This is a genomic window from Ancylobacter terrae, assembly GCF_045108345.1.
Taxonomy (GTDB): Bacteria; Pseudomonadota; Alphaproteobacteria; order Rhizobiales; family Xanthobacteraceae; genus Ancylobacter.
Genome location: NZ_JBJGXH010000004.1, coordinates 220,623 through 276,715, shown reverse-complemented (window position 1 = coordinate 276,715; position 56,093 = coordinate 220,623). Strand labels below are relative to the sequence as shown.

General features: G+C 69.8%; 51 protein-coding genes (2 of these 51 cut by a window edge). 32 read left to right on the top strand and 19 right to left on the bottom strand.

Translation table 11 applies throughout. From position 1 onward, the window contains the following. From ACEUEL_RS19830 to ACEUEL_RS19800, 7 genes are all read left to right on the top strand, one after another. Window positions 1-647: the 3' portion of an ABC transporter ATP-binding protein gene (locus ACEUEL_RS19830; RefSeq protein WP_405709166.1), read on the top strand. 544 nt of this gene lie to the left of the window's left edge; 647 of the gene's 1,191 nt are visible here — the last part of the coding sequence; the start codon falls outside the window, past its left edge; its stop codon occupies window positions 645-647. 27 nt (window positions 648-674) lie between these two features. Then, the gene (locus tag ACEUEL_RS19825; RefSeq protein WP_405709164.1) at window positions 675-1,580 is read left to right on the top strand and encodes an ABC transporter permease subunit; all 906 of its coding nucleotides are present in this window, start codon (window positions 675-677) and stop codon (window positions 1,578-1,580) included. 1 nt (window position 1,581) lies between these two features. Further along, window positions 1,582-2,400, top strand: a complete 819-nt coding sequence (locus ACEUEL_RS19820) for an ABC transporter permease subunit (RefSeq protein ID WP_405709161.1) — start codon at window positions 1,582-1,584, stop codon at window positions 2,398-2,400. A 26-nt stretch (window positions 2,401-2,426) separates the two neighbouring features. Then, complete coding sequence (locus ACEUEL_RS19815; RefSeq protein WP_405709158.1) at window positions 2,427-2,825, top strand: VOC family protein; 399 nt, start codon at window positions 2,427-2,429, stop codon at window positions 2,823-2,825. Between the two features lie 95 nt (window positions 2,826-2,920). Continuing rightward, on the top strand, window positions 2,921-4,747 hold the full coding sequence (gene mutL, locus ACEUEL_RS19810; protein WP_405709155.1) for a DNA mismatch repair endonuclease MutL: 1,827 nt from the start codon (window positions 2,921-2,923) through the stop codon (window positions 4,745-4,747). Window positions 4,748-4,757: 10 nt separating this feature from the next. Beyond that, complete coding sequence (locus ACEUEL_RS19805; RefSeq protein WP_405709152.1) at window positions 4,758-6,044, top strand: NAD(P)/FAD-dependent oxidoreductase; 1,287 nt, start codon at window positions 4,758-4,760, stop codon at window positions 6,042-6,044. 13 nt (window positions 6,045-6,057) lie between these two features. After that, on the top strand, window positions 6,058-6,582 hold the full coding sequence (locus ACEUEL_RS19800) for a DedA family protein (RefSeq protein WP_405709542.1): 525 nt from the start codon (window positions 6,058-6,060) through the stop codon (window positions 6,580-6,582). 57 nt (window positions 6,583-6,639) lie between these two features. Here ACEUEL_RS19800 and ilvC read toward each other — a convergent pair whose 3' ends face one another. The 4 genes from ilvC to ACEUEL_RS19780 form a co-directional block, all read right to left on the bottom strand. Beyond that, window positions 6,640-7,659 (bottom strand): ketol-acid reductoisomerase, encoded by a 1,020-nt coding sequence (ilvC, locus tag ACEUEL_RS19795; protein WP_405709149.1) that lies wholly within the window; start codon window positions 7,657-7,659, stop codon window positions 6,640-6,642. 15 nt (window positions 7,660-7,674) lie between these two features. Further along, window positions 7,675-8,337 carry a TetR/AcrR family transcriptional regulator C-terminal domain-containing protein gene (locus ACEUEL_RS19790; protein WP_405709146.1) on the bottom strand — a complete coding sequence of 221 codons (663 nt, stop codon included), beginning with the start codon at window positions 8,335-8,337 and terminating at the stop codon, window positions 7,675-7,677. Between the two features lie 138 nt (window positions 8,338-8,475). Further along, on the bottom strand, window positions 8,476-8,991 hold the full coding sequence (gene ilvN / locus ACEUEL_RS19785; RefSeq protein WP_405709143.1) for an acetolactate synthase small subunit: 516 nt from the start codon (window positions 8,989-8,991) through the stop codon (window positions 8,476-8,478). 172 nt (window positions 8,992-9,163) lie between these two features. Continuing rightward, window positions 9,164-10,924, bottom strand: coding sequence for an acetolactate synthase 3 large subunit (locus ACEUEL_RS19780; protein ID WP_405709140.1), 1,761 nt, complete (start codon window positions 10,922-10,924; stop codon window positions 9,164-9,166). Window positions 10,925-11,264: 340 nt separating this feature from the next. Between ACEUEL_RS19780 and dapB the strand changes: the two genes are divergently transcribed. Next, entirely contained in the window at window positions 11,265-12,080 is an 816-nt protein-coding gene (gene dapB / locus ACEUEL_RS19775) for a 4-hydroxy-tetrahydrodipicolinate reductase (protein WP_405709137.1), read from the top strand. Window positions 12,081-12,096: 16 nt separating this feature from the next. Then, complete coding sequence (locus ACEUEL_RS19770) at window positions 12,097-12,720, top strand: 2,3-bisphosphoglycerate-dependent phosphoglycerate mutase (RefSeq protein ID WP_405709134.1); 624 nt, start codon at window positions 12,097-12,099, stop codon at window positions 12,718-12,720. 18 nt (window positions 12,721-12,738) lie between these two features. Here the strand turns inward: ACEUEL_RS19770 and ACEUEL_RS19765 are convergent, their stop codons facing one another. Next, a complete protein-coding gene (locus ACEUEL_RS19765; protein ID WP_405709131.1) occupies window positions 12,739-13,626 on the bottom strand; it encodes a methylated-DNA--[protein]-cysteine S-methyltransferase in 888 nt (295 codons plus the stop codon). Window positions 13,627-13,736: 110 nt separating this feature from the next. Beyond that, window positions 13,737-14,255 carry a DUF2244 domain-containing protein gene (locus ACEUEL_RS19760; RefSeq protein WP_405709128.1) on the bottom strand — a complete coding sequence of 173 codons (519 nt, stop codon included), beginning with the start codon at window positions 14,253-14,255 and terminating at the stop codon, window positions 13,737-13,739. 268 nt (window positions 14,256-14,523) lie between these two features. On the opposite strand from ACEUEL_RS19760, the gene nth reads away from it, so the two are divergent. After that, window positions 14,524-15,267, top strand: coding sequence for an endonuclease III (gene nth, locus ACEUEL_RS19755; protein ID WP_405709539.1), 744 nt, complete (start codon window positions 14,524-14,526; stop codon window positions 15,265-15,267). Here nth and ACEUEL_RS19750 read toward each other — a convergent pair. Beyond that, complete coding sequence (locus ACEUEL_RS19750; RefSeq protein ID WP_405709125.1) at window positions 15,197-15,913, bottom strand: sulfate transporter family protein; 717 nt, start codon at window positions 15,911-15,913, stop codon at window positions 15,197-15,199. The genes nth and ACEUEL_RS19750 overlap by 71 nt on opposite strands. Window positions 15,914-16,209: 296 nt before the next feature. Here ACEUEL_RS19750 and ACEUEL_RS19745 point away from each other — a divergent pair, with 296 nt between their 5' ends. After that, window positions 16,210-17,538, top strand: coding sequence for a flavin monoamine oxidase family protein (locus tag ACEUEL_RS19745; protein WP_405709122.1), 1,329 nt, complete (start codon window positions 16,210-16,212; stop codon window positions 17,536-17,538). Window positions 17,539-17,637: 99 nt separating this feature from the next. Beyond that, window positions 17,638-17,868: a hypothetical protein gene (locus tag ACEUEL_RS19740; protein ID WP_405709119.1), complete on the top strand. Its 231-nt coding sequence runs from the start codon at window positions 17,638-17,640 to the stop codon at window positions 17,866-17,868. A 30-nt stretch (window positions 17,869-17,898) separates the two neighbouring features. Here ACEUEL_RS19740 and ACEUEL_RS19735 read toward each other — a convergent pair whose 3' ends face one another. Together ACEUEL_RS19735 and ACEUEL_RS19730 are read right to left on the bottom strand one after the other, a co-directional pair. Further along, complete coding sequence (locus tag ACEUEL_RS19735; RefSeq protein ID WP_405709116.1) at window positions 17,899-21,063, bottom strand: efflux RND transporter permease subunit; 3,165 nt, start codon at window positions 21,061-21,063, stop codon at window positions 17,899-17,901. A 73-nt stretch (window positions 21,064-21,136) separates the two neighbouring features. Further along, a complete protein-coding gene (locus ACEUEL_RS19730; RefSeq protein WP_405709113.1) occupies window positions 21,137-22,312 on the bottom strand; it encodes an efflux RND transporter periplasmic adaptor subunit in 1,176 nt (391 codons plus the stop codon). A 471-nt stretch (window positions 22,313-22,783) separates the two neighbouring features. Between ACEUEL_RS19730 and ypfJ the strand changes: the two genes are divergently transcribed. Both ypfJ and moaB read left to right on the top strand, forming a co-directional pair. Continuing rightward, the gene (ypfJ, locus tag ACEUEL_RS19725) at window positions 22,784-23,695 is read left to right on the top strand and encodes a KPN_02809 family neutral zinc metallopeptidase (protein WP_405709110.1); all 912 of its coding nucleotides are present in this window, start codon (window positions 22,784-22,786) and stop codon (window positions 23,693-23,695) included. A 16-nt stretch (window positions 23,696-23,711) separates the two neighbouring features. Then, on the top strand, window positions 23,712-24,281 hold the full coding sequence (moaB, locus tag ACEUEL_RS19720) for a molybdenum cofactor biosynthesis protein B (protein ID WP_405709107.1): 570 nt from the start codon (window positions 23,712-23,714) through the stop codon (window positions 24,279-24,281). Between the two features lie 12 nt (window positions 24,282-24,293). Here moaB and ACEUEL_RS19715 read toward each other — a convergent pair whose 3' ends face one another. Next, complete coding sequence (locus ACEUEL_RS19715) at window positions 24,294-25,643, bottom strand: aspartate aminotransferase family protein (protein ID WP_405709105.1); 1,350 nt, start codon at window positions 25,641-25,643, stop codon at window positions 24,294-24,296. A gap of 252 nt (window positions 25,644-25,895) precedes the next feature. On the opposite strand from ACEUEL_RS19715, the gene ACEUEL_RS19710 reads away from it, so the two are divergent. The 4 genes from ACEUEL_RS19710 to hisS all read left to right on the top strand — a co-directional run bounded on the left by ACEUEL_RS19710 (window position 25,896) and on the right by hisS (window position 31,621). Beyond that, window positions 25,896-27,818: a tetratricopeptide repeat protein gene (locus tag ACEUEL_RS19710; protein WP_405709102.1), complete on the top strand. Its 1,923-nt coding sequence runs from the start codon at window positions 25,896-25,898 to the stop codon at window positions 27,816-27,818. A 159-nt stretch (window positions 27,819-27,977) separates the two neighbouring features. Then, entirely contained in the window at window positions 27,978-29,099 is a 1,122-nt protein-coding gene (locus tag ACEUEL_RS19705; RefSeq protein ID WP_405709099.1) for a TIGR03364 family FAD-dependent oxidoreductase, read from the top strand. A gap of 15 nt (window positions 29,100-29,114) precedes the next feature. After that, window positions 29,115-29,915: a phosphonoacetaldehyde hydrolase gene (phnX, locus tag ACEUEL_RS19700; protein WP_405709097.1), complete on the top strand. Its 801-nt coding sequence runs from the start codon at window positions 29,115-29,117 to the stop codon at window positions 29,913-29,915. Window positions 29,916-29,992: 77 nt separating this feature from the next. Continuing rightward, window positions 29,993-31,621: a histidine--tRNA ligase gene (hisS, locus tag ACEUEL_RS19695; RefSeq protein ID WP_405709094.1), complete on the top strand. Its 1,629-nt coding sequence runs from the start codon at window positions 29,993-29,995 to the stop codon at window positions 31,619-31,621. A gap of 228 nt (window positions 31,622-31,849) precedes the next feature. Here hisS and ACEUEL_RS19690 read toward each other — a convergent pair whose 3' ends face one another. The 3 genes from ACEUEL_RS19690 to ACEUEL_RS19680 form a co-directional block, all read right to left on the bottom strand. Continuing rightward, window positions 31,850-32,071: a hypothetical protein gene (locus tag ACEUEL_RS19690; RefSeq protein WP_405709091.1), complete on the bottom strand. Its 222-nt coding sequence runs from the start codon at window positions 32,069-32,071 to the stop codon at window positions 31,850-31,852. Window positions 32,072-32,181: 110 nt separating this feature from the next. Continuing rightward, window positions 32,182-32,409, bottom strand: coding sequence for a hypothetical protein (locus ACEUEL_RS19685; RefSeq protein ID WP_405709089.1), 228 nt, complete (start codon window positions 32,407-32,409; stop codon window positions 32,182-32,184). Between the two features lie 688 nt (window positions 32,410-33,097). Then, a complete protein-coding gene (locus ACEUEL_RS19680) occupies window positions 33,098-33,508 on the bottom strand; it encodes a hypothetical protein (protein WP_405709087.1) in 411 nt (136 codons plus the stop codon). A 215-nt stretch (window positions 33,509-33,723) separates the two neighbouring features. Between ACEUEL_RS19680 and ACEUEL_RS19675 the strand changes: the two genes are divergently transcribed. Both ACEUEL_RS19675 and hisG read left to right on the top strand, forming a co-directional pair. Next, window positions 33,724-34,899, top strand: coding sequence for an ATP phosphoribosyltransferase regulatory subunit (locus ACEUEL_RS19675; RefSeq protein ID WP_405709085.1), 1,176 nt, complete (start codon window positions 33,724-33,726; stop codon window positions 34,897-34,899). Then, window positions 34,896-35,867, top strand: coding sequence for an ATP phosphoribosyltransferase (hisG, locus tag ACEUEL_RS19670; protein ID WP_405709082.1), 972 nt, complete (start codon window positions 34,896-34,898; stop codon window positions 35,865-35,867). The genes ACEUEL_RS19675 and hisG overlap by 4 nt, the downstream gene beginning before the upstream one ends. Here the strand turns inward: hisG and cysG are convergent. Continuing rightward, the gene (gene cysG / locus ACEUEL_RS19665) at window positions 35,840-37,345 is read right to left on the bottom strand and encodes a siroheme synthase CysG (protein ID WP_405709079.1); all 1,506 of its coding nucleotides are present in this window, start codon (window positions 37,343-37,345) and stop codon (window positions 35,840-35,842) included. The genes hisG and cysG overlap by 28 nt on opposite strands. A 375-nt stretch (window positions 37,346-37,720) precedes the next feature. Here cysG and ACEUEL_RS19660 point away from each other — a divergent pair, with 375 nt between their 5' ends. Continuing rightward, entirely contained in the window at window positions 37,721-38,170 is a 450-nt protein-coding gene (locus ACEUEL_RS19660; RefSeq protein WP_405709077.1) for a hypothetical protein, read from the top strand. Here ACEUEL_RS19660 and ACEUEL_RS19655 read toward each other — a convergent pair. The 4 genes from ACEUEL_RS19655 to ACEUEL_RS19640 form a co-directional block, all read right to left on the bottom strand. Continuing rightward, the gene (locus ACEUEL_RS19655) at window positions 38,074-38,592 is read right to left on the bottom strand and encodes a TIGR00645 family protein (protein WP_405709074.1); all 519 of its coding nucleotides are present in this window, start codon (window positions 38,590-38,592) and stop codon (window positions 38,074-38,076) included. The genes ACEUEL_RS19660 and ACEUEL_RS19655 overlap by 97 nt on opposite strands. Before the next feature lie 142 nt (window positions 38,593-38,734). Next, window positions 38,735-39,481 carry a hypothetical protein gene (locus ACEUEL_RS19650; RefSeq protein WP_405709071.1) on the bottom strand — a complete coding sequence of 249 codons (747 nt, stop codon included), beginning with the start codon at window positions 39,479-39,481 and terminating at the stop codon, window positions 38,735-38,737. A gap of 145 nt (window positions 39,482-39,626) precedes the next feature. Continuing rightward, window positions 39,627-40,283 carry a peptide-methionine (S)-S-oxide reductase MsrA gene (gene msrA / locus ACEUEL_RS19645; protein ID WP_405709069.1) on the bottom strand — a complete coding sequence of 219 codons (657 nt, stop codon included), beginning with the start codon at window positions 40,281-40,283 and terminating at the stop codon, window positions 39,627-39,629. A gap of 85 nt (window positions 40,284-40,368) precedes the next feature. Next, on the bottom strand, window positions 40,369-40,680 hold the full coding sequence (locus tag ACEUEL_RS19640; protein ID WP_405709066.1) for a hypothetical protein: 312 nt from the start codon (window positions 40,678-40,680) through the stop codon (window positions 40,369-40,371). A gap of 235 nt (window positions 40,681-40,915) precedes the next feature. Here ACEUEL_RS19640 and ccoN point away from each other — a divergent pair, with 235 nt between their 5' ends. Genes ccoN through ccoP form a run of 4 tightly spaced genes read left to right on the top strand, consistent with a single transcriptional unit; the run spans window position 40,916 to window position 44,442 of the window. Next, a complete protein-coding gene (gene ccoN / locus ACEUEL_RS19635; protein ID WP_405709063.1) occupies window positions 40,916-42,592 on the top strand; it encodes a cytochrome-c oxidase, cbb3-type subunit I in 1,677 nt (558 codons plus the stop codon). Window positions 42,593-42,604: 12 nt separating this feature from the next. Further along, the gene (gene ccoO / locus ACEUEL_RS19630; RefSeq protein WP_405709060.1) at window positions 42,605-43,360 is read left to right on the top strand and encodes a cytochrome-c oxidase, cbb3-type subunit II; all 756 of its coding nucleotides are present in this window, start codon (window positions 42,605-42,607) and stop codon (window positions 43,358-43,360) included. 12 nt (window positions 43,361-43,372) lie between these two features. Further along, window positions 43,373-43,528 (top strand): cbb3-type cytochrome c oxidase subunit 3, encoded by a 156-nt coding sequence (locus ACEUEL_RS19625; protein WP_405709057.1) that lies wholly within the window; start codon window positions 43,373-43,375, stop codon window positions 43,526-43,528. A 5-nt stretch (window positions 43,529-43,533) separates the two neighbouring features. Continuing rightward, window positions 43,534-44,442 (top strand): cytochrome-c oxidase, cbb3-type subunit III, encoded by a 909-nt coding sequence (gene ccoP, locus ACEUEL_RS19620; protein WP_405709054.1) that lies wholly within the window; start codon window positions 43,534-43,536, stop codon window positions 44,440-44,442. A gap of 92 nt (window positions 44,443-44,534) precedes the next feature. On the opposite strand, the gene ACEUEL_RS19615 is transcribed toward ccoP, so the two are convergent. Then, the gene (locus ACEUEL_RS19615) at window positions 44,535-46,559 is read right to left on the bottom strand and encodes an acyltransferase family protein (protein ID WP_405709051.1); all 2,025 of its coding nucleotides are present in this window, start codon (window positions 46,557-46,559) and stop codon (window positions 44,535-44,537) included. A 237-nt stretch (window positions 46,560-46,796) separates the two neighbouring features. Here ACEUEL_RS19615 and ccoG point away from each other — a divergent pair, with 237 nt between their 5' ends. The 7 genes from ccoG to ACEUEL_RS19580 all read left to right on the top strand — a co-directional run. Then, window positions 46,797-48,260, top strand: a complete 1,464-nt coding sequence (gene ccoG, locus ACEUEL_RS19610; RefSeq protein WP_405709049.1) for a cytochrome c oxidase accessory protein CcoG — start codon at window positions 46,797-46,799, stop codon at window positions 48,258-48,260. Between the two features lie 15 nt (window positions 48,261-48,275). After that, the gene (locus tag ACEUEL_RS19605; protein WP_405709046.1) at window positions 48,276-48,794 is read left to right on the top strand and encodes a FixH family protein; all 519 of its coding nucleotides are present in this window, start codon (window positions 48,276-48,278) and stop codon (window positions 48,792-48,794) included. A 7-nt stretch (window positions 48,795-48,801) separates the two neighbouring features. Continuing rightward, window positions 48,802-51,120, top strand: a complete 2,319-nt coding sequence (locus ACEUEL_RS19600) for a heavy metal translocating P-type ATPase (protein WP_405709044.1) — start codon at window positions 48,802-48,804, stop codon at window positions 51,118-51,120. A gap of 12 nt (window positions 51,121-51,132) precedes the next feature. Then, on the top strand, window positions 51,133-51,282 hold the full coding sequence (gene ccoS, locus ACEUEL_RS19595; RefSeq protein ID WP_405709041.1) for a cbb3-type cytochrome oxidase assembly protein CcoS: 150 nt from the start codon (window positions 51,133-51,135) through the stop codon (window positions 51,280-51,282). Beyond that, window positions 51,279-52,406: a hypothetical protein gene (locus ACEUEL_RS19590; protein ID WP_405709038.1), complete on the top strand. Its 1,128-nt coding sequence runs from the start codon at window positions 51,279-51,281 to the stop codon at window positions 52,404-52,406. Before ccoS ends, ACEUEL_RS19590 begins: the two co-directional genes overlap by 4 nt. A 183-nt stretch (window positions 52,407-52,589) precedes the next feature. After that, window positions 52,590-56,000 carry an acyl-[ACP]--phospholipid O-acyltransferase gene (locus ACEUEL_RS19585; RefSeq protein ID WP_405709035.1) on the top strand — a complete coding sequence of 1,137 codons (3,411 nt, stop codon included), beginning with the start codon at window positions 52,590-52,592 and terminating at the stop codon, window positions 55,998-56,000. Further along, window positions 55,997-56,093, top strand: the start of a protein-coding gene (locus ACEUEL_RS19580; protein ID WP_405709032.1) for a TetR/AcrR family transcriptional regulator. It continues 542 nt past the right edge of the window; only the first 97 of its 639 coding nucleotides appear in the window; the start codon lies at window positions 55,997-55,999; its stop codon lies beyond the right edge, outside the window. Before ACEUEL_RS19585 ends, ACEUEL_RS19580 begins: the two co-directional genes overlap by 4 nt.

The window sequence follows — 56,093 nt, the reverse complement described above, 5'->3', positions numbered from 1 at the left end:
TGGCCAAGCGCCCCAAGGTGCTGCTGCTCGACGAGCCGCTCGGGGCGCTGGACAAGAAACTGCGCGAGGAGACGCAGTTTGAGCTCATGGACATCCAGATGGAGCTTGGCATGACCTTCCTGATCGTGACCCACGATCAAGAGGAGGCGATGACCGTTGCCGATCGGATCGCGGTCATGGATCACGGCCGTCTGGTGCAGGTGGCGCCGCCGGCGGTCGTCTACGAGCAGCCCAATTGCCGCTATGTCGCCGGCTTCGTCGGCGATGTGAACCTCATCGAGGGGAAGATCGAAAGCCTCGGCCACGGTCTGGTTCACCTGCGTTCCGACGCGGCCGACATGTCGCTGACGATCGCCCAGGAAGTGGATGCCAAGCCCGGCGACCCGGCCTGGATCGCCATCCGGCCGGAAAAGGTGCGGGTCGATCTCGATCCGCCGGCAGAGCAGGGCGTGAACTGCATCGCCGGGACGATCTGGGACATCGGCTATCTCGGCGATCTGTCGATCTACCACGTCGAACTGCCCAACGGGACGCGGATCAAGGCCGCCAAGCCCAACCTCACGCGCATGGTCGAGCGCCCGATCAGCTGGGAAGACAAGGTTTGGGTGTCGTGGACACCCGATGCCGGCGTCGTGCTGACGCGCTGACGGATCGGGACAGGGCGGGAGCGGATCATGGCGAAGAAGGGCACGGGGCGCTGGCTGGTCGTCGCCATCCCCTATCTGTGGCTGTTTGCGCTTTTCCTCGTCCCGTTCTTCATCGTCTTCAAGATCAGCCTGTCGCAGGATGCGATCGCGCAGCCGCCCTACACGCCGGTGTTCGACCTTGCCGCCGGCTGGGAAGCCATCCGCGACAAGCTCGCCGAGCTCAATTTCGACAACTACGCCTATGTGCTGAGCTGGGACAACGAATTCATCGAGGCCTATGGCTCCAGCCTGAAGATCGCCGGCATCTCGACCCTTCTGCTGCTCGCTGTCGGCTATCCGATCGCCTACGGCATGGCCCGGGCGCCGAAATCGATCCGGCCGACGCTGCTCATGCTGGTGATCCTGCCGTTCTGGACCTCGTTCCTCATCCGCGTCTACGCGTGGATCGGGATCCTCTCGCCGGAAGGACTGCTCAACCAGTTTCTCACCGCGCTGGGGCTGATCGACGAGCCGCTCGAGATCCTTGCCACCGACACCGCGGTCTACATCGGCATCGTCTACTCCTATCTCCCCTTCATGATCCTGCCGCTCTATTCGGCGCTGGAGAAGATGGACGAGACGTTGCTCGAGGCCGCCGCCGATCTCGGTTGCCCGCCCTTCGCCGCGTTCTGGAAGATCACCTGGCCGCTCTCCCTGCCCGGCGTCTTCGCCGGCTGCCTGCTCTGCTTCATCCCGGCCGTTGGCGAGTTCGTCATCCCTGACCTCCTCGGCGGGTCTGATACGGCGATGATCGGCAAGGCGCTGTGGACGGAATTCTCGGTCAACCGTTCCTGGACGGTGTCTTCGGCGGTGGCGGTGCTGCTGCTGCTGGTGCTGGTGGTCCCCATCGTCTTCTACCAGAACGTCCAGGCCCGAGAGATGGAGGGCCGCTGAGATGCGCAAGGGTCTCTCGAGCTTCAACCTCGTCTCGATCGTGCTCGGCTTCACCTTCCTCTATCTGCCGATCGTGCTGCTGGTCATCTACTCCTTCAACGCCTCGCGCCTCGTGACCGTGTGGGCCGGCTTCTCGACCGAATGGTACTGGAAGCTGCTGGAGAACGACCAACTGCTCGATGCCGCCTGGGTGACGGTCCGGGTGGCCTTCATCTCGGCGACGATCGCCACCGTGCTGGGGACGCTGGCGGCGATCACCCTCGTGCGCTACGGCCGCTTCTGGGGGCGCACGCTGTTCTCCGGCATGGTCTATGCGCCCCTCGTCATGCCGGAGGTGATCACCGGCCTCTCGCTGCTGCTGCTCTTCGTGGCGGTGAACATCGATCGCGGCTTCTGGACGATCACCCTCGCCCACATCACCTTCACCATGTGCTTCGTGTCGGTGGTGGTGCAGTCGCGCCTGATCACCTTCGACCGCAGCCTGGAGGAAGCGGCGCTCGATCTCGGCTGTCCGCCGCTCAAGACCTTCTTCGTGATCACCCTGCCGATCATCCTGCCGGCGGTGATATCGGGCTGGATGCTGGCCTTCACGCTTTCGCTCGACGATCTCGTCATCGCCAGCTTCACCACCGGTCCCGGCGCCACCACGCTGCCGATGCGGATCTACAGCCAAGTGCGGCTCGGCGTGACGCCGGAGATCAACGCCATCTGCACCATCATGATCGCCGTGGTCACGATCATCGTGGTGATCGCCTCGGTCATCACCAAGCGCCAGGAGATGGAGCGCCAGAAGGCCGAGCGCGCTGCGGCTGCGGGATAGTTCTGCGCGGATGAGGGACACGACCCATGCTGTCGCATGTGCATCTCGGTGTGTCCGATTTTCCCCGCGCGTTTGCGTTCTATTCCGCGTTGCTGCCGGAACTCGGCCTCGTACTCAAGTTTGCGGAACCCGAGAAAGGCTGGGCCGGCTGGATGCAGCCCGGCGCGCCGCGGCCGCTCTTTCTTGTCGGGCGCCCCTTTGACGGCAGGCCCGCCGCGCCCGGCAACGGCCAGATGATGGCGCTGCTTGCGGCGGACCGGCCGATGGTCGAACGGGTGCATGCCCGTGCGCTGATGCTCGGGGCTCGCGACGAGGGGACGCCGGGCCTGCGGCCGCACTATCATCCGAACTACTATGGCGCCTATTTCCGCGATCCCGATGGCAACAAGCTGTGCGTGTGCTGCCACGATCCGGTCGCCCCGTAGCGGGCCGCCTGTGCGCGGTTTGCCACCGCGCCTATCTGCCGCCATCCGATCCGGGCTAAAGTGACCCCGATAGATATACCCGAGTCGGATCGACCATGCCCCTGCGACTGCTCCCCTCCACGCTGGTCGACCGCATCGCTGCCGGCGAGGTGGTCGAGCGGCCGGCGGCGGCGTTGAAGGAACTGGTCGAGAATGCGCTCGATGCCGGTGCCACCCGCATCGAGGTGGTGATCGACGGTGGCGGTCGGCGGCTCCTGCGCGTCACCGATGACGGCCACGGCATGGACGCCGATGACCTCGCTCTGGCGGTGGAGCGGCACGCCACGTCGAAGCTCGACGGCGAGGACCTTCTGTCCATCGCGACGCTGGGGTTTCGCGGCGAGGCGCTGCCCTCGATCGGGTCGGTCGCGCGGCTCGCCATCACGAGCCGTCCGCAGGGCGCGCCGCACGCCCACGAGATCCGGGTGGAAGGCGGGGTGAAGGCGCCGGTCCGGCCGGCCGCGCTCGGCTTCGGTACGCGGGTCGAGGTGCGCGATCTTTTCTTCGCGACGCCGGCGCGGCTCAAATTCCTGAAATCGGAACGGGCCGAGACGGCGGCGGCGGTCGACGTGGTGCGGCGCCTCGCGCTCGCCCGCCCCGACGTGGCGTTCACGCTGGTGGCCGACGAACGCGCACCTGTCACCTGGCCCGCCTGCGGCACCGATGCGGCGGCCCGGCGCGCGCGCATCGCTGCCGTGCTCGGCGCGGATGTCGCCGCCAACGCGCTCGATGTCGAGGGCTGGCGCGAGGGGTCGTCGCTGGCCGGGATCGCCGGATTGCCGACTTTTTCCCGTGCCAACTCGCTCGCCCAGTATCTGTTCGTGAATGGCCGGCCGGTGCGCGACAAGGTGCTGGTGGGCGCCGTCCGCGCGGCCTACGCCGATCTCCTGCCCCCCGACCGTCACCCGGTGACGGCGCTGTTTCTCGCGCTGGATCCGCGCGAGGTCGATGTGAACGTCCATCCGGCCAAGACCGAGGTGCGCTTTCGCGACGCCGGCCTTGTGCGCGCGCTGATCGTGCGGACGCTGGGCGATGCGATGGCGCGCGCGGTGCCGCGAACCGCGACATCATCGGCGGACCGTTTTGCCGCGCTGGCCCGGCCGGCCGAGGCCGTGCCGCGCGCGGGCGGCTATGACTGGTCGCGCTCCTTTGCGGCACCCGCCGGCTGGGCGTCGCCGGCTCCCGCCGCCATGCCGGGATTTGCCGAACCCGCGCAGGCCGCCTTCGACGTCGGCGACCTCGCGCTGGCACCGGCCGCCGACAGCCGTGCGGATAGCGCGCCGCCGGCGCCCGAAGCGATGGACCGCCCGCTCGGCGCGGCCCGGGCCCAGCTCCACCAGAACTACATCGTCGCCCAGTCACGCGATGGCATGGTGATCGTCGATCAGCATGCCGCGCATGAGCGCATCGTCTATGAGCGGCTGAAGGCGGCGATGGAGCGCGACGGCCTCGCGCGGCAGATGCTGCTGGTGCCGCTCGTGGTCGATCTCGATCCGGCCGATGCGGCGCGCCTCGGCGATCGGGCCGATGCGCTGGAGCGGCTGGGGCTGGTGATCGAGCCGTTCGGGCCGGGGGCGCTGCTCGTGCGCGAGACGCCGGCCTTGCTGGGCGATGCGGATATCGGCGCACTCGTGCGCGACCTCGCCGAGCACGCCGCCGAATGGGACGATGCGCTGCCGCTGGAGCGCCGTCTCCTGCATGTTGCGGCCACCATGGCCTGCCACGGCTCGGTACGATCCGGCCGGCGGCTGAAGCCGGAGGAGATGAACGCCCTGCTGCGCGAGATGGAAGAAACCCCCAACGCCGCCCAGTGCAACCACGGCCGGCCCACCTTCATCACGCTGTCGCTCGCCGACATCGAGAAGCTGTTCGCCAGGCGATGAGTGCTCCACGATGAGCATCGCTCCTCCAGAGGGCCATCCCCGCAGCTGGTACGCGGCCAGCACGCCGCCGTTGGCGCCGCTCCCGGCGCTGGCCGGGCGGGTGCGCGTGGATGTCTGCGTCGTCGGCGGCGGCTATACCGGCCTGTCGGCGGCGCTGCATCTCGCCGAGGCGGGGTTCGATGTCGTCCTGCTCGAAGCCTCGCGCCTCGGCTCGGGCGCTTCCGGCCGCAATGGCGGGCAGATCCATTCCGGCCAGCGCCGCGATCAGGACTGGATCGAGGCGCGCATGGGGCTTGATGACGCGCGCAAGCTCTGGGATCTGGCGGAGGAGGCGAAACGGCACCTCCACGCCCTGATCGCGCGGCTGCGGATCGAGTGCGACCTGCGCTCGGGCCTCATCGTGGCCGACCACAAGCCCGGCTTCGTCGCTCATTCCCATGCCTATGCCCGCAAGCTCAACGAGGTGTACGGCTATGCCGACGCCGCCCCGCTGTCGCGCGAGGAACTGAGGGCGCTGGTCGGCTCCGACGCCTATTTCGGCGGCATGATCGATCATGGCGGCGGCCATCTGCACCCTCTGGCGCTGGCCTTTGGCCTGGCGCGGGCGGCGCAGGCGGCCGGCGCCCGGCTCTTCGAGAACTCCCGCGCTGTCCGCATCCGCGAAGAGGCGAAGGTGGTTGTCGACACCGTGTCCGGATCGGTTGAGGCCGACTGGGTGCTCGAATGCGGCGACGGTCTGCAGGACGGTCTCGACGCCCGGGTCGATACCCATGTCATGCCGATCGCCAACTACATCGCCGCTACCGAGCCCCTCGGCGAGCGGGCGGCCGCGATCATCGTCAATGACGCGGCGGTCGCCGACAGCCGCTTTGTCGTCAACTATTACCGCCTCAGCCGCGACGGCCGCCTGCTGTTCGGCGGCGGCGAGACCTACACGCGGCGGCTGAAGGCCGATCCGGGCGCTTTCGTGCGGCCCTATATGCTGAAGATCTTCCCGCAGCTCGCGGATGTACGCATCGATTATGGCTGGGGCGGTATCCTCGGCATCACCATGACCCGTATGCCGTTCGTGCGCAGGCTGGGTCCGCGCGTGCTCGCGGCGGCGGGGTATTCGGGGCAGGGGGTCATGCTCGCGCCGTTCTTCGGCAGCATCCTCGCCAATGCCGTCGCCGGCGAACTCGGCCGCTTCGATCTCCTCGCGAGGCTTCCGGTGCCGCCCTTCCCTGGCGGAAAAGTGATGCGCTGGCCGTTGCTTGCCGCGGGCATGAGCTATTACGCCCTGCGCGACCGGCTTTGAGGATTGGCTGTTGCTGGAACTGGAACAGTATGCCCGGGAGGCGCTGGCCTTCGTCGAGGCCCATGCGCACTGGGCGCCCTATATCGCCTTCGCGCTGGCCTTCGGCGAATCCTTCGCCGTGCTGTCGCTGCTGTTTCCTGCGACCTTCGTGCTGATCGGCCTCGGCCCGATCATCGAAGCCGGCGGCATCGCCTTCCTGCCGGTCTGGGCGGGAGCGGCGATCGGCGCGACGCTGGGCGACGCCATTTCCTACGGTATCGGCCATTATTTCAAGGATGGGGTGAGGCGCTTCTGGCCGCTGTCGCGCCATCCCCAGATGATCGACCGCGGCGAGCGCTTCTTTCACCGCTTCGGCACGTGGAGCGTGTTTCTCGGGCGCTTCTTCGGGCCGCTGCGCGCGGTGGTGCCGCTGATCGCCGGCATGTTCGCCATGCCGCACTTCCTGTTCCAGATGGCCAACATCGCCTCGGCCATGGTCTGGGCCTTCGTGCTGCTGGCGCCCGGCGCGGCGGCCATGAAGTTCTGGACCGGCGGCTGAAACGCACATGGCCGGGACGAGCCCGGCCATGACGTCGTTTCGGAAGGTCGATGAGGCTCAGTTCTTGGCCTTGTCGACCAGCTTGTTCTTGCCGATCCACGGCATCATGCCGCGCAGCTTCTCGCCGACCTGCTCGATCTGGTGGGCGTCGTTGACGCGGCGGATGCCCTTGAAGCGGGCGGCGCCGGCGCGATACTCCTGCATCCATTCGGAGGTGAACTTGCCGGTCTGGATGTCCTTCAGGACGCGCTTCATCTCTTCCTTGGTCTCGGCGGTGATGATGCGCGGGCCGGAGACGTACTCGCCCCACTCGGCGGTGTTGGAGATCGAGTAGTTCATGTTGGCGATGCCGCCCTCATAGATGAGGTCGACGATCAGCTTCACCTCGTGCAGGCACTCGAAATAGGCCATCTCCGGGGCGTAGCCGGCTTCCACCAGCGTCTCGAAGCCGGCGCGGATCAGCTCGACGAGGCCGCCGCACAGCACGACCTGCTCGCCGAACAGGTCGGTCTCGCACTCTTCCTTGAAGGTGGTCTCGATGATACCCGAGCGGCCGCCGCCCACGCCCGAGGCGTAGCTAAGGCCGAGGTCGAGCGCGTTGCCCGAGGCGTCCTGGTGAACGGCGACGAGGCACGGCACGCCGCCGCCCTTCTGGTATTCGCCGCGCACGGTGTGGCCCGGGCCCTTGGGGGCGATCATCAGCACGTCGACGGTCGACTTCGGCTCGATCAGGCCGAAATGCACGTTGAGGCCGTGGGCGAAGGCGATGGCGGCGCCGTCGCGGATATTCGGGGCGATCTCGTCGCGCCAGATGTCGGCCTGCAGCTCGTCCGGGGTGGCCATCATCATCAGGTCGGCCCACTTGGCGGCCTCGGCGACGGTCATCACCTTGAGGCCGTCGGCCTCGACCTTCTTGGCGGTCGCCGAGCCGGGCTTCAGGCCGACGGCGATGTCCTTGATGCCGGAATCCTTGAGGTTCAGCGCATGCGCGCGGCCCTGGCTGCCATAGCCGATGATGGCGACCTTCTTGCCCTTGATGAGGTTCAGGTCGGCGTCGCGATCATAGTAAACGCGCATGGGTGTCTCCTGTCGTCACGCGTTGATCTTGTCCCGGCCCGGTGCATGGTCGCCGGTGCCGTAGAGGGCGAGGAACTGGTCGGTGGCGCGCGCCGCGTCGCGCTCGATGTCGTGAGGCGCCGGCGTCAGGGCGTCGCCCAGCAGCAGGCGGATCTGGACGTCGCGGCCGACGAGGCCGAGAAAGGTCCGGAACGCGGTCTCGGTATCGTCAAAGGCGATCAGTCCGGCATCGCGACCGGCGTCGAGCACGGGTTTGAGCCGCTCGCCGATCGCGAACCGCCCGTTCGCCAGCACGATGGCGCCGAGATTGGAGCCTTTCGCGCCGGCCTGGGCGATGGCGAAGCGGTTCAAGGCGATCGATGTCGGGCTCGCGATCACCGAGAGCCAGTTGGCGGCGAAGCGCACGAGGCTGTCGCGCAGGGCCGAGACGTCGAGCGTCTGGCGGTCGTAATTGCCCGCCCGCACCTTTGAGGCTTGCCAGCGGACGGTGGCGGTCAGCAGCCCGTCGCGATCGCCGAACCACTTGTAGAGGCTTTCCTTGGAGCAGCTCGCCTTGCGGGCCACCGCCGTCATGGTGACCTCGCCCCCGCGCTCGACCATCAGCGCGAGCACGGCGTCGAGAACGGCCTGTTGCCGTTCTGTCAGCTCGGTTTCGCCAAGGGCAGGGGGTGGGAGCATGGGCGCTGCGAGCGGCTCAGGGGTGCGTACCGTACGTTACGGTTCCCTCTACAGCAGTGTACCTGCCCTCGCAAGGGCTTTCGCTCGGTCCCGATGGGAGGGGGGCGGAAGGGCCCGTTATGGCCGGTCCGCCCACGTTCACATCGGCTCCGGGCCGCGCCCGATGGCGGCGACGCCGGTGCGGGAGACCTCGACCAGGCCCAGCGGCTCCAGCAGCGACACGAACTGGTCGATCTTGTCCGGCTTGCCGGTGATCTCGAAGACAAAGCTCTCGAGCGTCGTGTCCACGGTGCGGGCGCGGAAGGATTCCGCGATCAGCAGGGCCTCCTGCCGGATCTCGCCCTTGCCCCGCACTTTGATCAGAGCGAGTTCTCGCTCGACCGCCTTGCCGACGACCGTGAGATCGACGACGCGGTGCACCGGCACGAGCCGGTCGAGCTGGCTCTTGATCTGCTCGATGATCGGCGGCGCGCCGGTGGTCACCACGGTGATGCGCGACAATTTGGAATCGTGGCTCACCTCCGAGACGGTCAGGCTGTCGATGTTGTAGCCGCGGCCGGAGAACAGGCCGACGATGCGGGCAAGCACGCCCGGCTCGTTGTCGACCAGCAGCGAGAGGGTGTGGCGCTCGATCGGTTCGTTATGGGAGGGCATCGGTGAACTCGGGGAAACAGAGGGACATGCCCCTCTCCCCGGCAGGGAGAGGGTTGGAGTGGGGCCGTGACGCTCCGCCGCGCCGTCGTCTCGCCGACCCGCTGCGCGTGCTCCCTCTCCCCGGCGGGGAGCGGGAACGACGAGCAAGGCGTCTGACGGCCGCCGGGAACCGTCACACCAGCATCTTGCCTTCCTCGTCGATCGCCTCGTCCAGCGCCGCCGCGTTGTCGGGCAGGATCATCTCGTTGTGGCCCTTGCCCGAGGGGATCATCGGCAGGCAGTTCTCCTTCTGGTCGACCAGGCAGTCGAACAGAACGGGCCGATCGATGGCGATCATCTCCTGGATCGCCGCGTCGAGGTCGCCGGGCCGGGTGCAGCGCAGGCCGACGCCGCCATAGGCCTCCGCCAGCTTGACGAAGTCGGGCAGCGATTCCGAATAGGAGTGCGAGTAGCGCCCGCCATGCAGCAGGTCCTGCCACTGCCGCACCATGCCCATATACTCGTTATTGAGCACGAAGATCTTGACCGGCAGGTTGAACTGCAGCGCGGTCGACAGCTCCTGCAGGCACATCTGGATCGAGGCCTCGCCGGCGATGTCGATGACCAGGCTACCCGGATGTGCCACCTGCGCGCCGATCGCGGCCGGCAGGCCGTAGCCCATCGTGCCGAGGCCGCCCGAGGTCATCCAGCGGTTCGGTTCCTCGAAATGGAAGTGCTGCGCCGCCCACATCTGGTGCTGGCCGACTTCCGTGGTGATGTAGACGTCCTTCTCCTTCACCGCCTCATAGAGGCGCTGGATCGCGTATTGCGGCTTGATGATCGCGTCGGAATTCTGGAAGGACAGCGACTTGCGCGCCCGCCAGCGGTCGATCTGGCCCCACCAGGAAGCCAGCGCCCGGCGGTCCGGCTCCACCTTCGTCGCCCGCCACAGCGTCAGCATGTCCTCGAGGACATGGGCGACGTCGCCGATGATCGGCAGGTCGACCTTGACGTTCTTGTTGATGGAGGAGGGGTCGATGTCGATGTGGATCTTCTTCGAGTCCGGCGAGAAGGCGTCGATCCGCCCGGTGATGCGGTCGTCGAAGCGCGCGCCGATGCACACCATGACGTCGCAGTCATGCATCGCCATGTTGGCTTCGTAGGTGCCGTGCATGCCCAGCATGCCGAGCCACTGCTTGTCCGAGGCCGGGAAGGCGCCGAGCCCCATCAGCGTCGAGGTGACCGGATAGCCCGACAGGCGCGCGAACTCGCGCAGCAGCTGGCTCGCGCGCGGGCCGGAATTGATGACGCCGCCGCCGGTGTAGAACACCGGGCGCTTCGCCTTGGCGATGAGGTCGACCGCGGCCTTGATCTTCTCCGGGTCGCCCTTCAGGCGCGGCTGATAGGTCTTGTGCTGGATGTTCTCGGGGCCGACATAGAGGCCCTTGGCGAACTGGACATCCTTGGGGATGTCGACCACGACCGGGCCGGGCCGGCCGTTCTGCGCGACGTAGAACGCCTCGTGCAGCACGCGGGCGAGGTCGTTGACGTCCCGGACGAGATAGTTGTGCTTGGTGCAGGGCCGGGTGATGCCGACCGTGTCGCACTCCTGGAAGGCATCCGAGCCGATCAGATGGGTCGGGACCTGGCCGGTGATGCAGACGACCGGGATGGAATCCAGCAGCGCGTCGGTGAGACCGGTGACCGCGTTGGTGGCGCCGGGACCCGAAGTGACCAGCACGACGCCGACCTTGCCGGACGAGCGGGCATAGCCCTCCGCCATGTGCACCGCGCCCTGCTCGTGCCGCACCAGCACGTGCTGAACCTGGTTCTGGTGGAACATCGCGTCATAGATCGGCAGGACCGCGCCGCCGGGATAGCCGAACATGTGCTCGACGCCCTGGTCGATGAGGGCCTGCATCACCATTTCGGCGCCGGTCATCTCGCGCATCATGGTCCTGCTCCTTGTGTACGCTCGTTCGTGTGTCGTGTTCGGGGTCCAGAAAATCAAAAGGCCCCGTCAGGGGCCATGTCGCGCGTCACCGTTGAGCGGAGATGCCGTCAGGCAGTCTCCGCGGCGACGCGCCGTCCTACGATAATAAGCGAAACATTCTTGCGCATCGGGGCGCCGCTCCTGCGTAAAGTTGCGCGACCTGTACAAGCGCGGGCCGCGCCCGTCAAGCCACGTGCCGACATTTGCGCAGCCTGCCGTGCAATCAGGCACTTTTCGTGGCGGAACGGGGCCGCTATACCGCATTGCAGCGTCCTGATGGGCGCGGTGGAGGTCGGGCGTCATGTCGCAGATGCGGCTCGTCATCGTCGGTGCCGGTGGGCGCATGGGGCGCACGCTGATCCGCGCCATCGCGGAAGCGCCGGATCTTGAACTCGCCGGCGCCATCGAGCCTGCCGGCAGCCCGCATCTCGGAACGGATGCCGGCGTCCTTGCCGGCCTGCCGCCGCTGGGCGTCACGGTCACCGAGGATGCGCTGCCGCTCTTCGCCAAGGCGGAAGGCGTCATCGATTTCACCATACCCGCCGCCTCGCTCGTCTTCGCCGCTCTCGCGGCCCAGGCGCGCATCGTGCACGTGATCGGCACGACCGGCTTCTCGCCGGCGGACGAGGCCCGGATCGAGGCGGCCGCCCGCCACGCCGTCATCGTCAAGTCCGGCAATATGAGCGTCGGCGTCAACCTGCTGGCGGCGCTGGTGAAACGCGTGGCGGCGACGCTCGACGACAGCTTCGACGTCGAGGTGGTGGAGATGCACCACAATCGCAAGATCGACGCGCCGTCCGGTACCGCTCTGCTGCTCGGCAAGGCGGCGGCCGAGGGGCGCGGCGTCGATCTCGCGACGCATGGCGTGTTCGAGCGCTACGGCGAGACCGGTGCCCGCCGGCCGGGCGATATCGGCTTCGCCACGCTGCGCGGGGGCACCGTGGTGGGTGAGCACAACGTCATCTTCGCCGGGACGGCGGAACGCATCGAACTCGCTCACAAGGCCGAGGACCGCATGATCTTTGCCCGCGGCGCCCTCGCCGCCGTCCGCTGGGCGCGCGGCCGCAAGCCCGGGCTCTATTCCATGGCCGACGTACTCGGCCTCGCCGATATCTGACCCGGAGAGCACCCCCATGTCCGAGCACCTTCTCGTTCTCGTCCGCCACGGCCAGAGCGAATGGAACCTGAAGAACCTCTTCACCGGCTGGCGGGACCCGGACCTGACACCGCTCGGCGTCGAGGAGGCCAAGGCCGCCGGCCGCCGCCTGAAGGCGGACGGCTACCAGTTCGACGTCGCGTTCACATCGGCCCTGAGCCGTGCCCAGAAGACGCTCGACCTCGCACTCGCCGAGATGGGCCAGACCGGCCTGCCCATCATCCGCGACCAGGCGCTGAACGAGCGCAACTACGGCGACCTTAACGGTCTCAACAAGGACGATGCCCGCGCCAAGTGGGGCGAGGAGCAGGTGCATGTCTGGCGCCGCTCCTACGACGTGCCCCCGCCCGGTGGCGAGAGCCTGAAGGACACCATCGCCCGGGCGCTGCCCTATTACGTCACCGAAATCCTGCCCCGCGTCCTGCGCGGCGAGCGGGTGCTGGTGGCGGCGCACGGCAACTCGCTGCGCGCGCTGATCATGGTGCTGGAGAAGCATTCGCCGGAGAGCATCATGAAGCGCGAACTCGCAACCGGCGTGCCGGTGATCTACCGCCTCAACGCGGACTCGACCGTCGCCAGCAAGATCGACCTCGCCGGCTGAGGCCGAGGCGCCCCGTCGTCAGCGCGGGGCGCCGATCACCTGACCGGCCTCCCAGCCGAGTATGGCGCGCTTGCGGGTGAGGCCCCAGTGATAGCCGGTCAGATCGCCGTTCTTGCCAAGCACGCGATGGCAGGGAACGACGAAGCTGATCGGGTTCTTGCCCACCGCCGCGCCGACCGCCCGCGCCGCCTTGGGCTTCTCGATCCGTCCGGCGATGGTGGAATAGGTGGTCGCCTTGCCCATCGGGATGCGCATCAGCGTCTCCCAAACCCGTACCTCGAAGTCGGTGCCGATGAAGACGATCCGCAGCGGGTTGTCGGGGCTCCAGGTCCGACAGTCGAAAATCCGGGCGGCGTAGGGGCCGGTCGCGACGGGATCCTCGACATAGAGCGCATTCGGCCAGCGCCGGCGCATGTCGGCCAGCGCGGCGTCCTCTTCGCCCTCGTCGGCAAAGGCGAGGCCGCACAGGCCGCGCGGCGAGACCATGGCCAGCGCCATGCCGAAGGGGGAGGGATGAAAGCCCCAGCGGATCACCAGTCCGGCGGCACCGGTCTTCCATTCGCCCGGCGAGAGCGACTCGTGGACGACGAAGAGGTCGTGCAGCCGCCCTGGACCGGAAAAGCCGAGCTCGTAGGCGGCATCGAGCACATTGTCGCTTTCCGAAAGGACCCGCCGGGCGGCGTCGAGCGTCACCGCCTGAAGGAAGTCCTTGGGCGACAGCCCGCACCAGCGGCGGAACAGGTCGGTCAGGGCGCGTGGCGTCACCCCGGCGGCGAGTGCGATGGACTCGACCTCGGGCTGGTCGCGGAAATGCGTGTTCACGAAAGCGACCGCTTTGCGCACGACCTCGTAGTCGGCGGCGGCTATGTGCAGTGGCGAGGCGGTCTCGAAATTCGGCGCAAGCATGGCATCTTCTCCTGATCGCGCCGATCCAACCTCCGCCGCCGCCGGGGCGCCACCCGATTTCGACGCCGTCAGCCTGCCGGCGTCATCGCCGGGCCCTGTCCGCGCCGCGCTCATGGTTCGCTGAGCGGCACGCCGCGCTTGGCCTGTGCCAGAGCGAGGCCGAGCCCTGTGCTGAGGTCCTCCTTCGCCTGCGGGTGCAGGAAGCTTCCCACCTCCGTGGGCGTTCCGCGCGATTGCAGCAGCACCCGCATCAGGCCGAACTCCTCATGGCGGTCGGCGTGAAGCCGCGTCCACAGCGGGTTCATTTCCGTGTCCCTCGCCCGACCGGCGGGATCGACCTTGCGCACCAGCAGGCGGCTGGGCGTCATGGTGATCTCTTCGCGGGCGCGGGCCGCGCGGAAATTCATCCGGAAGGCGATGTAGATCGCCAGCACGTCAAGGCCGAAGAAGCCGAAGATCGGCCAGGCGCCCATCATCAGGAAGGCAAGCCCGCAGACGAAGCTCACCAGCGCCACGAAGGCCATGACCACGGCGAAGCCGCGCCGGCCGAGCGAGCGGTGGGGCTGGAGCGTCGCCTCGTAGAGCAGCGGCTCGGGCGATGGTTCATGGCGGCGGCTGGCGAGGTCCATGGGCCATCAGTATAAGGGATGAATGGCAAAGGCGACGTCGGGAAAAATGGGCCGCACGCGTTCCTCAGGCAAGCCCACGGCAAGCGATTCTCCAAGCGGTAAGGGCGTGAGCGCGCGACAGACGCGAGCCAAGGCTGCCCCGCCCGAACATCTGTCCCAGCCGCCGCTGCCCGACCGGCCCGCAACGGCCAAGCCCAGGCCGGCGAAGCGTTTGGCTTCTCCGAAGGGAGATGTCGAGGTCGTATCCAGTGGTTCCTCCGCCGGTGGACTGTCCGAAGAAGCGCCACGCCCGCGCCGGCGCGCGGTAGCGAACGCGGCGGCCGCCGCGTCGGGGCGGCACATACGCCGCTGGTCGGCGGCGGACGTCGTGACCGCCTTCACCCGGTTCGAGGAGGCCGATCCGGAACCGAAGGGCGAACTCGAGCACACCGATCCCTACACGCTGCTCGTCGCGGTGGTGCTGTCCGCGCAGGCGACCGATGTCGGCGTGAACAAGGCGACGCGGGGCCTGTTCGCCGCCGCGCCGACGCCCGCGGCGATGGTCGCGCTCGGCGAGGAGGGCGTTGCGCGCCATATCCGCACGCTCGGGCTCTATCGCGGCAAGGCCAAGAACGTGGTCGAACTGTCCCGCCTGCTGATCGAGCGCCACGGGAGCGAGGTGCCCCAGGATCGGGTGGCGCTGGAGGCTCTGCCGGGTGTCGGTCGCAAGACGGCCAATGTGGTTCTGAACATAGCCTTCGGGGAGCTGACCATCGCGGTCGACACCCATCTCTTCCGGGTCGCCAACCGCACCGGCCTTGCCCCCGGCGCCACGCCGGCCGAAGTGGAGGCGGGGCTGGAACGGGCCATTCCGGACCGCTTCAAGCGCCACGCCCATCACTGGCTGATCCTGCATGGGCGCTATGTCTGCAAGGCGCGGGCCCCGGAATGCCCGCGCTGCCTCATCGCGGATTTGTGCCGATGGCCCGAGAAGACGCCCCCGGCAACCCCGAGGCCGCTGGCGGGCGGGTGAGCTTCTTGTGAAGCCGCACCATGAACAGCGTGGCGAAGACCGGCGTCACCAGGTTCAGGATCGGGATCGACACCACCAGCGCGATGATCAGCCCGGCGATGAAGATGCTCACCGCGTGCTGGCGCCTGAGCGCCCGCGCCGCGTCCTCGGAGCGGTAGCGCATCGCCGCGAGCTGAAAATACTCGCGCCCCAGCAGGTAGCCATTGGCAACGTAGAAGACGACGAGGTTCACCCCGGGCACCAGCAGCAGAAGCAGGGCCAGGATGTTCACCGCCACGACGACGCCGAAGAACTTGATGGCGAGGAAGATCGAGCGGGCGACGGGCAGCGCCTCGCCGACCGGCTCACCCGGAAAATCGGTGCGCTCGACCTGCTCGGCGACATCGTCGAGGAACAGTCCGGCGATCAGCGAGGTCACCGGCGGCACGAGGAATACGCCGCCGACGAGGATGCCAAGCACCGCCACGATGTTGAGCAGCAGCTCGGCCCAGCCGTAGGAAAGCTGGACGAAGTGGGTCAGTGCGGTATGCGCGACGATGCCCAGCACGATGATCAGACCTATCGCAAGGCCGATCGAGCGCAGCAGCACCCGGCGGAACTCCGGCGAGAAGGTCTGGGCAAAGGCGCGCAGGGCGGCGTCGAGCATGGCGGATTCCGGCAAGGGGCGCGGCCGATCCGCGCGGAGACTAGGTGGGGGCCGGCCCCGGTCGACTCAAGTATCGGAACCGACTCATAAATTTTCGCCGATTCGGCGCCGGGGCACTTGCCATCAGACGGCGGCTCTCGGTATCCCGATTCGTTCTCGTCGAACAGAACGTGAATCAGATCAACGGCTTGGGTCGGTCGTCCCGCGTCAACGCAACGTTCGGCGGTGCGGCAATGGCGCTTCGCCTCGCTGCATGGGGCATGCTAGCGTGCCGCTCCCCGCGAGTTCCAGCCATCATGACCAGCACCGCCATCACCCGCCGCGCCCTTCTCGCCGCTGGCCTCGCTGCCGCCGGCTCGGGAAGCGCACGCGCGCAGGCCATTCTCCAGGTCAACGACGTTGATGTGGCGATCGTTGGGGGAGGCGCCGCCGGCATCGCCGCCGCCCGGCGGATCGTGGCGGCCGGCCGGACCTGCCTGCTGATCGAAGCCGCGGCGAAGCTCGGCGGCCGGGCTCGGACCGAATCGCCGTTCGGAATGCCCTTCGACCTCGGCGCCGCCCAGATGGCGGAAGAGGACAATCCGCTCGTGGCGGCGGCGAAGGCGGATGGTCGCGATCTCGTCGATCTCCCGGCCTCCCGGCGGCTGTATGTCGACGGCCGCGAGGCCCGGGACAGCGCCTATGACGCCTTCGCCGTCGCCCTGGGCCGCGCGAGGCGCGCCATTGCGGCGACCGCCGATGCCGGGCGCGACGTGGCCGCGGCGCGCGCCTTGCCCGATCTGGGTGCCTGGGGGGCGACGGTCGAGGCGACGCTGGGGCCGCTCGGCTGCGGGCGGACACTCGCCAACGTCTCGGCGGTTGACTTTGCACGCCGGGAGACCCCGCCGGGCGCGGTCGGCAGCCCGCAGGGCATGGGCGCCCTGCTGGAGCAGCTCGGCGCGGGATTGAATCAGCGCATCGGAACCCGCGTGTCGCGCATCGACGTATCGACGCGGGGCGTCACGCTGGAGGCGGGGGGCACCGTCCGCGCCCGCGTGGTCATCGTCGCCCTGCCGGCCGCTGTGCTGGCGGCGGGGGCGATACGGTTCGGCGCGGGCCTGCCGGCGCGGTTGCAGGCCGCCTTCCCGCGCCTGCCATCCGGGCTCATGGAGCGGGTCGGCTTCCTGCTGCCGGGCAATCCGCTCGTGCTGCAGCCCAATGAGACGGTGCTCGCCCGCGCGAGCGCCGCGCCCGCTGCGTTCCTTCAGGCCCGCGTCGGGGGAACGGACCTTCATGTGCTCACCTTTGGTGCCGACGTGGCCGCCTCGATCGCCGCGAACGGCGAGACGGCGGGGCTGAAGGCGGCGCAGGACTTCATCGGCCAGACCTTCGGCACGGCGAACGGCGCCCGCATCACCAAGGTGGTGGCCTCGCGCTGGTCGACCGATCCGCTGGTGCGGGGCGCGATGGCCGTCGCGGCGCCGGGTGCCGGTGCGGTCCGGCGCCTTTTCGCCGAGCCGGCCGGACGCCTCATCTTCGCCGGCGAATACACCCACGAGACGCTCTGGGGCACGCTCGCGGGCGCCTGGAGTTCGGGCGAACGGGCGGCCGACCAGGCCCTCAGGATGGCCGGGGGGCCGTCCTGACCAGGATGCCTCCTCGACCGGCCGTCATCTAGGCGGGCGCCCGGTCCATCTGCTACATGTCTGCCACTGGCCTCAGGATCAGGCGGCGATGAGGAGCCGATGAAGCAAGCATCCAGCCTCTATCCGGCAAAGCTCAGCAAGAAGCGGGCGCGCTTCGAGAAGAGCCGTGCCGTGCTCCAGCGCAAGAAGCTGCCGGTCGGCCACCCCTATTACAGCCTCCCGATCTGGACACCCTACAGCTTCGCCCGGTTGTTCGGCTGGCTGCAGGGGCTTCGCGCCAGGCGCAAGAAGAAGCAGCTGGCGCAGTATCTGGAGACCTTCACCAAATAGGCGGCGCGCGCGGCGCCGCCGGCCGGCGGCCTACTCGGCCGGCACCGTCGCGCCCTTGGGTCTCGGCCCGAACCGCAGCACCAGCGCGCGGATCGCGACATAGAACACCGGCGTCAGGAACAGGCCGAAGAAGGTCACGCCCAGCATCCCGAAGAACACCGCCGTGCCGAGCGCCTGACGCATCTCCGCACCGGGGCCGACCGCGATGGCGAGCGGCACCACGCCGAGGATGAAGGCGAAGGCGGTCATCAGGATCGGCCGCAGCCGCAGCCGCGCCGCCTCGACAATAGCCTCGACCGGCGTGCTGCCGCTGCGCTGCTCCGCCTCGCGGGCGAACTCGACGATGAGGATCGCGTTCTTGGCGGCGAGGCCGACCAGCACGACGAGGCCGATCTGGGTCAGGATGTTGTTGTCCTGCCCCCGCCACATCACCCCGAGCAGGGCGGAGAGCACGCTCATCGGCACGATCAGGATGATCGCGATCGGCAGCGACCAGCTCTCATACTGAGCGGCGAGCACCAGGAACACGAACAGCACCGACAGCCCGAAGATGAACACCGCCGTATTGCCGGTGGTGCGCTCCTGATAGGCGAGTTCGGTCCATTCGAAGCTCATCCCGGTCGGGAGCACCTCGCGCGCGAGCTGCTCCATGGTCTCGAGCGCCTGGCCGGAGGAGATGCCGGTCGCCGGGTTGCCCTGCAGCGGCACCGAGGTGAACATGTTGTAGCGCTGCACGAGGTCGGGGCCGGTGGTGTTCTGGATGCGCACCAGCGTGCCCAGCGGCACCAGCGCGCCGGTGGAGGAGCGCACGCGCAGGCGGCTGACGTCGTCCGGCTCGATGCGGAACGCCTGGTCGGCCTGCGCCCGCACCTGGTAGACGCGGCCGAAGGCGTTGAAGTCGTTCACATAGGCGGAGCCCAGATTGACCTGCAGCGTCTCGAAGATGTTGGCGATCGGCACGTTGAGCACCCGCGCCTTCTGCCGGTCGATCTCCAGATAGACCTGCGGCGTGCCGGCGGTGAAGGTGGTGTAGACGCCGGCGAGGTTCGGGTTCTGCCGGGCCCGGCCCATCAGTTCGTAGGTCGAGGCCAGCACCCGGCCGACATCGGCGCCGGCCCGCTCCTGCACCTGCATCTTGAAGCCGCCGGCATTGCCGACACCGCGCACGGGCGGAGGCGGCACGGCAATGATGAACGCCTCCTCGATCGCCTGCATGCGCACGAACAGGTCCTTGATGATGCTGTCCGCGCTCTGCCCGTGCTTGAGCCGCTCCTCGAACGGCTCGAAGCCGACGAACACCGCCGCCGCGTTGGTGGCGTTGGTGAAGGTCGCGCCCGAGAAGCCGGCGAAGGCGACCGCGTTCTTGGCGCCCGGCGTCTCGTGCACGAGTTCGCTCACCCGGCGCGTCACCGCGTCGGTGCGCGACAGCGAGGCCCCGTCGGGCAACTGGATGACGACGATGGCATAGCCCTGGTCGAGCGTCGGGATGAAGCCGCGCGGCACATGATCGACCACCCATACCGTCCCGGCCAGGAGGCCGGCATAGATCGGCAGCACCAGCAGCTTGCGCTTCACCACGCCGCGCACCGTGCCGGCATAGCCGCGCGCGGCGGCGTCGAAGCCGCGGTTGAAACCGCGCGCCGCGCCGCCGAGGATCCGACCGAGAAGGCCGGCCGGCTTGCCATGGGCATGCGGCTTCAGCAGCATGGCGGCGAGCGAGGGCGACAGCGTCAGCGACACGAAGGCCGAGATCAGTGTCGACACCGCGATGGTGAGCGCGAACTGGCGGTAGAACTGGCCGGTGATCCCCGGAATGAAGGCGGTGGGCACGAACACCGCCGCCAGCACCAGCGCGATGGCGATCAGCGCGCCGCCCACCTCGTCCATCGTCACATGCGCGGCATCGCGGGGGGATAGCCCCGCCGAGATGTGGCGCTCGACATTCTCGACCACGACGATGGCGTCGTCGACGACGATGCCGATGGCGAGCACGAGGCCGAACAGGGTGAGCGTGTTCAGCGAGAAGCCGAACGCCGCCATGAAGGCGAAGGTGCCGATCAGCGAGACCGGGATGGCGATGATCGGGATGATCGCCGTGCGCCACGACTGCAGGAAGATGATGACGACGAGCACGACGAGGGCGACCGCCTCGTACAGGGTCTTGTAGACCTCGTTGACGGATTCGCCGATGAACTCGGTCGGGTTGTAGACGATGTCGTAGGCGAGACCCTGCGGGAAGTTCCGCTTCAGCCGCTCCATCGTCGCGATGATCTCGTCGGAGGTGCGCAGCGCGTTGGTGCCGGGCCGCTGGAAGATGGCGAGCGCGACCGCCGGATTGCCGTTCAGGTACGAGTTGGTGAAATAGTCCTGCGCGCCGAGCTCGACACGCGCGACATCGCCGACCCGCACCAGCCGGCCGTCTTCGGTCGAACGGACGATCACGTCGCGGAACTGCTCGGGGCTGTCGAAGCGGCCCTGCGTGGTGACGGTGAGCTGGAAGGCGTTGTCGGCCGGCGTCGGCTCCTGGCCCAGCGCGCCGCCCGAGACCTGCACGTTCTGCTCCTGGATGGCGCGGACGACATCGCCCGAGGTCATCGAGAAGGCGGCGAGCCGGTCGGGATCGAGCCAGATGCGCAGGCTGTACTGCCGCTCGCCGAACAGCTGCAGGTCGCCGACGCCCTCCAGCCGCAGCAATTCGTCGCGGATGTTGTTGCGCGCGTAGTTGGAGACGTAGAGCTGGCTCAGGCTGTTGTCCGGCGAGAGCATGTGCACGACCATCATCAGGTCGGGCGAGGACTTCTGCGCGGTGACACCGAGCCGGCGCACCTCTTCCGGCAGGCGCGGCTCGGCGATGGAGACGCGGTTCTGGACGAGCACCTGCGCCTCGTCGAGGTCGGTGCCGATCTTGAAGGTCACGGTCAGCGAGTAATTGCCGTCGCCGGTCGAATACGAGGACATGTAGAGCATATTCTCGACGCCGTTGATCTGCTGCTCCAGCGGCGTCGCGACGGTGGCGGCCACCGTCTTGGCGTCGGCGCCGGGATAGGCGGCGCGCACCACCACGGTCGGCGGCACGATCTCCGGATACTGCTCGACCGGCAGCGTGACATAGGCGATGGCGCCGACCAGCACCGTCACGATCGCCAGCACCATGGCGAAGACGGGCCGCTCGATGAAGGCATGGGAGAAGCGCATGGCTTCCTCCTCCGGCGATCGGGGAAAGGGGTCGGCAGGGCGCGGCGGCAAGGCCGCGCCGCTGTGCCGTGGCTCAGTTGCTCGCGGCCTGCCGTACGGGGGCGAGTTCGGTCACCTTCGGCTGGATCTGAACGCCCGGCTGAACCCGCGAAAGGCCGTTGACGACGATCCGCTCCTCGCCGGTGAGGCCGCCGCGCACGATGCGGTAGCCATCCGCGCGCGGGCCGAGCTGCACCGGCCGGGTGGAGACCTTATTGTCCTCGCCGACGACATAGACGAGGCGGCGATCCTGGTCGGCGATCAGCGCCTCGTCGGGCACCAGCACGGCATCATAGGGCTTCGAGGCGGGAAGGCGGATGCGGCCGAACAGGCCGGGGACGAGGGCGAGGTCCTTGTTCGGGAACACCGCCCGCCCGCGCATCGTGCCGCTGGCGGGATCGAGCCGGTTGTCGATGAAGTCGATATGGCCGGAGAGCGGCTTGTCGCTCTCGTCGGTCAGCGTGACGGTCACCGCCTCCGGCTTGCCGTTCTCCGCCGCCCGCTTGGTCGAGCCGCCGAGGAAGGACAGGAACGAGCGCTCGTCGACGTCGAAATAGAACTGGATCGGGTCGAGCGAGACGATGTTGACCAGCGTGGTGTCGTTGGCGGTGATGAGGCTGCCGACCGACACCATGCGCCGCGAGACGCGCCCGGAGATCGGCGCGCGTATCTCGGTGAATTCGAGGTCGAGCTGCGCACGGGTGAGGGCGGCATCCGCCCGGTCGAACTCAGCCTTGTTGGTATCGACCGTCTGCTTGCGCTGGTCGTAGATCTGCTGCGAGATGTTGTCGGTCCGGCGCAGATTGGCGGCGCGCTGGAGATCCGTGTCGGCGAAGCTCTGCCGCGCCTTCGCGGCCGTGACGGCGGCTTCCGCCTCCTGCAGGGCGGCCTTGTAGGTGCGCTGGTCGATGGTGAAGAGCAGGTCGCCCGCCTTCACCAGCGCGCCGTCTTCGAAATGCACCTTCGCGAGGTAGCCCCCGACCCGCGCCTTCAGGTCGACGCCATCCACCGCCTCGAAGCGGCCGATGAACTCGCTCCATTCGGTGATGTTCTTCACCACCGGCTTGGCGACGGTGACGGACGGCGCCCCCTGGGCATGAGCGAGATCCGGCACCAGCGCGCCGAGCAGGAGGGCGACGAGAACGGCGAACGGCCGGCCGGAGACGCGGCCGCCGCGGGAGCCGGGCACCAGAGCGGGGAACGGTGACATCTGCGTCTCCTCGATTCGGACGGCGGACACAGCGGCCGGCGGCGTCCCGTTCGAGGACGTGCCGGTCGGCCGGGCACCGACAGTTCCGGCGAACTAGTCCCGCCGGGTTGTACGGATTGTGAACGGAAGGGCGTAGAGCGCCCGTCACTAATATGTATCGAACGCTACAAATCGACTGTCGTGCGTGATCTGTCAAGTGACATACATAGCGATCGATAAATTATCAGTGTGCGGCGCACAAAGCTACCCCTGCGGAGGGCGCATCCCCGTCTTCGCCGGGTGATCCCGACACGGCCGACCGCATGGCCGATTGCCCATGGCCGACGAAATCGGGCGAGCGGTATCGTATGCATCTTTCCGCCCGCTCGCGCGTTGATGCTCCCGATCGGCCGTGACGTTGCCGCCATGCCCGGAACGGGCCACAATCGGGGGGCACGGGCGTCTGCACGGCGGGCGGCGTGGGAGGTAGGCATGAAGTGGGAAGATTACCGGCAGAGCGACAATGTCGAGGATCGCCGGGGACAGGGTGGCGGCTTCGGCGGCGGTTTCGGCGGCGGCGGACGCATGCGCGGCGGCGGCCTCGGCATCGGCGGGCTGATCGTGGTCGGCCTGATCGCCTGGGCGACCGGCATCAATCCGGCGGTCCTGCTGGGCGGGGCGGAAATCCTGTTCGGGGGCGGCTCGGGCTCGGCCCCCACCCAGCAGCAGACCAGCGCGCCGCGCGGCCAGGCCGGCGCCCCCAGCGACCAGCTGGGCAAGTTCGCCGCGACCGTGCTCGCCCAGACCGAGGATGTCTGGGTCCCGCTGTTCAAGGCCGAGGGGCGCACCTACCAGCCGCCCGGCATGGTGCTGTTCTCCGGCGCCACCCGCTCGGGCTGCGGCGCCGCCCAGTCGGCGATGGGCCCGTTCTATTGCCCGCTGGACCAGAAGGTCTATCTCGACCTCTCCTTCTTCCAGGAAATGAAGACCCGCTTCCGCGCCCCGGGTGATTTCGCCGCCGCCTATGTCATCGCCCACGAGGTGGGCCATCACGTCGAGAACCAGATCGGCCTGCTCGGCAAGGTGCAGGAGCGCCAGCGCCAGGTCTCCAAGGCCGAGGCCAACCAGCTCTCGGTGCGGGTCGAACTGATGGCCGACTGCCTTGCCGGCGTCTGGGCCTATCACGCCAATGCCAACTGGCGCATCCTCGAGGAGGGCGACGTCGAGGAGGCGCTGAACGCAGCCTCCGCCATCGGCGACGACCGGCTGCAGAAGCAGGCGCAGGGCTTCGCCGTTCCCGACAGCTTCACCCACGGCACCTCGCAGCAGCGCACGACCTGGTTCACCCGCGGCCTGAAAAGCGGCTCCATGCAGCAGTGCAACACTTTCCAGGGCGCCATCTGAGGCCTATCTCGGGGGCATGAGCACATCAGCCCCCGTCGACCCGCGTCCCTTCCTCGCGCTGCGGATTGCCGTCCTCACCGTGTCGGACACGCGCACCCTCGCCGATGACCGTTCCGGCGACACGCTCGCCGGGCGGATCGAGGCCGCCGGCCATCATCTCACCGAGCGCGCCATCGTGCCCGACGATGTCGAGGCGATCCGGGCGAAGGTCGGGGGGTGGATCGCCGATCCCGCCATCGATGTCGTCATCACCACCGGCGGCACCGGCTTCACCGGGCGAGACGTGACCCCCGAGGCGCTGGAGCCGCTGTTCGAGAAGCGGATGGACGGCTTCTCGACGGTGTTCCACATGATCTCCTTCTCGAAGATCGGCACCTCCACGCTGCAGAGCCGGGCCACCGCCGGCGTCGCCAACGCCACCTACGTCTTTGCGCTGCCGGGCTCGCCGGGCGCCTGCCGCGACGCCTGGGACGAGATCCTTGTCAAACAGCTCGACCTCGGCCACCGCCCCTGCAACTTCGCCGAGATCCTCCCCCGCCTCGACGAGCACCTGCGGCGCGCCAAGGCGAGGGGAGCGAGCGTGTGAGGGCGCCGCCCCTCACATCACCGCGTCGATGATCTTGCCGAGCTTGCCGACGATCTCGCCGATCTGGTCCTCGGAGATGATCAGCGGCGGGGTCACGGCGAGGGTGTCGCCGGTCACGCGCAGCATGATGCCCTGCTCGTGGAAACCGGTCTCCATCGCCTCGAAGCCGCGCTTGCCATAGGCATCCGGGCGCGAGGCGAGATCGACCGCCCCGACGAGGCCGAGGGTGCGGATGTCGAGCACGCCCGGCTTGCTCCTGAGGCCCATCATCGCCTCCGCCCACACCGGCTCCAGCGCCTTCGCGCGCTCGAACAGCTTCTCGTCGCGGTAGAGGTCGAGCGTCGCCAGCGAGGCGGCGCAGGCCAGCGGATGCGCCGAATAGGTGTAGCCGTGGAACAGCTCGATGACGTGCTCCGGGCCGGTCATGAAGGCGTCGTGCACATGCTTGCGGGCGATCACCCCGCCCATCGGCACGGCGCCCGAGGTGACGCCCTTGGCGAAGGTGATCATATCCGGCACCACGCCGTAGCGCTCGGCCGCGAAGGCGTGGCCGAGCCGGCCGAAGCCGGTGATGACCTCGTCGAAGATCAAGAGGATGCCGTATTTGTCGCAGATCTGGCGCAGCCGCTGCAGATAGCCCTTGGGCGGCGGCAAGACGCCGGTCGACCCCGCCATCGGCTCGACGATCACCGCCGCGATGGTCTGGGGATCGTGCAGCGCGACGATGCCTTCCAGCGCGTCGGCGCGCTCGGCGCCCCATTCCGGCTCGCCCTTGGAGAAGGCCTGCTTCTCGCGGTCATAGGTGTGCGGCAGGTGGTCGGTGCCGACCAGGAGCCCGCCGAAGAAGCGCCGGTTCGGCGAGATGCCGCCGACCGAGATGCCGCCGAAGCCGACGCCGTGATAGCCGCGCTCGCGCCCGATCAGCCGGGTGCGCGTGCCGTTGCCGCGCACCGCGTGATAGGCGAGGGCGATCTTGAGCGCGGTGTCGCCGGCTTCCGAGCCGGAATTGCAGAAGAACACGTGGTCGAGGTCGCCCGGTGCCAGTTCGGCGATGCGCGAGGCGGTCTGGAACGCGCCGGGATGGCCGTACTGGAAGGTGGGCGCGAAATCGAGCTCGGCCGCCTGCTTCTGGATCGCCGCGACGATGGGATCGCGGTTGTGGCCGGCATTGGCGCACCACAGCCCGGCGGCGGCGTCGATCACCGCCCGCCCCTCGGGCGTGTAGTAGTGCATGTCCTTGGCGCGCGAGATCATGCGCGGGCGGCGCTTGAAGGCGCGGTTCGCCGTGAACGGCATCCAGAACGCGCTGAGATCGTTGGGCGCGGCGGCGCCGGCGGCATCGTGATCGTAGGCAAGCGACATCTTCTAACTCCGGGCGGACGGACGCTGGGACCCCTGCTGACTTCTACAGGAGCGCCCCGCGCTCTTCCTCACGAAAAATGCTGATATGAGCATCGTCGATGGTGATTGAACCCGCGACACCATCGCACGACACGATCGCTGTTTCCGCTGCGGCGTCCCGTTTGGTCACACGAACGACCATGTTCGGGCGGACCTTGACGGCGATGCATGCTATGTTCACCTAACGTCATGCCGGCCCACCAGGACCCACCCGTGCCCGATAGCCTTCTCGACGAGCTCGCCGAACGGGAGGGCACCGCGCCCGACGTCGCCCCGCCCGAGGCGGCTCCCGCGGTGGTGGCGCCGGAGGTGGTGCGCGAGGCGCTGGCCCGCGTGCTGGCCTCGGAGGAACTGCGCTCCTCGCCCCAGCTCTCGACCATCCTGCGCTTCGTCGTCGAGGCGACGCTGGACGGGCGCAGCGAGGCGATCAAGGGCTACACCATCGCGGTCGAGGCGATGGGCCGCGATCCCTCCTTCGATCCGCAGGTCGATCCCATCGTGCGCGTCGAGGCGACGCGGCTGCGCCGCAGCCTGGAGCGCTACTACGCCGGCGCCGGCGCCGGTGACGAGATCGAGATCTTTGTGCCGAAGGGCTCCTACGTGCCCCAGTTTCGCGCGCGCCCCGCCGCGGCCGGGCGCGAGGCGGTGGCCCCGGCCGTCCCGGCGGATGCCGCGACTGCTTTCGAACCGGCCGAGGGACGCGACGTGCCGCCCGGGCCCGCCATACCTCCCCCGCGGGTGCGCTCGATGCCGGCCGTGACCGCGGCCGCGCCGCCGCGCGGCTGGCGCTTCGGCGTGCCGGGCACCGCCGCTATTGCCGTCGCCGCCCTGCTGCTGGCCGCGCTGGCGCTGCTGCACCCGAGCCTCGCCGGCTGGCGGGCGCTGGTCGCCGGCGCCCCCGCGCCGATCGAGCGCACCAACCGGCTGGGCATTCCCATGGTCGAGGTGCGCGCCTTCGAATCGGCCGGCGGCAGCGGCGGCGAGTTCGATCCGCGCGCCATCGAGGTGCGGGTGCGCGATGCGCTGGCCCGTTCCGACCTGCTCGACGTGCTGGCGACGCCCGATGCCCGTCCGGTGATCGCCTGCGACGACACCAAGGCGCGGGCCGGTTCCGCCTTCGCGCTCGGCGGCCTCGTCGAGAATCACGACGATGGCAGCGTCGCCGTGCTCCTGCGCCTGTCCGATGTCTGCGACGGCACCATCGTCTGGTCGCGGGAGTTCGAGAGCCTGCGCCGCGGCACGGATGCCACCGCGACCGAGGTGGCGCTGGTGCGCGACATCATGGCGGCGCTCGCCGAGCCCTATGGCGTCATCCAGTCGCGCGCCCGCGCCCGGGTGCTCGCGGCGGGCGGCCCCGAGGCGGCGGGGCCCTATGGCTGCGTGCTGCTCGCCTATGGCTACTGGCGCAGCTACGTCCCCGCCGACCATGCCCGCGCCCGCGACTGCCTGGAGCGGGCGGTCGCGCAGGACCCCTCCTTCGCGCTCGGCCACGCCCTGCTCGGCGAGCTCTATCTCGACGAGGTCCGCAACGAGGTGAACCCGCGTCCGGGCGCCGAGCCGGCGCTGGACCGCGCCTTCGGCTCCGCCGAGCGGGCGGTCGAGCTCGCCCCCACCAGCGCCTTCGCCCGCCGCGTGCTGATGCACGCCCATTTCCTGCGCGGCGAGCGGGGCTCCTTCGTCGCTGCCGGCCAGGAGGCGCTGGAACTGAACCCCTACGACACCGACACGCTGGTCGACCTCGCCGGCAGCCTGGCCGCCTTCGGCGAGATCGAGCGCGGCGCGGCGCTGCTCGCCGGCGTCAAGGGCGAGGTGCCGGGCATGCCGCTCGCCGCCGAATACCAGCGCGCCGTGCTGGCCTATCTGCGCGGCGACGTGCCCGCAGCGGGCGTCGCCATCGACGGCCTGTCGGGCGAGGGCTATCCCCCCGGCCTGCTCGCCCGCGCGCTGGTGCGTCATCTCGCCGGCGAGGACGAGGCGGCGCGGGCCGATCTCAAGCGCCTCGTGGCGCTGGCTCCCTCCTGGTCCAGCAGCCCGGCGGCGATGGTGGCGCGCTTCTTCCCCGATCCGGCGCTGGCGAAGCGGGTGAAGGGCGATCTCGCCGCCGCCGGACTGCCCGGCCTCACCGCCATGCACTGAGCCTCGGCGATGCCCCGCCGCACGGGCGCAACCGTCGCTATGGCGGGGCAGGCCGCTCGATTCGACGATCCGGAGCCGGGGCCGGGCGGCACGGTCATTCAACGTTCGCCGACCCTGTCGTAGAACCGCCGGGGCCCTCCCGCCACCGGACCTCCGCACATGCCCGAGCGCTTCGATCTCGCCGTCGTCGGTGCCGGCATCGTCGGTCTCGCCCATGCGCTGGCGGCCGCGCGGCGCGGCCTCAGAGTGGTGGTGATCGACCGCGACGCGCAGGCCAACGGCGCCTCGATCCGCAATTTCGGCTTCGTCACCGTCACTGGCCAGCAGCGCGGCGAGTGCTGGCGCCGCGCCCGGCGCTCGCGCGACGTGTGGGCGGAGATCGCCCCGCAGGCCGGCATCGACATCCTCCATCGCGGCCTGCTGGTCGCCGCCCGCCGTCCCGAGGCGATGGCGGTGCTGGAGGCCTTCCGCGCGACCGAGATGGGCGAGGGCTGCGCCCTGCTCACCCCCGACGAGGCGCGCGCCCGGCTCCCCGCGCTCCACGGCGATCTCGTCGGCGCGCTGTGGAGCCCGCACGACCTGCGCGTCGAATCGCGCGCGGCGATCCCGAAGCTCGCCGCCTGGCTGGCGGCGGCGCATGGCGTGGTGTTTCACCGCAGCACCGTGGTCACCGATGTCGCCCCGGGCGGGGTGGAGACGCCGGGCGGCGTCATCCGCGCCGCCCGCATCGTCGTCGCGCCGGGCGACGATTTCCATACGCTGCTGGAAAAGGACATCGCGCCCTACCAGCTCACCCGCTGCAAGCTGCACATGCTGCGCGTCGCCGATCCCGCGCTCGGCCGGCTGCCCGGCGCGGTGATGACCGACATCTCGCTCGGCCGCTATCTCGGCTATGCGGAGCTGCCCGAGGCCGGCCCGCTGAAGGCGCGGCTCGCAGCCGAGCAGGCCGGGCACCTCGCCCACGGCGTGCACCTCATCGTCGTGCAGTCGGCCGACGGTTCGCTGGTGGTCGGCGACAGCCACCATTACGCCGCCACGCCCGATCCGTTCGCCCCCGATTTCGTCGACGCGCTGATCCTCGACGAATATGCCGCACTGTTCGGCCGCCGCCCGCCGCATGTCGTCGAACGCTGGACCGGCACCTATGCCGCCGCGCCCGACCGGCTCGCCCTCATCGACGCGCCCCATCCCACCATCCGCCTGGTCATGGTGACCAGCGGCACCGGCGCCTCCACCGCCTTCGCCATCGCCGAAGAGGCGATCGGCCAGTTGTTCGACTGAAACCGGGAGCCACCCATGGCCTTGAAGGCGCTCATCCTCGACTGGGCCGGCACCGCGGTCGATTTCGGCTCGCGCGCGCCGATGGGCGCCTTCGTCGCGGCCTTCGCCCGCTTCGGCGTCGGCATTACCATCGCCGAGGCGCGCGGGCCGATGGGCCTGCCCAAGCGCGACCACGTCGCCGCCCTGCTCACGGACCCCGCCATCGCCCAGCGCTGGCAGGCCGCGCATGGCCGCGCGCCCGGGGAGGCGGACATCGACGCCGTTCTGGCGGTGTTCGAGCCGCTGAATATCGAGGTGATCGCCGACCATGCCGATCTCATTCCGGGCCTCGTCGAGGTGATTGCGGGCGCCCGCGCACGGGGCCTGAAGATCGGCTCCACCACGGGCTATACGCGGCCCATTATGGAGCGGCTTCTCCCGCTTGCGGATAAAGCCGGCTACCGGCCGGACAATCTGGTCTGCGCCGGCGACCTCGCGGCCGGGCGGCCGAGCCCCTTGATGATGTACCGCACCTTCGCCGATCTCGGCGTCTGGCCGCCCGCCGCCTGCGTCAAGATCGACGATACCGGGCCCGGCATCACTGAGGGCCTCGCCGCCGGCACCTGGACGGTCGGCCTCGCGCTCTCGGGCAACGCCGCCGGCCTGTCGCGGGCCGAACTCGACGCGCTGCCACCGAACGAGGTGGCGGCGATCCGGGAGCGCGCCACCTCGCAGTTGCTGCGGGCCGGGGCGCATGTCGTGATCGACACCATCGCCGACCTGCCGCCGGTGCTGGAGGCGATCGAGGCGCGGCTCGCGGCGGGGATGCGCCCCTGAACCTTGCCGCCCGAACCTTGCCGCGCCGCGCCCCGTCCTCTAAACCCGCGCCGAACCTTCGAAGGAACGGCGCCATCATGGCCAAGGACAAGCCCGGCAACTCCAAGCCCAGCAAGCTGAAGGCGCGCCTGCCGCGCGGCCTCGCCGACCGGGGCCCGGCGGAACTCGCCGCCACCCGCGCCATGCTGGAGACCATCCGGCAGGTCTATGAGCGCTACGGCTTCGAGGCGCTGGAGACCCCGTTCATCGAGTATACCGACGCGCTCGGCAAGTTCTTGCCCGACCAGGACCGGCCGAACGAGGGCGTGTTCTCCTTCCAGGACGATGACGACCAGTGGCTGTCGCTGCGCTACGACCTCACCGCGCCGCTGGCCCGGCACGTCGCCGAGAATTTCCAGGACATCGCCAAGCCCTTCCGCTCCTACCGGCAGGGCTGGGTGTTCCGCAACGAGAAGCCCGGCCCCGGCCGCTTCCGCCAGTTCATGCAGTTCGACGCGGATACGGTCGGCGCGCCGACGGTGGCGGCCGATGCCGAGATCTGCATGATGGCGGCGGATACGCTGGAAGCGCTCGGCATCCCGCGCGGCGGCTACGTCATCAAGGTCAACAACCGCAAGCTGCTCGACGGCGTGATGGAGGCCATCGGCCTCGGCGGCGACGAGAACGCTGGCCGCCGGCTGACCGTGCTACGGGCGATCGACAAGCTGGATAAGGTCGGCGTCGACGGCGTCCGCGACCTGCTCGGCGAGGGGCGCTGGGAGAACCCGGCGGCGAAGAGCGGGGATTTTACGAAGGGGGCAAGTCTTAGCCCAGAGCAAGCGGGCCTAATACTCCGCGTGCTTCATGGGGCGGTCCCTGCCGATCTGGCCAAAATATTCCTGGAACGAGACGATGCGCTGGTCACGCCTAGCGAACTTCATGGCGTTGCGCCCTTTTTCGACATAGGAAACATACAGCGCATTAATTTCATGCGCGATCTCTGTGATCATCCACTTTATCTTGAAGGGTTGCGCGAGCTTCATGATATCGCAGATATCATCGCCGACCTGAATTATGGCTCCGACCGCATCTCCATCGACCCCTCCGTCGTCCGTGGCCTCGAATACTACACCGGCCCGGTCTTCGAAGCCGAACTCCTGTTCGAGGTTTCCGACGAGAAGGGCCGTCCCGTCCGCTTCGGCTCGGTCGGTGGCGGCGGGCGCTATGATGGCCTCGTCGGGCGCTTCCGCGGCGAGGAGGTGCCGGCGACCGGCTTCTCCATCGGCGTCTCGCGCCTTGCCGCCGCGCTGAAAGGGCTCGGCCAGCTCGAGGCGAAGCCGGCCGTCGGCCCGGTCGTCGTCGTCGTCATGGACCGCGACCAGACCGCCCATTACATGGGCCTCGCCGCCCGGCTGCGCACCGCCTTCAGGGAGGCCGGGATCCCGATCGGCGCCGAGATGTATCTCGGCAACCCGAAAAATCTCGGCAACCAGTTCAAATATGCCGACCGCCGCAACTCCCCCTGCGTCGTCATCCAGGGTTCGGACGAGCGCGCCGCCGGCACCGTCCAGATCAAGGACCTGATCGAGGGCGCCAAGGCCGCCGCCGCCATCGCGGACAATGCCGAGTGGCGCGGCGCCCGCCCCGCCCAGTTCGCCTGCCCCGAGGCGGAACTGGAGGCGCAGGTGATCGCGGTCTTGAAGCATCACGGCATCGCCGGCGCCTGAGGGCCAGTCTGCCGAAATCCTCGCGGCATCGTCATCCCGGACGGAGCCGCAGGCGACGAGCCGGGATCGCCAGCCCGTATGCCTCCGCGATCCCGGATACGGCCTCCGGCCGTCCGGGATGACGCTTGTGGACGACGTTCCAGACGGGCGCCGAGCGCCTCGGGCGGGTCGAAAGCCCGTCGACCATCAGGGGCGATGGGCCATGCCGCCGTTTCCCTCCTGCCCGGCTCAGCCGTGCACCTTCGCCTTGCAGCTCACCTCCGCCTGCTGCATCAGCACGCTGCGGTTGGCGCCGGTGCCGGCCTTCGCCTTGGCCTGCGCCATGCACTGGCTGAACTGCTCCTGCTGCGCGGGGGTGAAGGAGGTCGCCATCGACTGGCTCTTGCGCGCTTCCGCAAGCGTAACGGAAAGCATCAGCAAGGTCATTCCGGCGACGAGGATGCGGGTCATGGTATTTCCTCCGGTGACATCCGGTAACCTTACCGCGATGACCTGACGCCCAGAAGAGGATGCCGCTGCGTTCTGCCGCGCTTTATTTTTCGGCGTGCCGCCGCGCCCCGTCAGAACTGCGGCAGCGGCCCCTCGATCGAGATCTCCAGCCCCTCCAGCGTGCCCTTGCGGTGCGGGGCGGGCGGGGGCGCCAGCTGCGGCTCCACCTGCGCCTTGAACAGCTTCACGAGGTCGCGCTGGGCGGTGATGCTGTGCGCCTCGATCCGCAGGCGATAATCGGCGGGGTTCAGTCCGTGGGCCGCGAACCATGCGCTGAGTTCCCGGGCGGCGTCCTTCATGGCGGGTCGATCCTTGGCTTTGGGGGGCTCCGAACCGCCGGGGGAAACGCCCGATCCGATCGGCGCATGCTCCCGGCGCGCGGTGAGATAGGCGCCGTTCCGTCCCCGCGCCAGAGGGCCCCCGCGCGGCATGGCGGCGCCCGCCTTGAGCGGACGCCACGCAGGAAGGGCTCCGCGCGCCGGGGCGGGCGGAGGTCGGGGCAGCCTCGCCCGGTGAAGGGCGGCGGGGCACCGTCGCCGGATCGCTCCGGCAGCCGTCCGCACCGTGTGTGAAAGGTGGTGCGAACTGTCGTCGACCGTCGCAGCGCCGCAGCTCCGGCGCCCCGCACGCGGTGACTTTCGGCTTGCTCCATGCGCGCCCGGGAGGACTTACACTTGCTATCCTCCCCTGTGGGGTGCGTGGCGCCCCGCTCCGGCGAACCGGCGCGCGGCGCGTCTCCCCGTGACCGATGGCACGATCGGCCGGGGACGCATGGCTTGGGCCCCTCATGGCGCGGGGGCGTTAGGCCCGCCCCGTGAGGCACCGCACCCCGCCCCGCGCGATCGGCCGCTCCGGACGCGCCCCTGTAGCGGAACGAGGTGACGCCATTATCGCGCGGCGCGAAGGGCTGCGGATAAATCGGCGGGAAAAAATCGTGCGGGGGTGACGTGCGGCAGCCGTCGCGAAGGGGAGGCTCGGGGAGCCGGCTCAGGCACCGCCGGCAGGCCCGACATGCGTCTTGTCGATGGCAATCGAAATGTCGCCGCGTTCGCGACCGCTGCACCCCGGCCGGATCGAGTAGCGCCAGATCGCGGCACCGATCCGGCCATCGTCCGGCACTCGTGCAACCCTGTAGCCTGTCACCGTCAGCCGGCGGGCGACGAGATCAGCGAGCCGCTCGCACGACCTTTCGAAGTCGTCCTCCCAATAACCGTCGGGATGGAACGTCATCCAGAAAGGGTAATCCGCAAGATCGATGTGGTCGGTGTGACTGAGTCTGATAAAAATCCCGAGACATCGCGTAACCAAATAGTATCCTTCAACGTAGTTCTCGCTGTACCTCTCGGCAAAGCCGGGAAGAGAGAGTTCTTGTGCGAGGGCTTGCCCGACTTCGCGCAAGGTCGATGTCCCTGACGGACGAATGAAGACGTTTCCGCACATCGGACGAACCTCTCTGTCCGTCTGACGATATACGGAGCGGCGTCGCGGCGGAAAGGGGTGCTAAGCCGACCCTGCGCCACGCGGGCACGAGCCGGAACTCACCCCTTCCATTACCCCGCATGGACCCCGCCCCCCGACTTTGCTAGAAGCGCGCCGCAACGGAACCGCTGATCATGCGCGCCTTCTCGACCGATACGACGCCAGACGCCCCGGGCGGGCGCGACGCTTTGAACGGGCGCGCCTCGCCGCGCGCGGGCGAACTGCTCGCGCTCTATGGGCGCGGCGGCTTCACCCGCATCGATCCGCCGATCCTGCAGCCCGCCGATGCCTTTCTCGACCTCTCGGGCGAGGAGATGCGGCGCTTCATGTTCGTGACCACCGATGCCGAGGGGCGCGATTTGTGCCTGCGGCCCGACATCACCCTGCCGGTCTGCCGCGCCTTCCTCGCGGCGGGGGCGCAAGCGCCGGCCGACTTCGCCTATCTCGGCCCGGTGTTCCGCTCCAGCGAGGCCTCGGGCGAGTTCCTGCAGGCCGGCGTCGAATCCTTCGGCCGCGAGGATCGCGAGGCGGCCGATGCCGAGATCCTCGCGCTGGGGCTGGAGACGGCGGCGCTGTGGGGCATCGATCAGCCCACCATCCGGCTCGGCGACGCAGGCCTCTTCGCCGCGCTGCTCGACGCGCTCGCCCTGCCGCCCGGCTGGCGGCGGCGCCTCGTCAAGGATTTCGCCCGCGCCGGCAGCCTCGGCGCCGATCTCGGCGAACTGCGCCGGCGCCCGGAGGCGGGCGGCATCGCCGCGCGGGCGGGCGTGCTCTCGGCGCTGACCGGCTCCGACCCCGAGGCCGCGCACGCGTTGGTGACGGACCTGCTTTCCATAGCCGGCATATCGACGGTCGGCGGGCGCACCGTCTCGGAGATCGCCGGGCGCTTCCTCGAGCAGGCGACCTCGGGCGACGCCGACGGCCTGCCGGAGGAGAAGGTGGCGGTGCTGGAGCGCTATCTCACCATCGAGGGTGACCCCGATGCCGCCGCCCGCGCGCTGCGGGCGCTGGCCGACGAGGCCGGGCTCGACCTCGACGCCGCGCTCGACGCCTTCGAGACCCGCACCCATTTCATCGCCGCCCAGTCCGTGGCGGTGGAGGCGCTGCATTTCGCCGCCGCCTTCGGCCGCCCGCTCGACTATTACACCGGCATGGTGTTCGAGCTCTCCACCGCTGGCGCCCCGGCGCCGCTGGTGGCGGGCGGGCGCTATGACGGGCTGCTGGCCCGGCTCGGCGCCCGCGAGAGCATCCCGGCGGTGGGCTTCGCGGTGTGGATCGAACGGCTCGACGCGCTGGAGGCCGGGATATGAGCGCGCTGATCGTCGCCCTGCCGTCCAAGGGCCGGCTGCAGGAGAATGCGAGCGCCTTCTTCGCCCGCGCCGGCATGGCGCTGAGCCAGTCGCGCGGGGCGCGGGATTATCGCGGCACGCTGGGCGGCGTGGCGGATGTCGAGGTGGCGTATCTCTCCGCCTCCGAGATCGCCGGCCAGCTTGCGGCGGGCGCCGTGCATCTCGGCGTCACCGGCGAGGACCTGGTGCGCGAGAGCATTCCCGAGGCGGACGACAAGGTGCTTCTCGTCGAGAAGCTCGGCTTCGGCGCCGCCAATGTCGTCGTCGCCGTGCCGCAGGCCTGGATCGACGTGCGCACCATGCGCGACCTCGATGATGTCGCGACGCATTTCCACGGCGAGCGCGGCCGGCGCATGCGGGTGGCGACCAAGTACCTGAACCTGACGCGCGCCTTCTTCGCCCGCCACGGCATCGTCGACTACCGCATCGTCGAGAGCCTGGGGGCGACCGAGGGCACGCCCGCCGCCGGTGTGGCCGAGCTGATCGTCGACATCACCACGACGGGGACGACGCTGGCCGCCAACGCGCTGAAGGTGGTCGACGACGGTGTCATCCTGCGCTCGGAGGCCAATCTCGTCGCCTCGCTGAACGCCGACTGGACGCCGGCGGCGCGCGCGGCGACCCGCGCCCTGCTCGACCGCATCACCGCCGCCCGCCATGCCGGGGCGATGCGCGAGGTGAAGACGCGCTTTGCCGCCTGCGACGCGGCGATGATCGCGGAAGCCGTGCGGCGGTTCCGCGCGGTCGCCCCGTTCGGGGCGCCGACCTCCTCGGGGATGGTGACGCTACACTGCCCCCCGGACACGCTGCACGCCCTCGCCGTGTTCCTGCGCGAGAAGGGCGCGGCGACCGTCTCGGTCGGCCCGCTGGACTATGTGTTCAGCGCCGACAACCCGCTCTATCAGAAGCTGGAAGCCCGGCTCGGCTGATCGAGGGCGAACGCCTCCGCCTCGCCCAGCGCGTGGCCGAACAGGATGAGGCAGGGGCCGGTTGCGCCTTCCGCCACCGCCCGGTCGAGCGCCTCCCGCAGCGTCGCCACGGTGGCGGCGACCTGCCGCTCCTCCGGCCGGGTGGCGGCGAAGATGGCGAAGGCGGGTGTCGCCGGATCGAGCCCGGCCGCCATCGCCTTCGCCGCCAGCTCGCCCCAGGTGCGCTGCGGCATGTAGACCACCGTGCTGGCGGCCGGGTCGGCCAGCGCCTGCCAGTCGAGGTCGCGCGGCAGCTTGCCGTCGCGCGCATGGGCGGTGACGAACTGCAGCCGGCGGGCATGGTCGCGATGGGTGAGGGAGACGGCGAGACGGCTCGCCGCGCCCTGCGCCGAGGAGATGCCCGGCACCACCTCGACGGGCAGGCCGGCGGCGCGCGCGGCGGCGATCTCCTCGCCGGCGCGGCCGAAGATCAAGGGGTCGCCGCCCTTGAGGCGCACCACCCGCTTGCCCTGCTTCGCCAGCGTCACCATCAGCGCGTTGATGTCGTCCTGCTTGCAGGAGGGGCGGTAGCCGGTCTTGCCGACCAGCATCTTCTTCGCCTCGCGGCGGGCGACGTCGAGGATCGCCGGGGCGACGAGGTCGTCATAGAGCACGACATCGGCCGATTGCAGCACGCGCACGGCCTTCAGCGTCAGCAGTTCCGGGTCGCCCGGCCCGGCGCCGACCAGCACGACGGACCCCGTCTCGGGCCCGGCGCGATCGCTCTCGGCACGGGCGAGAAGGCTCTCGCGCAACCCCTCGCGCGGCTCCTGCTCCGGGGCTTCCAGCGCCTGCGCCGTGAAGCGTTCCCAGAAGCGGCGGCGGCCCTGATAGGAGAGCGCGAGGCGCGCCACCTCCGGCCGCCAGCGCCGCGCCGCCTCGGCCCAGCGCCGGAAGCCGGGCGGGATCACCGCCTCGATCTTGGCCCGCACCGCCTGCCCGAACACCGGAGCGGCGCCGTCGGTGGAGATGCCGACCACCAGCGGCGAGCGGTTGACGATGGCGCCGAAGGCGAAATCGCAGAAGGCCGGCTTGTCGACCACATTGACCGGCACGCCCGCCGCGCGGGCGGCGGCGGCGAAGCGGGCGGCCTCGTCCTCGTCCTCGATGGCGCCGATGGCGAGCGCCGCCCCGGCGAGGTCGTCGGGTCGCCAGTCGCGGGCCACGTGGCGGATCGGCCCGCCCGGCGGCGCGGCGATCAGCGCGGCGAGGTCGTCGGCGAGGTCGGAGGCGAACAGGGCGATGTCCGCCCCGGCGGCGGAGAGCAGTTCCGCCTTCCACGCGGCGGCATCCGAGCCGCCGGCGATCACCACGCGGCGCCCTTCCAGCCCGAAGAACAGCGGCAGCCGCGCCAGCTTGTCCATGCGCGCGCCGCCGCGCTCGCGCGGAAGCCGGTCGGGGGTCGTCTCATCGGCGGGCGTGTGCCCGAAATCAGCCATTGCAGCAGGTCCGAGGTTCGGCAGATCGTTGGTGAAGCATAGCACGCCCGCCGATGCCCCGGTTAGGCGACACGGCGCATGCCGGCAAGCACCGCAGCGCGGATCGCGCGGCCCGGCATCGCGCGGCCCTGCATCGCGCGGCCGGTTTCGCGCTTATCTCAAAGACCGTTAAAATGCGACCGATTGCGTTAGTCAGCAGCACACCATTTCCGGGCGATGCTTGTCCCGTCGAATCAGCGATCGGCTACAACGAATGACAGATGATTCGCGCCGCCATTGACGGGGCGGCTGGTATTGGCGGATGGCGGATCAGCAGATCTGCCGAAGGATGAGAAAAGTCAAAACGTGAATTCTGCTTATCGACGGAGGCTGTCCATGCTGCCTGCGCGACTGGTCGAGCGCGTCGCCAGCGCTTCCCATCGCTTTGCCTGTGCGTGCTTCCCCCTGCTGCAGAGCTGGGAGCGGCTGTCGCCGGAGCGCCGCGGCTATCAGCTCGATCTGGCCGCACGTGGGCTCAACGCGCTTACCCCGGCCGATGTGGCGGCGCTGGTCGACCGGCTGCTGCCGGACTATGCGCTGATGCCGCGCACGCCCGACGTACGGCTTCTGGCCGAGATGCAGGAGGCCGCCCGCACCGATGCCGGCACGATCTACGATGCGCGCCGGCGCTACCGCGCATTGCTCGATGTCGGCGCCTGGCAGCTGCGCCGCCGGCTGGCGCCGCCCGCTCAGTGCCCGTTGCCCTTGCCTTCCGACAGCTTGTCGGACCAGGCCAGCACGATGCCGGAGACCACGAACACGCAGTGGATGATCACCAGCCAGTAGAGCTGCTTCTCGTCCACGCCCTTGTCGAGGTTCATGAAGGCCTTGAGCAGGGCGATGGCGGAGATCGCGATGATCGACGCCAGCAGCTTCTGCTTGAGGCCGGCAAAGTCGACCTTGGTCATCCATTCCGGCCAGTCGGGATGGCCGGCGCCGTCGATCTTCGAGACGAAGTTCTCGTAGCCCGAGAAGATGACGATGATGACCAGGCTGCCGGTGAAGGTGAGGTCGATCAAGGCGAGGATGCCGAGGATGGTGTCGCTCTCGGTGAAGCCCGGGGCGTAGGTGACGAAGTGCCAGAGTTCCTTGGCGAATTTGAACAGCAGCACGCCGAGCGCGATGATCAGCCCGACATAGAACGGCGCCATCAGCCAGCGGCTGACCAGGATGAGCCGCTCGACCATCGCTTCCAGCACCTTCGCCATGGGACGCCCCGTTTGCTGCACCGCACCTGCGGCGCAGATGGGTGCCATGACGCGGGGCGCCCGGCAAGCCCCGCCACGGCAGGGGCGCCCTGCGCGAGGCGCGTCACGTCGCCATGGCGCGTGGATCCGGGCGCCGGCGCGCTCAGGGCGCCGGCGGCGCGGCGGGCATCACCTTCTGGTAGGTGTTCTTCATCTCGTCCTGGATGACGACGGCGGTGCCGCCGGCGACCAGCAGCAGGTCCTGCGCCGGCGTGTCCACCGTGTAGCGCCAGCCCGCCGGCGGCTTCAGCCGCGCGCCGAGCCCGGCAAGCTGGTCGTAGGTCAGCGCGGGGTCGACGATCTGCGCATAGGACTGCATCACATAGACGGCGCCGTCCGGCGCGATGAGCCTGAAGGTCGGCTTGCCGGCGTCGAAGCGGTAGGTGGTCTCGCGATCGATGGTCTGCTCGGTATAGGCCGGGCCCATCGCCTGGTGCAGCGACAGGCCGACCTCGGCGCGCTTGGCCATGGTGATGCCGCCCACGGTGATGACCTCGCCGGTCTTGGTCGCGCCGGTGGCGCTGATCCCGTCCATGATGAAGTGGCGCGGGCCGTTCATCACCACGGCGAGGGTGTCGAACTGGCGGAAGAGATCGCGCCGGGTCAGCGCGTCCCATTTGTCGGCGGGGCAGTCGTCGAAGCCGAGCGTGTTGTAGACGTCGGCGCGCAGGCCCTCGCGGGTGACGTGGACGGCGACGAGCTCGCAGTAGCGCGCGTCGCGCAGCACCGCCGGCAGGTGCGGCTCGGGCGACTGGGCACGGGCGGGATGGGGCACCAGCGGCGCCGCGGCGAGCAGCAGGGCGAGGAGCGCGTGCCGGGGGCGGCGGCGGCGGATGGCGCGGATGTTCATGGCGGACCCTGTCGGAATCGTGCCGGCGAAGCGGTTCGGAGCGGCAGGATAAGGCGCCGCCCTCCCGCACGGGAAGGCGGAAAGCCGATAGGATCAAGAATCGACAGGGGGAGCCCCGCCCGGCGCCGCGGGCGGGGCGGCCGCGTCAGGCGGTGACGCCGGTGCCGATCGGGCAGGACACGCCGGTGCCGCCGAGCCCGCAATAGCCGCCGGGATTCTTGGCGAGATATTGCTGGTGGTAGCCCTCGGCGAAATAGAAGGTCGGGGCGTCGACGATCTCGGTGGTGATCGCCGGGAAGCCGCGCCTGGCCAGCTCCGCGCCATAGGCCGCCTTCGAGCGCTCGGCGGCGGCGCGCTGGGCGGGGTCGGTCACATAGATGCCGGAGCGGTAGGTGGTGCCGACGTCATTGCCCTGGCGCATGCCCTGGGTCGGGTCGTGGCTCTCCCAGAACAGCTTGAGGAGTTCGTCATAGCTGACCACCGCCGGATCGTAGACCACCAGCACCGCCTCGGCATGGCCGGTGCGGCCGGTGCAGGTCTCCTCATAGGTCGGGTTCGGGGTGATGCCGTTGATGTAGCCGACCGCCGTCACCCACACGCCCGGCGTCTGCCAGAACTTGCGCTCGGCGCCCCAGAAGCAGCCGAGCCCGAAGATCGCGGTCTCGAAACCCTCGGGGTAGGGCCCCTTCAGCGGATGGCCACTGACGAAATGGCGCTCGGTGGTGGGTAGCGGCGTCGCCCGCCCGGGCAGCGCCTCGGCGGCGGTGGGCAGGTCGAGGCTCTTCTTGAAAAACTGGAACATGCGGCAGCTCCGTGGCAGTCGTCGCCCTTCGAAAATCCCGCCCAATATGGGGTTTGCCGCCCACGGCCGCCAGCGCCGCCGCCGATCACCTCGCCGTGCGCCGGCGACCGGTGCGCCCGAGCAGCATGAGCACGAGGCCGAGCCCGCCGAGCACGGCGGCCAGCGGCGCCATCAGCAGGGGCACGCCGAAGCGCTCCCACATCTCCGGCGAGAACCGGGTCTCCACCAGCGCCTGGAACTGGGCGAGCGTGCCCTCGCTGATCGCGAACCAGGCCTCGCCGAGCGGGGTCATCACGATGTCGGACGCGGCGATCGAGCGCGTGCCGTCGACGACGAACGCGACGAAGCCGCCGGCCAGCAGCCACAGCCCGATGAAACGCAGCAGGAACCGGATCATGCGCGCGTCGTCCCCTCGTCGATCCACACCCCGCCCATGCTGTAGGCGGGCCATGGCGGGTGCGCAAGCGGGGGCGTGATCGCGCGCCGCCCTTGGGCGCTGCGTCACTGCGGACGTCCGGTAAGACCCTTAGCCTTGACCTGCATCAAGGCCGCGCCCCGCTCCCGGCAGGAAAGGTCGCCCGCGTGGAGTCGTTCCAGCCTTGGGACGACCGGAAGGCGGAAGAGGGGCGCATATGGCGCAGTATCAGCACGGGCCGGCACCATCCAAGCGGATGACCACCGGCGAGGGAGGGGTGGCGGCCGCATTCGTGCTGCTGGCCGTTTTCGCGATCACCGTGGCGGCCAACGCGCAGACGTCGGCCTACGCTTTCCACGCCTATCTGTTCGCGCTGGCGAGCATCGCGACGGTGTTCGTCGTGATCAACCGCTATGTCGACCGGCCGGCGGAGTTCCCCCCGCTCGAGGTCGACGGCAAGCCGAACTACAATTTCGGCCCGGTGAAGTTCGCCACCCTCGCGGCGATGTTCTGGGGCCTCGCCGGCTTCCTGGTCGGCGTCATCATCGCCTTCCAGCTCGCCTTCCCGGCGCTGAACCTCGACCTGCCCTGGACCGCCTTCGGCCGGCTGCGGCCGCTGCACACCTCGGCGGTGATCTTCGCCTTCGGCGGCAACGTGCTGATCGCCACCTCGATGTATGTGGTGCAGCGCACCTCGCGCGCGCGCATGGTCGGCGACCTCGCGCCCTGGTTCGTCGTGCTGGGCTACAATTTCTTCATCCTCATCGCCGGCACCGGCTACCTGCTCGGCATCACCCAGTCGAAGGAATATGCCGAGCCCGAATGGTACGCCGACCTCTGGCTGACCGTGGTGTGGGTGGTCTACCTGCTGGTCTATCTCGGCACGCTGTGGCGCCGGAAGGAGCCGCACATCTATGTGGCGAACTGGTTCTACCTCGCCTTCATCGTGACCATCGCCGTGCTGCATATCGGCAACAACGCCGCCGTGCCGGTCTCGATCTATTCGCCCAAGTCCTACATCGTCTGGTCGGGCGTGCAGGACGCCATGGTGCAGTGGTGGTACGGCCATAACGCGGTCGGCTTCTTCCTCACCGCCGGCTTCCTCGGCCTGATGTACTACTTCATCCCCAAGCGGGTCGACCGCCCGGTCTATTCCTACCGCCTGTCGATCATCCACTTCTGGGGCCTGATCTTCCTCTACATCTGGGCCGGCCCGCACCACCTGCACTACACCGCGCTGCCGGACTGGGCGCAGACGCTGGGCATGACCTTCTCGATCATGCTGTGGATGCCCTCCTGGGGCGGCATGATCAACGGCCTGATGACGCTCTCGGGCGCCTGGGACAAGCTGCGCACCGACCCGGTGCTGCGCCTGATGGTGGTCTCCGTCGCCTTCTACGGCATGTCGACCTTCGAGGGGCCGCTGATGTCGGTGAAGTCGGTCAACTCGCTGAGCCACTACACCGACTGGACCATCGGCCACGTCCATTCCGGTGCGCTCGGCTGGGTCGCCTACATCTCCTTCGGCGCGATCTACTGCCTGGTGCCCTGGCTGTGGAAGAAGCGGGAGCTGTATTCGCTCAAGCTGGTGAACTGGCACTTCTGGATCTCGACGCTCGGCATCGTGCTCTACATCTCCTCGATGTGGGTCGCGGGCATCCTGCAGGGCCTGATGTGGCGCGCCTACACCTCGCTCGGCTTCCTCGAATACTCCTTCATCGAAACCGTCGAGGCGATGCACCCCTTCTATGTCATCCGCGCGCTGGGCGGCGTGCTGTTCCTGGTCGGCGCCCTGCTGATGGCCTTCAACCTGTGGATGACCATCCGCTCGCCCGAGACGGCCGAGGCCGACACCGGCCTGCGCACCGCCCCCACCCTCCAGCCGGCCGAGTGAGGACGCACCATCATGGCGACCGCCACGCAGACCAAATCCTTCTGGGCCAAGCACGCCTTCTTCGAGAAGAACTCGATCTGGCTGATCATCGGCATCCTGATCGTCATCTCCATCGGCGGTCTCGTCGAGATCGTCCCGCTCTTCTACCTGAAGAGCACCATCGAGACGGTGTCCGGGGTGCGCCCCTGGTCGCCGCTCGAGCTCGCCGGCCGCAACATCTATGTGCGCGAGGGCTGCTACAACTGCCACTCGCAGATGGTGCGCCCGCTGCGTGACGAGGTGGAGCGCTATGGCCACTACTCGCTGGCCGCCGAGAGCATGTACGACCACCCCTTCCAGTGGGGCTCGAAGCGCACCGGGCCGGACCTCGCCCGCGTCGGCGGCAAGTATTCGGACGAGTGGCAGCGCCAGCATCTCGCCGATCCGCGCTCGGTGGTGCCCGGCTCGATCATGCCCGGCTACCCCTTCCTCGCGCAGAACGTGCTCGACGCCGCCCATATCGGCGCCGACATGAAGACCAACGCCATCGTCGGCGTGCCCTACACCGAGGAGATGATCGCCAGCGCGCAGGCGGACCTGCGCACCCAGGCGACCACCGACGCGGCCGATTCCGAGGCCTTCCTGAAGCGCTACCCGAAGGCGCAGATCCGCGACTTCGACGGCAACCCCGCGCTCATCACCGAGGCGGACGCGCTGATCGCCTATCTGCAGACGCTCGGCACGATGGTCGATTTCAAGCTGTACGACGACAAGGCGAACATCCGCTGAGGAGGCGATGAGATGAACGAGACCTACCGCGCCTTCGCCGAGTTCGCCCAGACCTGGGGGCTGCTCTACTTCGTCGGCCTCTTCCTGTGCGCGCTCGTCTACGCGCTCTCGCCCCGCCGCAAGGGCGAGTTCGACCACGCCGCCCGGCTGCCGCTCAGCGAGGATTGAGAACCATGGCCGACATACACGCCAAGAATCCCGCTGATCCCCACGCCGGGGAGGTCGACACCGTCACCGGCGTCGCCACCACCGGCCACGAGTGGGACGGCATCCGCGAACTGAACAACCCGCTGCCGCGCTGGTGGCTGTGGACCTTCTACGCGACCATCGTCTGGTCGGTGCTGTACTGGCTCGTCTACCCGGCCTGGCCGCTGGTGACGAGCTACACCTACGGCGTGCTCGGCTGGAAGTCGCGCGAGGCGGTGCAGGTCCAGCTCGCGGACCTGCGCACCCAGCGCGCCGCCTTCGCCGGCAAGATCGAGGCGGCCTCGCTGCAGGAGATCGAGAGCAACCCCGAGCTGCTCGCCTTCGCCCGCGCCCAGGGCCGCGCCGCCTTCGGCGACAATTGCGCCCCCTGCCACGGCGCCGGCGGGGCGGGCTCGAAGGGCTATCCCAACCTCAACGACGACGACTGGCTGTGGGGCGGCTCGCTCGACCAGATCCAGCAGACCATTCTGCACGGCGCCCGCTCGACCGATCCGGACGCGCATGTCGGCGACATGCCGGCCTTCGGCCGCGACGGCATGCTGCAGCGCCCGGAGATCATCGCCGCGGCGGATTACGTCCGCTCGCTGTCGGGCCTCGCCCCGCCGGCCGGCGTGAGCCCGGACCTCGCCAAGGGCAAGGAGGTGTTCGAGGCGAACTGCGCCGCCTGCCACGGCGCCGACGGCAAGGGCAACCCGGAACTCGGCGCGCCCAACCTGACGGACGGCATCTGGCTCTACGGCTCGGATCGCGACGCGGTGATCGCCTCGATCACCAATGGCCGCGCGGGCACCATGCCGGCCTGGTCCGGCCGCCTCGACACCAGCACCATCAAGGCGCTGACGGTCTATGTGCACTCGCTCGGCGGCGGCAAGTAACCCGCCGCCCACCGATGCCCCCGGCGACATGCGAAGGCCCGGCCGACCGCCGGGCCTTTCGCGTTGAGGAGATAGGGCAGGCGGCGTCGCGTTCAGGGCAGGCTGGAGGCGTGCTCCGGCCACGGCATGGCGCCGGAGCGGGTGCGATCGGGATCGCGGGCGACGATGTCGCGGTAGAGATCGTCGAACAGCGCGTCGAAGGCCGGCGCCAGCCGGGCGGCGCCGGCGCGGCTGAGATGGTTGCCGTCGTAATAGAGCACGTCGCCGCTCTCGACGACGAGGCAGCGCCCGTCCGGGCACAGCACCGGCACCGGATCCAGCAGGGTCAGCCGGTCGGCATGGGCGTCGAGCAGCGGCGCGAGGGCGGCGTCGAAGCCGGCCTGGCGGGCGCTGTGCGCCTCCACGGTCGGGCCGAGGGGGAGTGGCCGGCCGAAATGCAGCTGCCGCGCCACCACCGAAGGTGCGGAAAAGCCGATCTCCGGCACCTCACCGAGGATCGCCACCCGCCGGCCCTCGAGCGCCTCGAGCGTGCGGGCGAGGCCGCGCGCGACCACGGCGCCGTCGTCCCCGGGGCTCTGCCCGTCCGAGAGCGGCGAGCGGGCGTCGCCCGCGCCCTCGCCGCCGAGATAGAGGCCCCAGCGGGCGACCAGGATGACGGTCGGGATGTCGAGCGCGGCGATGGTCTCGGTCATCTTCGCCGCATGGGCCGCGCAGGCGCGCCGTGCCGGCGCCCGTTCGACGCCGACCAGCGGCGGGCAGGCGACGCGGGCGAGCAGCACGCCCTTGAGCCCGTAGCGGCGGGCGCGCTCGCCGATCGCGGCGGCGGTGGCGAAGGCGTGGGAATCCCCCACCAGCGCGAAATCGAAGCCCGGCGCGTTTTCATCGCCGATGATGCAGGGCAGGTCCGCCCGGCCGTCCGGCTCCCCGGCACGGCAGCGCCCGCCCAGCGTCGGACGGTCGTGGCGGAAGGCGGCGGCGCGCTGCACCTCCGGCGAGAGCCGCTGCGGCAGGCCGTTGGTCAGCGTGGCGACGAGCCCCACCGCCACCATCGCCGCCGAGCCGGCGCCGACCATCCGCCCCAGCGCCCGATCGTCCGGGACCCAGCGGCGCCGGCGCACCGGATCCTCGATGTAGCGCGCGGTCAGCACCGACAGCGCCAGCGTCAGGGCGGCGATCGCGACCTGCTCGCCCGGCGAGGGCAGTTCCAGCGTCGCATAGGTCCAGAACACGATCAGCGGCCAGTGCCACAGATAGACCGGATAGGAGATGCGTCCCAGTGCCACCAGCGGCGTGGTTGCGAGCAGCCGGTGCACGGGCGAGCCGCCCGCCGCGCCGGAATGCAGCACCAGCGCCGTGCCGAGGCAGGGCACCAGCGCGGCTGCGCCCGGGAAGGGCGTGCCGGCGTCGAAGGCGAACACCGCGACGCCGATCAGCGCGAGGCCGGCAAGCGCCGCCCCCGCCCGCAGGCCGGCGTGGCGGATCGCGGGGACGATCCCGGTGGCGAGCAGCGCGCCGATCAGCAGCTCGAAGCCGCGGGTGGAGAGGTGGTAATAGGCCCCGTCGCGCCCGTTCGCGACCGCCTCGACGCTGATGGCGAAGGACAGCAGCGCCAGCCCCGCCAGCACCGGCACCACGGCGCGCCGCCCGAGCCGGGCGAGGGCGACGAAGACCGCGCCGATGACGAGGTAGAACTGCCCCTCGACGCCCAGCGACCAGGTGTGCAGCAGCGGCTTGGTCAGCGCCTCCGCATCGAAATAGCCGACCTGCGCGGAGAAGACGAAGTTCGAGACCGACAGCGTCGCCGCCATCAGCGAGATGCCGAAGCTGCGCAGCTCGTGCGGCATGAACAGCACGAGCGCGGCGAGGCTCGAGGCGGCCAGCACGGTGGCGAGGGCGGGGAACAGCCGCCGGCTGCGGCGCAGCAGGAAGGGGAACAGCGAAAAGCGCCCCGCCTCGATATCGGCGAGGATGAGCGCGGTGATGAGGTAGCCGGAGATGACGAAGAACACGTCGACGCCCGCGAAGCCGCCGCCGAACGCCGCGATCTGCAGGTGAAAAAGTACCACCGGGGCCACGGCGAGTGCGCGCAGCCCGTCGATGTCCGCTCGGTATCCCATCCAGCCCGTATCCCCCGCCGGGCACTAAACCGTGAATTTAGAACTATCGCAACGCGAATGATGCCGCAGCGTCATCGCGGTACCCGTTCCCGGCGCGGCGGTGCGCCGCATAAGCATTTCACCGGGTCCGTCATGCACCGGATCATCGGCTAGGGCTGGGGGGCGTAGAAGACGAGGGGTGAGCCCGGCGGCGGTTTCCGTTCCGGGGGTGACATCCGCGAGGAATGGCGAGCCGAGATGAGCGTTGCGACCAAGCAATCCGCCCCGGAGGACGCACTCGTCGAGGACGGCCCGCTCTATTCGGCGCGCCGCAAGATCTACCCGATCGCCGTGCACGGCACCTTCCGCCGCATCAAGTGGGCGCTGCTCGTCGTCACGCTCGGCATCTATTACCTGCTGCCCTTCGTGCGCTGGGACCGCGGGCCGGGCGCGCCCTCGCAGGCGGTGCTGGTCGATTTCCCGAACCGGCGCTTCTACTTCTTCTTCATCGAGATCTGGCCGCAGGAGATCTACTACCTCACGGGCCTGCTCATCCTGGCCGCGCTGATCCTGTTCCTGATGAACGCCGTCGCCGGCCGGCTCTGGTGCGGCTATCTCTGCCCGCAGACGGTGTGGACCGACCTGTTCCAGGCCATCGAGCGCATGGTCGAGGGTGACCCGCGCGAGCGGCGCGAGAAGCTCAAGCACGCCTCCAAGGCCCAGCGCGCGTTCGAGGCGGCGTCCAAGCATGTGCTGTGGCTGATGGTGGCGTGGTGGACCGGCGGCGCCTGGGTGCTCTATTTCGCCGACGCCCCGACGCTGGTGATGGAACTGCTGAAGGGCCAGGCGCCGCTGGTGGCCTATGCCTGGATCGGCATCCTCACCTTCACCACCTATGTGCTGGCCGGCCACATGCGCGAGCAGGTGTGCACCTATATGTGCCCCTGGCCGCGCATCCAGGCGGCGCTGACCGACGAATACGCCCTCAACGTCACCTACAAATACGACCGCGGCGAGCCGCGCTGCTCCTTCAAGAAGGGCGAGGCGCTGCGCAAGCAGGCGCTGCCGGCCGGCGACTGCATCGATTGCGGCCAGTGCGTCGCCGCCTGCCCGACGGGGGTGGACATCCGCAAGGGGCTGCAGCTCGACTGCATCCAGTGCGGCCTGTGCATCGATGCCTGCGATACGGTGATGACCAAGGTCGGCCGCCCCGCCGGGCTGATCGGCTACGACACCGACATGAACGTGCTGGCCCGCATCGAGGGCAAGCCGGAGGTGCGCAAGGTGCTGCGCCCGCGCACCCTGCTCTATGCCGGCCTGATCGGGGTCACCGGCGCGATCATGCTGGCGGCGCTGGCGACGCGCGGCACCGAGAGCGTCGCGGTGATGCACGACCGCAACCCGCTCTTCGTGCAGCTCTCGGACGGCTCGATCCGCAACGCCTACACCGTGCGCCTCGTCAACAAGGAGCGCGTGCCGCGCCGCTTCGCCATCGCGGTGGAAGGCGTGCCGGACGCCGTCGTCGAGGTGGTCGGCGAGCCGTCCGCGCCCGGCACCGCGCCGGTGATCCCGGTCGGCCCCGACCAAACCTTCGAGGCGCGCGTCCTCGTCTCGACCCACGCCAAGCTGCCGGCGGAGGCCTCGCTGACCGTGACCTTCCGCATCACCGACGTCGAGGGCGGCCGTGCCGCCACCGCGTCCGACCATTTCAAGGGCCCGTAGGGGCAGGGTATCGCGATGAAGGCTGCAACCGTCCATCCCGCCACCCGCTCCCCGGCGCCGCCGCCGCGCGGCGAGCGCGTCCTCACCGGCCGGGCCGTGCTGGCCTGCTTCCTCGGCTTCTTCGCGGTGGTGTTCACCGCCAACTTCTTCCTGGTGCGCTTCGCGCTCAGCAGCTTCGGCGGCGTGGAGACCGAGAGTTCCTACCAGGCGGGCCTCGTCTTCAAGCAGGAGGAGGCGGCGGCGGCCGAGCAGGCGGCACGCCACTGGCAGGTCAGCGCCCATGTCGAGCCCGGCACGGTGCGCATCGCCGCGCTGGACGCGCAGGGGCTGCCGCTGGCCGGCCTCGACGCGCGCGTGCGGCTGCATCACCCCACCGACCGCCGGCTGGACGAAACGCTCGATCCCCGGCCCGGCGCCGCGGGCGTCTGGGTCGCGCGCACCGACGTGCCGCCGGGCCAGTGGGATCTGGTCATCGAGCTGTCGCGGGACGGCGCGCGGCAGTTCCGCTCGACCAACCGCATCCTCGTCAAGTGAGGCGGCGATGGACGCGGCGATCCCGGCTCCCTCCGCCCTGAACCGCGCTGCGCCGCGCGCGCCGCTGGCGGCCGCGGCGCCGGCGGACTATGCGCTGTTCCTGCGCTGCGACCCCACCGGCGCGCCCTGCATGGAATTCGCCGTCGAGGGCATCGACTGCGCCGCCTGCATCGACGAGATCGAGGATGCGGTGGAGGCGCTCGATGGGCCCGAGCGGGCGCGGCTGAACTACACCAGCCACCGGCTGTCCGTGGCCTGGACGCCGGGCGAGGCCGCCCCGCGCCCCGGCGAGGTGATCGACGCGCTGGGGGCGCTCGGCTACCGCGCCCACCCCTTCGAGACCAGCCGTGCCGAGGCGATCGAGGCCGAGCGCTCGCGCCACCTGCTGCGCTGCCTGTCGGTCGCCGGCTTCGCGGCGATGAACATCATGCTGCTCTCGGTCTCGGTCTGGTCGGGCAACGTCACCGACATCACCCCCGAGACGCGCGACCTGTTCCACTGGATCTCGGCGCTGATCGCGCTGCCCGCCGCCGCCTATGCCGGCCAGCCCTTCTTCCAGAGCGCGCTGCGGGCGCTCCGCGCGCGCAGCCTCAACATGGACGTGCCGATCTCGCTCGGCGTGCTGCTGGCGCTCGGCGTCTCGGTGTTCGAGACGCTGAACCATGCCGAGCACGCCTATTTCGATTCGGCGGTGATGCTGCTGTTCTTCCTGCTGACGGGGCGCTATCTCGACCACGCCATGCGCCGGAAGACGCGGGCGGCGGCGGGCAACATCGCCGCCCTGCGCGCCGACATCGCGAGCCGCATCGAACCCTCGGGCGCGGTGGTTGCGGTGCCGGCGGCGGCGGTCGAGGCCGGCGACGTGGTGCTGGTGCGGGCCGGCGAGCGCGTGCCGGTCGACGGCGTGGTGCGCTCGGGCATGGCGCTGGTCGACGAAAGCCTCGTCACCGGCGAGACCCTGCCGACCCCCCGTGCCGCCGGCGCGCGCATCCATGCCGGCAGCCTGATCCATGACGGTTCGCTGCACATCGCCGCCACCGCGGCGGGCACCGACACCTTCCTCGACGAGATCGAGCGGCTGCTGGAGGCGGCCTCGACCGCGCGCGGGCGCTATGTCCGCCTCGCCGACCGGGCGGCGCGGCTCTACGCGCCGGTGGTGCACGCCACCGCCGCGCTTTCGCTGATCGGCTGGCTGCTGGCGGGCGCATCGCTGCATCAGGCCGTGCTGATCGCCGTCGCCGTGCTGATCATCACCTGCCCCTGCGCGCTGGCGCTCGCCGTGCCGGCCGTGCAGGTGGTGGCCGCCGGGGCGCTGATGCGGGCCGGCGTGCTGCTCAACGCCGGCGACACGCTGGAACGGCTCGCCGAGATCGACACCGCCGTGTTCGACAAGACCGGCACACTGACCCTGCCCGAGCCGCAGGTGGCCAACCGCGACGCGGTGCCGGCCGACCTGCTCGCCCTTGCCGCGCGCCTCGCCCTGTCGAGCCACCATCCGCTCGCCCGTGCCGTCGCGGCGGCGGTGCCCGCGGTGGTGCCGTTCGAGGCGGTGAGCGAAACCGCGGGCGAGGGCGTCGAGACGCTGGTCGAGGGCGTGATGCTGCGCCTCGGCAGCGCCGCCTTCTGCGGGGCGGAGGATCTTGCGCTCGAGGCGCGGGCGCGCGAGCCGGAAGCCTCGCTGGTGGCGCTGCGCTACGGCGCGCGCCGGGCCGTGCTCGTGATCCGCCAGCGCCTGCGCGCGGACGCGGCGTCGACGCTCGGCCATCTGCGCGGCGATGGCATACACCTCGCCATCCTCTCCGGCGACCGCACCGCCGCGGTGGCGACGCTGGCCGACGAGCTCGACGTCGCCGACTGGCGCGCAAGTGCCACCCCCGCCGCCAAGATCGCCGCGCTCGACGCCTATGCCGGCGAGGGACGAAAGGTGCTGATGGTCGGCGACGGGCTGAACGACGCGCCCGCGCTCGCCCGCGCCCATGTCTCGCTCTCGCCGGTGACGGCCGCCGACCTGACGCAGGCCCATGCCGACGCGGTGTTCCTCGGCGAGCGGCTCGCCCCCGTCGCCGACGCCATCGCCATCGCCCGCCGGGCGCGGGAGCTGATGCGGCAGAACCTGATCATCGCCGTCGTCTACAACCTGTTCGCCGTGCCGCTGGCCATCGCCGGCTATGTGACGCCGCTGATCGCCGCGCTCGCCATGTCCGGCTCCTCGGTGATCGTGACGCTGAACGCGCTGCGCGCCCGGCCGGCGGGCGGCGGCGTGCCGCTCGCGGCTCGGGGCCGTCCCGACGGCGCGCCGGCGGCTGCGCCCGCGACGGCGGCGTGAGGGGAGGGTTCGATGAACGTGCTGATCTACCTGCTGCCGATGGCGCTCGCGCTCGGGCTCACCGGGCTGTTCGCCTTCATCTGGTCGCTGCGCTCGGGCCAGTATGACGACCTCGACGGCGCCGCCGTGCGCGTGCTCAGCGACGACGACGTGGCGCCGTGATCTCCGCGCCGGGCCGCGCTTCCCTCGCAGCCGCACGCGCCGGCCATCTCGCCTGCGCCTGCCCGGAGGACGCGGCCGCGCGCCCGCGCCGGATGCCGGGCGAGGCGGCGCTGGTCGCCGGCTTTGCGCTGATGGTGCTGGCGCAGGCGCTCACCTTCGGCGTGCTGCCGCTGGCCGGGGCGATGATCGCGCCGAACGCGGATCAGGCCGGCTGGCCGGTGGCGGCGCTGCTTGCCGGCGCGGCGGCGGCGAGCCTGCCGGCGGCTTTCCTGCTCGACGCGTTCGGCCGGCGCGCCGCCTTTGCGCTCGGCGCCAGCCTCGGCATCGCCGGCGGCCTGCTCGCCGCCTATGCCGTGATCGGGCGCGCCTTCCCGCTGCTGCTGGTAGCGGCGGCCTGGCTCGGCGCGGCGCAGGGCTTCGCTCTCTTCTATCGGCACGCGGCTGCCATCGGTGCCGGACCCGGGGCGGCGGGTCAGGTCGGGCGGCTGCTGGGGGCCGGCGCGCTGGCGGGCGTTGCCGGCCCCCTCCTTGCCGGGACGGCGGAAGCGTTCTTCGCGCCGTATCTGTTCGTCGGCACGCTGGCGCTGGCCGCGCTGGCCCAGCTCGGCACGCTGGTGCTGGCACTCGCCATGCCGGAGGCGCGTGCGATCGTCGCCGACGGGCCCGCCCCGTCTCCCGCGCCGCTCGCCGCCTCCGGGCTGCTGCTGCCGACGCTGGTCGGCGCGCTGGCCTGGGCGGCGATGAGCTCGGCCATGGCCTCGGCGCCGCTGGCGCTGGCCGGGTGCGGCATCGCGGTGGGCGGCATCACCGGCTTCGTCGCCTGGCACGTGGTGGCGATGTACGCGCCGGCCCTCGTCGCCGGCCGCATCGCCGGGTGGATCGGCGCGCCGGCTCTCGCCGTGGCGGGGCTCGCGCTGGCCGCGGGCGCCTCGCTGGCCGTCCATGCCGGGGGAAGCGCCGCCGGGACGATCGCCGCCTTCCTCGCGGTGGGCGCCGGCTGGCCGTTGGCGACGGTGGGCGCGACCGCGTGGCTGCACCGCGCCGGTACGCCGTCGCGGCTGCAACTCGCCGCGCATGACGTCGCGCTGCTGATCGGCGCGGTCGGCGGCGCACTGCTGCGCTGATCGTCGATCAGGGCCTGTCTCTAACAAGCGCCATGTCCTTAACCAGCGCCATGTCCTTAACCAGCGCCATGTCCTTAACCAGCGCCATGCATGCTGATTGACAGATTCCGCAGGTCGCTTTATGTGAGTGATCGTTCACTTACATAAAGGCGCCGCGGCAGGGCGGCGACGGGGCGGATAGCGATGTTCACGCGGTTGATGTCGGCGCGCCGGTTCGCGCCGCTGTTCTGGTGCCAGTTCTTCAGCGCCTTCAACGACAATTTCGTGAAGAACGCGATCGCGCTGCTGATCCTCTACAAGCTCGGCGAATCCAATGGTGGCGCGCTGGTCACGGCGGCCGGCGGGCTGTTCATCCTGCCCTTCTTCCTGTTCTCCAGCCTGGGCGGCGAGCTCGCCGACCGCTACGACAAGGCGCTGATCGCCAAGCGGCTGAAATTCACCGAGATCTGGGTGATCCTGCTGGCGAGTGCCGGCTTCGCCACCCACAACCTCACCATCCTCTTCGTCGCGCTGTTCCTGATGGGCACGCTGAGCGCGCTGTTCGGGCCGCTGAAATACGGCATCCTGCCCGACCACCTCGCCAAGGACGAACTCGTCTCCGGCAACGCGCTGATCGAGATGGCGACCTTCCTCGCCATCCTCACCGGCACGGTGGGCGGCGGCATCGCCATCGCGCAGGGCAGCCACTGGGCGGTGGCCGGCTTCACCTTCGTGTTCGGCATCATCTCGTGGATCTCGGCCCGGCAGATCCCGCCGACCGGCGAGCGCGCGCCGGAACTGAAGATCGACTTCAACCTCTGGCGCGGCACCCGCGCTTTGCTGACCGACCTGCGCGCCAAGCGCTCGACCTGGGTCGGCGCGCTGATCGTGAGCTGGTTCTGGCTGGTCGGTGCGGTGATCCTGTCGCTGCTGCCGACGCTGGTGAAGGAGGATGTCGGCGGCGCCGAGAGCGTGGTGACGCTGTTCCTCGCTTTGTTCACGATCGGTGTGGCGGTGGGCTCGACGGTGGCGGCGAAGCTCTCCGAAGGTCGCATCCTGCTCGCGCTGGTGCCCTTCGCGGGCCTGTTCATGGGCCTGTTCGCCATCTATCTCGGCCTCGTGGTCTGGGCGGCGACGCCCGGGCCGGAACTGATCGGCTGGCACGACTTCCTCGTCTCTGGCCTCGGCATCCACGCGGCGATAGCGCTCGTCGGCCTCGCCGCCGCCGGTGGCATGTTCGTGGTGCCGACCTTCGCCTATGTGCAGAGCGAGGCGGACGAGGACCAGCGCGCCCGCATCATCGCCGGCAACAACGTGCTGAACGCCGCCTTCATGGTGGCCGGCGCGGTGGTGGTGGCGCTGCTGCAGTTCGCGGGCGTGAAGGCGCCGGCGCTGGTGGCGATCATCGGCGCAGGCTCGCTCGTCGTCGCGGTCCTCGTGGGCCGCGCCTTCCGCGGCCATGTGCTGCGCGACCTCATTCGCCTGGTCTTCCGCGTCGCCTTCCGGGTCGAGGTGAAGGGCGCCGAGCATCTCAAGGCGCCGCCCGGCACGCGCACCGTCATCGCCATCAACCATGTCAGCTTCCTCGACGCGCCGCTCATCATGGCGCTGCTCGACAATGATCCGGTCTTCGCCATCGACAGCGGCATCGCCGAGAAATGGTGGGTGAAGCCCTTCCTCAGCCTGGTGCGGGCCTTCCCGCTCGATCCGACCCGGCCGATGGCGACGCGCGACCTGATCAAGCTGGTGCGCGAGGGCGAGCCGCTGGTGATCTTCCCCGAGGGGCGCATCACCGTCACCGGCTCGATCATGAAAATCTATGACGGCTCCGCGCTGATCGCCGACAAGGGCGAGGCGCAGGTCATCCCGGTGCGGATCGAAGGGCTGGAGCAGACCTATTTCTCCCGCCTTTCCCCGGACCAGACCCGCAAGCGCCTGTTCCCGAAGGTCTACGTCACCATCCTGCCGCCGACCCGGCTGGAGGTCGACCAGGAGCTGTTCGGCCGCAAGCGCCGGCAGGCGGCGGGGGCGGCGCTCTATGACGTGATGAGCGACCTCGTCTTCACCACCAGCCGCACCGGGCGCACCCTGTTCGAGGCGGTGGCGGAGACCGCGGTGCGGGTCGGCGCCGGCCGGCTGGTGCTGGAAGACCCGCTCGGCAGCCAGCTCACCTACCGCAAGCTGCTGCTCGGCGCCCGGGTGATCGGTGCCCGCCTCGCGCAGGAAAGCGCGCCCGGCGAGGCGGTCGGCGTGCTGCTGCCCAACGCCGCCGGCATCGCCGCGGTGCTGCTCGGCCTCTCCCATCACGGCCGCGTGCCGGCGATGCTGAACTACACCGCCGGCGCGGCGAACCTGCTGGCGGCCTGCCGGGCCGCGCAGGTGAAGACCATCGTCGCCTCGCGCGCCTTCGTCGAGAAGGCGCGGCTGGAGGACGAGGTGGCGGCGCTCTCGGCCGAGCTGCGCGTGCTCATGGTCGAGGACATCCGCGCCACCATCACCGGCAAGGACAAGCTGCGCGCGCTGCTGCGCCGGGGCGAGCCCAAGCCGGTCTCGCCGGATGCGCCCGCCGTCATCCTGTTCACCTCCGGGTCGGAAGGCACGCCGAAGGGCGTCGTGCTCTCCCACCGGAACATCTTGTGCAACGTCGCCCAGGTGGCGGCGCGGATCGACTTCTCCGCCGCCGACATCATGTTCAACGTGCTGCCGATCTTCCATTCCTTCGGGCTCACCGGCGGGCTGATGCTGCCGCTGGTCTCGGGGCTGAAGACCTATCTCTACCCCTCGCCGCTGCACTACCGGATCATCCCGGAGCTGGTCTACGCCACCAACGCCACCGCCATCGTCGGCACCGACACCTTCCTGATGGGCTATGCCCGCACCGCGAACCCTTACGACTTCCGCTCGCTGCGCTTCGTCGTCGCCGGCGCCGAGCCGGTGAAGGCGGAGACGCGGCGGGTGTGGATGGAGAAATTCGGCCACCGCATCCTCGAGGGCTATGGCGTCACCGAATGCTCGCCGGTGGTGGCGGTGAACACGCCGATGTTCAACCGCGTCGGCACGGTGGGGCGGCTGCTGCCGGGCATCGCGCACGAGCTCGAGCCGGTGCCGGGCGTCGACAATGCCGGCCGGCTGAAGGTGCGCGGGCCGAACGTCATGCTCGGCTATCTGCGCGCCGAGGCCCCGGGCGTGCTGGAGCCGCCGGAAGGCGGCTGGCACGACACCGGCGACATCGTCGCGCTCGACGCCGAGGGCTTCGTCGCCATACGCGGCCGGGTCAAACGCTTCGCCAAGGTGGCGGGCGAGATGGTCTCGCTGGCGGCGGTCGATGCGCTCGCCTCCACGCTGCGGCCCGACGCCGAGCACGTCACCGTCGCGGTGCCGGATGCGCGCAAGGGCGAGCGGCTGATCCTGATGACCACCGCCACCGACCTGACCCGCGCCGGGCTGCAGGAGCAGGGCCGCGAGGCCGGCGCCACCGAACTGATGATCCCCGCCGAGGTGCTGCCGATGGAGAAGCTGCCGCTGCTCGGCTCCGGCAAGGTCGACTTCATGGCCGCGCGCCGGCTGGCGCTGGAGATCATCGCCGCCCGCACGGCGGCGCAGGCGCCCGCGTGAGCCGGGCCGCGACCAGCGCGACGGCGCCGCGCGCCGCGCCTCCCCGCCGGGGCCGCGACGGCGCCGGGACGCGCGCGCGCATCGAGGGCGAGG

Coding starts and splice junctions, on each gene's coding strand:
- ccoO (WP_405709060.1), top strand. CDS start 42,605: ATGGCGACCGCCACGCAGACCAAATCCTTCTGGGCCAAGCACGCCTTC.
- ACEUEL_RS19640 (WP_405709066.1), bottom strand. CDS start 40,680: ATGATCCGGTTCCTGCTGCGTTTCATCGGGCTGTGGCTGCTGGCCGGC.
- hisS (WP_405709094.1), top strand. CDS start 29,993: ATGGCCAAGGACAAGCCCGGCAACTCCAAGCCCAGCAAGCTGAAGGCG.
- ACEUEL_RS19760 (WP_405709128.1), bottom strand. CDS start 14,255: ATGGACCTCGCCAGCCGCCGCCATGAACCATCGCCCGAGCCGCTGCTC.
- ACEUEL_RS19735 (WP_405709116.1), bottom strand. CDS start 21,063: ATGCGCTTCTCCCATGCCTTCATCGAGCGGCCCGTCTTCGCCATGGTG.
- ACEUEL_RS19715 (WP_405709105.1), bottom strand. CDS start 25,643: ATGTCGCTTGCCTACGATCACGATGCCGCCGGCGCCGCCGCGCCCAAC.
- ACEUEL_RS19625 (WP_405709057.1), top strand. CDS start 43,373: ATGAACGAGACCTACCGCGCCTTCGCCGAGTTCGCCCAGACCTGGGGG.
- ACEUEL_RS19805 (WP_405709152.1), top strand. CDS start 4,758: ATGAGCATCGCTCCTCCAGAGGGCCATCCCCGCAGCTGGTACGCGGCC.
- ACEUEL_RS19815 (WP_405709158.1), top strand. CDS start 2,427: ATGCTGTCGCATGTGCATCTCGGTGTGTCCGATTTTCCCCGCGCGTTT.
- ccoG (WP_405709049.1), top strand. CDS start 46,797: ATGAGCGTTGCGACCAAGCAATCCGCCCCGGAGGACGCACTCGTCGAG.
- phnX (WP_405709097.1), top strand. CDS start 29,115: ATGGCCTTGAAGGCGCTCATCCTCGACTGGGCCGGCACCGCGGTCGAT.
- ACEUEL_RS19650 (WP_405709071.1), bottom strand. CDS start 39,481: ATGAACATCCGCGCCATCCGCCGCCGCCGCCCCCGGCACGCGCTCCTC.
- ACEUEL_RS19820 (WP_405709161.1), top strand. CDS start 1,582: ATGCGCAAGGGTCTCTCGAGCTTCAACCTCGTCTCGATCGTGCTCGGC.
- ccoP (WP_405709054.1), top strand. CDS start 43,534: ATGGCCGACATACACGCCAAGAATCCCGCTGATCCCCACGCCGGGGAG.
- ACEUEL_RS19655 (WP_405709074.1), bottom strand. CDS start 38,592: ATGGCGAAGGTGCTGGAAGCGATGGTCGAGCGGCTCATCCTGGTCAGC.
- moaB (WP_405709107.1), top strand. CDS start 23,712: ATGAGCACATCAGCCCCCGTCGACCCGCGTCCCTTCCTCGCGCTGCGG.
- ACEUEL_RS19685 (WP_405709089.1), bottom strand. CDS start 32,409: ATGAAGGACGCCGCCCGGGAACTCAGCGCATGGTTCGCGGCCCACGGA.
- ACEUEL_RS19745 (WP_405709122.1), top strand. CDS start 16,210: ATGACCAGCACCGCCATCACCCGCCGCGCCCTTCTCGCCGCTGGCCTC.
- ypfJ (WP_405709110.1), top strand. CDS start 22,784: ATGAAGTGGGAAGATTACCGGCAGAGCGACAATGTCGAGGATCGCCGG.
- ACEUEL_RS19780 (WP_405709140.1), bottom strand. CDS start 10,924: ATGATGCGCGAGATGACCGGCGCCGAAATGGTGATGCAGGCCCTCATC.
- ACEUEL_RS19675 (WP_405709085.1), top strand. CDS start 33,724: ATGCGCGCCTTCTCGACCGATACGACGCCAGACGCCCCGGGCGGGCGC.
- ACEUEL_RS19770 (WP_405709134.1), top strand. CDS start 12,097: ATGTCCGAGCACCTTCTCGTTCTCGTCCGCCACGGCCAGAGCGAATGG.
- ACEUEL_RS19730 (WP_405709113.1), bottom strand. CDS start 22,312: ATGTCACCGTTCCCCGCTCTGGTGCCCGGCTCCCGCGGCGGCCGCGTC.
- hisG (WP_405709082.1), top strand. CDS start 34,896: ATGAGCGCGCTGATCGTCGCCCTGCCGTCCAAGGGCCGGCTGCAGGAG.
- ACEUEL_RS19750 (WP_405709125.1), bottom strand. CDS start 15,913: ATGCTCGACGCCGCCCTGCGCGCCTTTGCCCAGACCTTCTCGCCGGAG.
- ACEUEL_RS19585 (WP_405709035.1), top strand. CDS start 52,590: ATGTTCACGCGGTTGATGTCGGCGCGCCGGTTCGCGCCGCTGTTCTGG.
- cysG (WP_405709079.1), bottom strand. CDS start 37,345: ATGGCTGATTTCGGGCACACGCCCGCCGATGAGACGACCCCCGACCGG.
- ccoN (WP_405709063.1), top strand. CDS start 40,916: ATGGCGCAGTATCAGCACGGGCCGGCACCATCCAAGCGGATGACCACC.
- ACEUEL_RS19605 (WP_405709046.1), top strand. CDS start 48,276: ATGAAGGCTGCAACCGTCCATCCCGCCACCCGCTCCCCGGCGCCGCCG.
- ACEUEL_RS19740 (WP_405709119.1), top strand. CDS start 17,638: ATGAAGCAAGCATCCAGCCTCTATCCGGCAAAGCTCAGCAAGAAGCGG.
- msrA (WP_405709069.1), bottom strand. CDS start 40,283: ATGTTCCAGTTTTTCAAGAAGAGCCTCGACCTGCCCACCGCCGCCGAG.
- ilvN (WP_405709143.1), bottom strand. CDS start 8,991: ATGCCCTCCCATAACGAACCGATCGAGCGCCACACCCTCTCGCTGCTG.
- ACEUEL_RS19690 (WP_405709091.1), bottom strand. CDS start 32,071: ATGACCCGCATCCTCGTCGCCGGAATGACCTTGCTGATGCTTTCCGTT.
- ilvC (WP_405709149.1), bottom strand. CDS start 7,659: ATGCGCGTTTACTATGATCGCGACGCCGACCTGAACCTCATCAAGGGC.
- ACEUEL_RS19790 (WP_405709146.1), bottom strand. CDS start 8,337: ATGCTCCCACCCCCTGCCCTTGGCGAAACCGAGCTGACAGAACGGCAA.
- ACEUEL_RS19615 (WP_405709051.1), bottom strand. CDS start 46,559: ATGGGATACCGAGCGGACATCGACGGGCTGCGCGCACTCGCCGTGGCC.
- dapB (WP_405709137.1), top strand. CDS start 11,265: ATGTCGCAGATGCGGCTCGTCATCGTCGGTGCCGGTGGGCGCATGGGG.
- ACEUEL_RS19660 (WP_405709077.1), top strand. CDS start 37,721: ATGCTGCCTGCGCGACTGGTCGAGCGCGTCGCCAGCGCTTCCCATCGC.
- mutL (WP_405709155.1), top strand. CDS start 2,921: ATGCCCCTGCGACTGCTCCCCTCCACGCTGGTCGACCGCATCGCTGCC.
- ACEUEL_RS19765 (WP_405709131.1), bottom strand. CDS start 13,626: ATGCTTGCGCCGAATTTCGAGACCGCCTCGCCACTGCACATAGCCGCC.
- ACEUEL_RS19825 (WP_405709164.1), top strand. CDS start 675: ATGGCGAAGAAGGGCACGGGGCGCTGGCTGGTCGTCGCCATCCCCTAT.
- ACEUEL_RS19705 (WP_405709099.1), top strand. CDS start 27,978: ATGCCCGAGCGCTTCGATCTCGCCGTCGTCGGTGCCGGCATCGTCGGT.
- ACEUEL_RS19600 (WP_405709044.1), top strand. CDS start 48,802: ATGGACGCGGCGATCCCGGCTCCCTCCGCCCTGAACCGCGCTGCGCCG.
- ccoS (WP_405709041.1), top strand. CDS start 51,133: ATGAACGTGCTGATCTACCTGCTGCCGATGGCGCTCGCGCTCGGGCTC.